This is a genomic window from Clostridium sp. chh4-2 (assembly GCF_002899675.1).
In the GTDB taxonomy this organism is placed as follows: Bacteria; Bacillota; Clostridia; order Lachnospirales; family Lachnospiraceae; genus CHH4-2.
In genome coordinates this window covers 1-57671 of record NZ_PKUU01000008.1, presented here as the reverse complement: position 1 = coordinate 57671, position 57671 = coordinate 1, and the positions used below count along the sequence as shown (strand labels likewise).

At 45.8% G+C, this 57671-nt stretch carries 44 protein-coding genes, 1 pseudogene and 2 riboswitches (1 of these 47 running past the window's edge); of the genes and pseudogenes, 11 read left to right on the top strand and 34 right to left on the bottom strand.

Annotated elements, in window-relative coordinates; all coding sequences use genetic code 11:
- The 3 genes from kdpB to C0033_RS10220 form a co-directional block, all read right to left on the bottom strand.
- A protein-coding gene (gene kdpB, locus C0033_RS10230; RefSeq protein WP_103227771.1) for a potassium-transporting ATPase subunit KdpB crosses the window boundary here: on the bottom strand, nucleotides 1–632 show its 5' portion. Its footprint begins 1438 nt before the window's first position; the window shows 632 of its 2070 coding nt (coding positions 1–632); the start codon lies at nucleotides 630–632; its stop codon lies beyond the left edge, outside the window.
- A gap of 62 nt (nucleotides 633–694) precedes the next feature.
- Nucleotides 695–2443, bottom strand: a complete 1749-nt coding sequence (gene kdpA / locus C0033_RS10225; protein WP_103227770.1) for a potassium-transporting ATPase subunit KdpA — start codon at nucleotides 2441–2443, stop codon at nucleotides 695–697.
- A 146-nt stretch (nucleotides 2444–2589) separates the two neighbouring features.
- Nucleotides 2590–3444, bottom strand: coding sequence for a Cof-type HAD-IIB family hydrolase (locus tag C0033_RS10220; protein WP_103227769.1), 855 nt, complete (start codon nucleotides 3442–3444; stop codon nucleotides 2590–2592).
- Nucleotides 3445–3680: 236 nt separating this feature from the next.
- Between C0033_RS10220 and C0033_RS10215 the strand changes: the two genes are divergently transcribed.
- Nucleotides 3681–5033, top strand: a complete 1353-nt coding sequence (locus tag C0033_RS10215) for an MATE family efflux transporter (RefSeq protein ID WP_103227768.1) — start codon at nucleotides 3681–3683, stop codon at nucleotides 5031–5033.
- A gap of 7 nt (nucleotides 5034–5040) precedes the next feature.
- Here C0033_RS10215 and C0033_RS10210 read toward each other — a convergent pair whose 3' ends face one another.
- Entirely contained in the window at nucleotides 5041–6159 is a 1119-nt protein-coding gene (locus C0033_RS10210) for an amidohydrolase/deacetylase family metallohydrolase (RefSeq protein ID WP_103227767.1), read from the bottom strand.
- A 27-nt stretch (nucleotides 6160–6186) separates the two neighbouring features.
- A complete protein-coding gene (locus C0033_RS10205) occupies nucleotides 6187–7446 on the bottom strand; it encodes an SLC13 family permease (protein WP_180994670.1) in 1260 nt (419 codons plus the stop codon).
- A gap of 219 nt (nucleotides 7447–7665) precedes the next feature.
- Here C0033_RS10205 and C0033_RS10200 point away from each other — a divergent pair, with 219 nt between their 5' ends.
- Entirely contained in the window at nucleotides 7666–8601 is a 936-nt protein-coding gene (locus C0033_RS10200; protein WP_103227765.1) for a LysR family transcriptional regulator, read from the top strand.
- A 32-nt stretch (nucleotides 8602–8633) separates the two neighbouring features.
- On the opposite strand, the gene C0033_RS10195 is transcribed toward C0033_RS10200, so the two are convergent.
- From C0033_RS10195 to C0033_RS10175, 5 genes are read right to left on the bottom strand one after another with little or no spacing between them, the layout of a single operon-like run.
- Entirely contained in the window at nucleotides 8634–9320 is a 687-nt protein-coding gene (locus tag C0033_RS10195; RefSeq protein ID WP_103227764.1) for a response regulator transcription factor, read from the bottom strand.
- Nucleotides 9313–10794, bottom strand: coding sequence for an ATP-binding protein (locus C0033_RS10190; RefSeq protein WP_103227763.1), 1482 nt, complete (start codon nucleotides 10792–10794; stop codon nucleotides 9313–9315). The genes C0033_RS10195 and C0033_RS10190 overlap by 8 nt, the downstream gene beginning before the upstream one ends.
- A 7-nt stretch (nucleotides 10795–10801) precedes the next feature.
- Entirely contained in the window at nucleotides 10802–12313 is a 1512-nt protein-coding gene (locus C0033_RS10185; RefSeq protein ID WP_103227762.1) for a TrkH family potassium uptake protein, read from the bottom strand.
- Nucleotides 12310–12975, bottom strand: a complete 666-nt coding sequence (locus C0033_RS10180) for an NAD-binding protein (protein ID WP_103227761.1) — start codon at nucleotides 12973–12975, stop codon at nucleotides 12310–12312. Before C0033_RS10180 ends, C0033_RS10185 begins: the two co-directional genes overlap by 4 nt.
- Nucleotides 12972–13412 (bottom strand): TrkA family potassium uptake protein, encoded by a 441-nt coding sequence (locus tag C0033_RS10175; protein ID WP_103227760.1) that lies wholly within the window; start codon nucleotides 13410–13412, stop codon nucleotides 12972–12974. The genes C0033_RS10180 and C0033_RS10175 overlap by 4 nt, the downstream gene beginning before the upstream one ends.
- A 237-nt stretch (nucleotides 13413–13649) precedes the next feature.
- A riboswitch (cyclic di-GMP riboswitch) is annotated at nucleotides 13650–13740 on the top strand.
- Between the two features lie 115 nt (nucleotides 13741–13855).
- Between C0033_RS10175 and C0033_RS10170 the strand changes: the two genes are divergently transcribed.
- Together C0033_RS10170 and C0033_RS10165 are read left to right on the top strand one after the other, a co-directional pair.
- Nucleotides 13856–16588, top strand: coding sequence for an Ig-like domain-containing protein (locus C0033_RS10170; protein WP_103227759.1), 2733 nt, complete (start codon nucleotides 13856–13858; stop codon nucleotides 16586–16588).
- Nucleotides 16589–16709: 121 nt separating this feature from the next.
- On the top strand, nucleotides 16710–17513 hold the full coding sequence (locus C0033_RS10165) for an alpha/beta hydrolase (protein WP_103227758.1): 804 nt from the start codon (nucleotides 16710–16712) through the stop codon (nucleotides 17511–17513).
- Between the two features lie 576 nt (nucleotides 17514–18089).
- Here C0033_RS10165 and C0033_RS10160 read toward each other — a convergent pair.
- The 5 genes and pseudogenes from C0033_RS10160 to C0033_RS10145 all read right to left on the bottom strand — a co-directional run bounded on the left by C0033_RS10160 (nucleotide 18090) and on the right by C0033_RS10145 (nucleotide 22593).
- Complete coding sequence (locus C0033_RS10160; protein WP_103227757.1) at nucleotides 18090–19082, bottom strand: hypothetical protein; 993 nt, start codon at nucleotides 19080–19082, stop codon at nucleotides 18090–18092.
- Between the two features lie 62 nt (nucleotides 19083–19144).
- Nucleotides 19145–19477, bottom strand: a complete 333-nt coding sequence (locus C0033_RS27440) for a DUF2809 domain-containing protein (protein ID WP_242984475.1) — start codon at nucleotides 19475–19477, stop codon at nucleotides 19145–19147.
- Between the two features lie 63 nt (nucleotides 19478–19540).
- Nucleotides 19541–19999 (bottom strand): annotated as a pseudogene (locus tag C0033_RS27435) (VanZ family protein); the annotation flags it as partial.
- Nucleotides 20000–20221: 222 nt separating this feature from the next.
- Entirely contained in the window at nucleotides 20222–21343 is a 1122-nt protein-coding gene (locus C0033_RS10150) for a 2-hydroxyacyl-CoA dehydratase family protein (protein WP_103227755.1), read from the bottom strand.
- Between the two features lie 2 nt (nucleotides 21344–21345).
- Nucleotides 21346–22593: a 2-hydroxyacyl-CoA dehydratase gene (locus C0033_RS10145; protein WP_103227754.1), complete on the bottom strand. Its 1248-nt coding sequence runs from the start codon at nucleotides 22591–22593 to the stop codon at nucleotides 21346–21348.
- 417 nt (nucleotides 22594–23010) lie between these two features.
- Here C0033_RS10145 and C0033_RS10140 point away from each other — a divergent pair, with 417 nt between their 5' ends.
- Nucleotides 23011–23697 (top strand): GntR family transcriptional regulator, encoded by a 687-nt coding sequence (locus C0033_RS10140; RefSeq protein WP_180994669.1) that lies wholly within the window; start codon nucleotides 23011–23013, stop codon nucleotides 23695–23697.
- A 91-nt stretch (nucleotides 23698–23788) separates the two neighbouring features.
- Here C0033_RS10140 and C0033_RS10135 read toward each other — a convergent pair whose 3' ends face one another.
- The 15 genes from C0033_RS10135 to C0033_RS10065 all read right to left on the bottom strand — a co-directional run bounded on the left by C0033_RS10135 (nucleotide 23789) and on the right by C0033_RS10065 (nucleotide 45628).
- Entirely contained in the window at nucleotides 23789–25252 is a 1464-nt protein-coding gene (locus C0033_RS10135) for a sulfatase-like hydrolase/transferase (RefSeq protein ID WP_103227752.1), read from the bottom strand.
- 4 nt (nucleotides 25253–25256) lie between these two features.
- Complete coding sequence (locus tag C0033_RS10130; RefSeq protein WP_103227751.1) at nucleotides 25257–26144, bottom strand: carbohydrate ABC transporter permease; 888 nt, start codon at nucleotides 26142–26144, stop codon at nucleotides 25257–25259.
- A gap of 12 nt (nucleotides 26145–26156) precedes the next feature.
- Nucleotides 26157–27080 (bottom strand): ABC transporter permease subunit, encoded by a 924-nt coding sequence (locus tag C0033_RS10125; RefSeq protein ID WP_207656869.1) that lies wholly within the window; start codon nucleotides 27078–27080, stop codon nucleotides 26157–26159.
- A gap of 112 nt (nucleotides 27081–27192) precedes the next feature.
- On the bottom strand, nucleotides 27193–28806 hold the full coding sequence (locus tag C0033_RS10120) for an extracellular solute-binding protein (RefSeq protein WP_103227749.1): 1614 nt from the start codon (nucleotides 28804–28806) through the stop codon (nucleotides 27193–27195).
- A gap of 265 nt (nucleotides 28807–29071) precedes the next feature.
- Entirely contained in the window at nucleotides 29072–30796 is a 1725-nt protein-coding gene (locus C0033_RS10115) for a proline--tRNA ligase (RefSeq protein ID WP_103227748.1), read from the bottom strand.
- A 25-nt stretch (nucleotides 30797–30821) separates the two neighbouring features.
- Nucleotides 30822–33041 carry an AraC family transcriptional regulator gene (locus tag C0033_RS10110; RefSeq protein ID WP_180994668.1) on the bottom strand — a complete coding sequence of 740 codons (2220 nt, stop codon included), beginning with the start codon at nucleotides 33039–33041 and terminating at the stop codon, nucleotides 30822–30824.
- Between the two features lie 63 nt (nucleotides 33042–33104).
- The gene (locus C0033_RS10105) at nucleotides 33105–33698 is read right to left on the bottom strand and encodes an N-acetylmuramoyl-L-alanine amidase (protein ID WP_103227746.1); all 594 of its coding nucleotides are present in this window, start codon (nucleotides 33696–33698) and stop codon (nucleotides 33105–33107) included.
- A 187-nt stretch (nucleotides 33699–33885) separates the two neighbouring features.
- Complete coding sequence (locus tag C0033_RS10100; RefSeq protein ID WP_103227745.1) at nucleotides 33886–35775, bottom strand: DUF2264 domain-containing protein; 1890 nt, start codon at nucleotides 35773–35775, stop codon at nucleotides 33886–33888.
- 21 nt (nucleotides 35776–35796) lie between these two features.
- The gene (locus C0033_RS10095) at nucleotides 35797–37563 is read right to left on the bottom strand and encodes a hypothetical protein (protein ID WP_103227744.1); all 1767 of its coding nucleotides are present in this window, start codon (nucleotides 37561–37563) and stop codon (nucleotides 35797–35799) included.
- The gene (locus C0033_RS10090) at nucleotides 37557–38669 is read right to left on the bottom strand and encodes a glycoside hydrolase family 88 protein (protein WP_103227743.1); all 1113 of its coding nucleotides are present in this window, start codon (nucleotides 38667–38669) and stop codon (nucleotides 37557–37559) included. The genes C0033_RS10095 and C0033_RS10090 overlap by 7 nt, the downstream gene beginning before the upstream one ends.
- A gap of 18 nt (nucleotides 38670–38687) precedes the next feature.
- Nucleotides 38688–39569 carry a carbohydrate ABC transporter permease gene (locus C0033_RS10085; RefSeq protein ID WP_103227742.1) on the bottom strand — a complete coding sequence of 294 codons (882 nt, stop codon included), beginning with the start codon at nucleotides 39567–39569 and terminating at the stop codon, nucleotides 38688–38690.
- An 11-nt stretch (nucleotides 39570–39580) separates the two neighbouring features.
- Nucleotides 39581–40504: an ABC transporter permease subunit gene (locus C0033_RS10080; protein WP_103227741.1), complete on the bottom strand. Its 924-nt coding sequence runs from the start codon at nucleotides 40502–40504 to the stop codon at nucleotides 39581–39583.
- 108 nt (nucleotides 40505–40612) lie between these two features.
- Complete coding sequence (locus C0033_RS10075) at nucleotides 40613–42280, bottom strand: extracellular solute-binding protein (RefSeq protein WP_103227740.1); 1668 nt, start codon at nucleotides 42278–42280, stop codon at nucleotides 40613–40615.
- A gap of 147 nt (nucleotides 42281–42427) precedes the next feature.
- The gene (locus C0033_RS10070; RefSeq protein ID WP_180994667.1) at nucleotides 42428–44692 is read right to left on the bottom strand and encodes a helix-turn-helix domain-containing protein; all 2265 of its coding nucleotides are present in this window, start codon (nucleotides 44690–44692) and stop codon (nucleotides 42428–42430) included.
- A gap of 129 nt (nucleotides 44693–44821) precedes the next feature.
- Nucleotides 44822–45628, bottom strand: coding sequence for an alpha/beta hydrolase (locus C0033_RS10065; RefSeq protein WP_103227738.1), 807 nt, complete (start codon nucleotides 45626–45628; stop codon nucleotides 44822–44824).
- 117 nt (nucleotides 45629–45745) lie between these two features.
- Here C0033_RS10065 and sfsA point away from each other — a divergent pair, with 117 nt between their 5' ends.
- Nucleotides 45746–46453, top strand: coding sequence for a DNA/RNA nuclease SfsA (gene sfsA / locus C0033_RS10060; protein ID WP_103227737.1), 708 nt, complete (start codon nucleotides 45746–45748; stop codon nucleotides 46451–46453).
- On the opposite strand, the gene C0033_RS10055 is transcribed toward sfsA, so the two are convergent.
- Both C0033_RS10055 and C0033_RS10050 read right to left on the bottom strand, forming a co-directional pair.
- Nucleotides 46428–48254 carry a diguanylate cyclase gene (locus tag C0033_RS10055; protein WP_103227736.1) on the bottom strand — a complete coding sequence of 609 codons (1827 nt, stop codon included), beginning with the start codon at nucleotides 48252–48254 and terminating at the stop codon, nucleotides 46428–46430. The two genes, sfsA and C0033_RS10055, sit on opposite strands and share 26 nt — an antisense overlap.
- A gap of 106 nt (nucleotides 48255–48360) precedes the next feature.
- Nucleotides 48361–49068, bottom strand: coding sequence for a phosphatase (locus C0033_RS10050; RefSeq protein WP_103227735.1), 708 nt, complete (start codon nucleotides 49066–49068; stop codon nucleotides 48361–48363).
- Between the two features lie 277 nt (nucleotides 49069–49345).
- Nucleotides 49346–49442: riboswitch (TPP riboswitch) on the top strand.
- A 57-nt stretch (nucleotides 49443–49499) separates the two neighbouring features.
- Here C0033_RS10050 and C0033_RS10045 point away from each other — a divergent pair.
- The 4 genes from C0033_RS10045 to C0033_RS10030 are packed head-to-tail and all read left to right on the top strand — an operon-like array spanning nucleotide 49500 to nucleotide 52918.
- The gene (locus tag C0033_RS10045) at nucleotides 49500–50126 is read left to right on the top strand and encodes a YkoF family thiamine/hydroxymethylpyrimidine-binding protein (protein WP_103227734.1); all 627 of its coding nucleotides are present in this window, start codon (nucleotides 49500–49502) and stop codon (nucleotides 50124–50126) included.
- Between the two features lie 17 nt (nucleotides 50127–50143).
- Nucleotides 50144–50746, top strand: coding sequence for an ECF transporter S component (locus C0033_RS10040; RefSeq protein WP_103227733.1), 603 nt, complete (start codon nucleotides 50144–50146; stop codon nucleotides 50744–50746).
- On the top strand, nucleotides 50736–52208 hold the full coding sequence (locus C0033_RS10035; RefSeq protein ID WP_180994666.1) for an ABC transporter ATP-binding protein: 1473 nt from the start codon (nucleotides 50736–50738) through the stop codon (nucleotides 52206–52208). Before C0033_RS10040 ends, C0033_RS10035 begins: the two co-directional genes overlap by 11 nt.
- Nucleotides 52202–52918, top strand: coding sequence for an energy-coupling factor transporter transmembrane component T (locus tag C0033_RS10030; RefSeq protein ID WP_103227731.1), 717 nt, complete (start codon nucleotides 52202–52204; stop codon nucleotides 52916–52918). Before C0033_RS10035 ends, C0033_RS10030 begins: the two co-directional genes overlap by 7 nt.
- A 47-nt stretch (nucleotides 52919–52965) precedes the next feature.
- On the opposite strand, the gene C0033_RS10025 is transcribed toward C0033_RS10030, so the two are convergent.
- Complete coding sequence (locus C0033_RS10025) at nucleotides 52966–55311, bottom strand: substrate-binding domain-containing protein (RefSeq protein ID WP_103227730.1); 2346 nt, start codon at nucleotides 55309–55311, stop codon at nucleotides 52966–52968.
- Nucleotides 55312–55794: 483 nt separating this feature from the next.
- Here C0033_RS10025 and C0033_RS10020 point away from each other — a divergent pair, with 483 nt between their 5' ends.
- The gene (locus tag C0033_RS10020) at nucleotides 55795–56121 is read left to right on the top strand and encodes a cupin domain-containing protein (protein WP_103227729.1); all 327 of its coding nucleotides are present in this window, start codon (nucleotides 55795–55797) and stop codon (nucleotides 56119–56121) included.
- Nucleotides 56122–56186: 65 nt separating this feature from the next.
- Here the strand turns inward: C0033_RS10020 and C0033_RS10015 are convergent, their stop codons facing one another.
- A complete protein-coding gene (locus C0033_RS10015) occupies nucleotides 56187–57320 on the bottom strand; it encodes a glycosyl hydrolase family 18 protein (protein WP_103227728.1) in 1134 nt (377 codons plus the stop codon).
- Nucleotides 57321–57671: the final 351 nt, after the last annotated feature.

Below are 57671 nucleotides of genomic sequence, written 5' to 3'. Positions count from 1 at the left end.
GCTCCTTCTACCATGGCGATCATCTGATCCATGAAGCTTTCGCCCGGATTGCTGGTTACCTTTATGACCAGCCAGTCCGAGATCACCGTAGTTCCCCCTGTCACTGCACTCCTGTCGCCACCGCTTTCCCGGATAACCGGCGCTGATTCACCTGTGATGGCGCTTTCATCTACGGAAGCAGCTCCATCCACCACGTCGCCGTCCGCCGGAATCTGTTCTCCTGCGGTTACCAGCACCAAATCGCCTTTTCTCAAGCTAGCGGACGGCACTTTCTGAATCTCATTTTTAAACTCTTTTGCTGGGATTTTAGACGCCATCACATCTTTTCTGGAAGCTCTGAGGGCATCCGCCTGAGCCTTTCCCCTGCCTTCCGCAATCGCCTCGGCGAAGTTTCCGAACAGATCGGTAAACCAAAGGATTGCTGCAACTCCAAATATGAAACCCGATCCGGTATCCTTCACACTGGCCAATGAAAGTATAAATAATACGGTAGTCAAAATCGCGGATACATAAACCAGAAACATGACAGGATTTTGAATCTGCACCTTAGGATTCAGTTTTGTCACCGAATCTCTCAGGGCCCTGCCCAATATCTGCCTATCCATAAATATGTTATTTTTCGTTTTATTCATAGCATATTTCCTCCTATGGCTTTTATAATGTCATTTCGTAAATGCGCAGACCTGCTGAACAGTTACGTCATTTCTAAAAATTCTGCAATCGGCCCCAATGCCAGCGCAGGGAAAAAGCTGAGCGCCCCTACTAACAGAACAATAACAATCAGCAGAAAGATAAACATGGCATTATGGGTTGGCAGCGTGCCTTCGCTGGCAGCCACTTTCTTTTTGGCCGCCATGCTGCCCGCAATGGCCAAAGTTGCAAACATTGGCAGAAAGCGCACAAACAGCATAACAAGGCCGATGCTGACGTTAAAAAATGGAGTGTTCGCATTAAATCCTGCAAATGCGGAACCGTTGTTTCCGCCTGCCGATGAATAAGCATAAAGTACTTCTGAAAGCCCATGGGCTCCGTAATTGTTTAAGCTGTCCACGGTTTCCGGGAAAACCGCTGCGATACCGCTGCCCACCAGAATGGCAGCCGGGGTGGCGATACAGACGAGAACCGCCATTTTCATCTCATACGGCTCTATCTTTTTGCCCAGATATTCCGGCGTACGCCCCACCATCAGCCCCGCTATAAAAACGGTCATAATGGCAAATCCCAGCATTCCATAGAGCCCGCAGCCCACTCCTCCGAATACGACTTCGCCAAGCTGCATCAAAAGCATGGTAACCAGACCGCCGATGGGCGTATAGCTGTCGTGCATGGAATTTACAGATCCATTGGAAGCTGCGGTTGTAAATGCAGCCCAGGTGCTTGAAGCCGCGATCCCAAACCGGGTCTCTTTTCCTTCCATGTTGCCTCCCGCCTGGCCGTCGGTCCCCATATAAACGGCTCCATTCTGGGCCAGCTGCGGCGTACCGTTCTGTTCATTAAAACCGATAATGGCCAGGGCCGCCGCCAGCAATATAAACATGGCAAGGAAGATTGCCCTTCCCTGGCGCTTATCTTTAATATTCCTTCCAAATGTAAAGCACAGGGCCGCAGGAATCAACAGTATTGAAATCATCTCAAACACATTGCTCAGCGGGTTGGGGTTTTCAAATGGATGTGCGGAATTGACGCCATAGAAACCTCCTCCGTTTGTCCCCAGCTGCTTGATCGCGATCTGGCTTCCTGCCGGGCCTAACGGGATCACCTGTTTTGTAACGGTTACCGTGGTTCCGTCTTCCTGCTCCACTTCCATCGGTTCCAAAAGAGCCACCTCATCATATTGTTTAAAGCTCTGCGGCACTCCCTGTGAGATGATAACCACAGAAACAATCAGGGAAAGAGGAATCAGCACATAGAGGATCACCCGGGTCACATCCGTATAAAAATTTCCCAGCCCCTTTTGTTTTACCCGGACAAATCCGCGGATCAATGCGAACAGCACTGCGATTCCCACCGCTGCGGACACGAAGTTCTGCACATTCAGCCCGACCATCTGGGAAAAATAGCTGAGCGCCGATTCTCCTGAATATGCCTGCCAGTTTGTATTAGTCACAAAGCTGGCCGCCGTATTAAAACCCAGATGCCAGGACGTGCCGCCGATTCTTTCCGGGTTCAGAGGAAGGTATCCCTGAATCATCAGGATCAGCCACAGCGCAGCCAGGCTGATAACGCTGAATGCACCTGCGCAGACCGCATATTTTTTCCAGTTCATTTCCTCATCACGGTCTATTTTCAACATTTTATAGATTCCGTTTTCTACCGGGAGCAATACCTTTGACAGGATTATCCTCTCCCCATTCATCACTTTTCCTATGTAACTGCCCAAAGGAACTGCAAGCAGTACCAATATCAGACAGTAAATCACCATTTGAATGATCACGTTCATGATTATTACCTCCTTTTTTGATATCCGTATGTTACCATGGGGTACTATAAAGATTCTATAAGGCAGTTTCCGTTTGGTATAAAGAGAGTGTTAATAAAGTATCCGTATACAAAAAAATACCGTAAAATGGCTTTTCTCCATTTACGGTATTAACAGGCGCATGCCTCTTCTGATAAAATTAACGTTTCTATTGCATATGCCACTCCGTCCTCTACGTTGGACCGTGTCTGGCACTTGGCAATCTTTTTAATGCTCTCCATCGCATTTCCCATCGCTACGGTATAGGCCAGCTGCAGCGAAAGCATGGAATAATCATTTTCACTGTCTCCGATCGCCATCATCTCCCGGTATCCGATTCCTCTTTCTAAGGCGTATTCAGTGAGCGCAATCCCTTTTTGTGCCGTCCGGCTGGTAATCTCTATATTCGTGTGATAAGAAGATGCCGCTGCCAGCCCGTGACACCCCTTCAGCGCCCCTCTGATCTTTTCCAAAATAAACGGATTGCCATGGATCACCGATACTTTGTAAAATTCCAGCCCCATGGATAACAGGTCTTCTCTTGTGGTAAGATGAAATCTGGACCTGATCTGTTCATATTCATGTTTTACGCTGGCCGGAAGTAATATATCGGATTCAAAACACATTTTAAACTCTTCTTCGGTGGCTATGGTATAGCTTCCCTGATTTGTCATAAAATCAAAGATAACCTTATCGTCTTTACAGCAGCTCAGAATCTCTTCCATCTGGCTGTAGGTCAAAGGGCTTTTTTGTATCTGCCTGCCATCCTTATTAAATACAGCCGATCCATTCATGCAGATGATATCACATCTCAATCCCTGTTCTCTGACCGGCGCAGCCGCATCTTCATAACTTCTTCCCGTACACACCACCACTTCTATTCCCCGTTCCTGCAGCTGCCGGATGGCGTCTGCATTCCTGTCGGAAATCCTGCCCTGTGTATTAAGCAGGGTTCCGTCCATATCTACTGCTACTAATCTAATCATTCTCTCATCCTTTCCTTTTGCTGATACAGTTCCGATTGTATCGTGGTTCTGTAAAGCTTTCCTGCATTTCCGGGTAAAATTCAGGTTAATGACGTTTTCTTTACCCCCAAAATGGGAAAATAACCGGTTCCGGATAAATTTAGGATTGAAGTAACCTCCGTACTATGGTAATATTTCATCATGTCATTATTTACACATTAGAAGCACCTGATTATATAGGTGAAACGGAGGTTTTTATGGGACATTTTGAAAATGATCTGTCAAAGGGGAATGTGGTCCGCCAGTTGATTCTGTTCGCATTTCCATTTCTTGTATCCAGTATTATACAGTCTCTTTATAACGTAGCGGATATGCTGATCGTGGGCAATTTCAGCGGAACCGCCAGCATGTCCGGCGTCAATATCGGCGGACAGGTAACCTTTATTCTGACCAATGTTGTGGTTGGACTTTGTTCAGGAGGCACCGTTTTGGTCGCCCAGTATCTTGGAGCCAAAAAGCCAAAAGATATGGAGGATACCATCGCGACGCTCATGAGCACTCTGCTGGCTGCCGGAGTTATCATCACAATTGTGATGCTGGTTCTTAAAAATCAGGTTTTGATTCTCATCAAAACGCCTGCGGAATCCTTTGACGAGGCCAGCCGCTACCTGACCGTAACGGTTATCGGCATTATCTTTATCTTCGGCTACAATGTGCTCAGCGCCGTCATGAGGGGTATGGGGGACAGCAAACGTCCGTTTTACTTCGTGCTCATCGCCTGCGTTACCAATATCATCCTGGATCTTCTGCTCGTTGCGGGTCTTAAAATGGGCGCATTGGGCGCTGCTGTGGCCACTGTATTTTCCCAGGCGCTCAGCATGGTTTTATGTATCGGATACATGGTGAAAAATAATTTTATTTTTGACTTTAAACCGTCTTCCTTTAAATTCCATAAGGAAAAGATGGAGCTGATCATAAAAATCGGCCTTCCGGCCGCAGTACAGAACGGTGTCACAAGTTTTTCTTTCCTGATCATAACCGCCTTAGTCAATACCATCGGAGGAGTCAACGCTTCCGCAGCCGTAGGCGTTGTCAGCAAATTCAACGGATTTGCCATCATGCCGGCAGTTGCCATGGGCAGCTCCATCGCTACCATGTGCGCCCAGAATATCGGAGCGGGCGAATGGGGCCGCGCCATCAAGACCTGCCGCGTGGGTACACTGATCGCGGTAGTATGCAGCTACGTGATCTTTGTTCTCGTACAGCTCTATCCCCAGCAAATCCTGGAGCTATTTGATGACAATCCGGATATGATCCGCAGCGGAGTGGAGTATTTCCGCACATTCAGCTTTGATTACTTATTCGTGCCACTCTGCTTTTCCATTAACGGGCTGTACATCGCTTCCGGCCATACCACATTTTCATTGATTAACTCGGTTCTTTCCGCTTTGGCACTCCGTGTTCCTGCCTGTATCCTGCTTGGGTCCGTGATGGGCTTATGGCTGCGGGGCATCGGTTTGGGCGCGCCTATCGCCTCTATGGGCAGTCTGATCTTAATTATATGGTTCTATTTCTCGGGGAAATGGAAAGATAATGTGGTGAAACAGTGATAGGAGTTTACAGAAGCATATCTCCTAATACAGTAAAACGGTTAACAAACCGCTGCTTTGCAGTTCTCATTTCTCCGTCGCTGTCCGTTAGATCAAACGTTCCGTTTTCTATATAGAAACCGGTTAAATCAGCCTTTCGGCCTGGAATAATCTCCAGGCCTTTTTCTTTTAACCCTAATATTTTAGCCGGAAACAGGGTTACTCTTTGCAGAATATTCGTTAAATCAAGGCCCAAACACATCATTTTGGACATTGTGGAGGCCAAATCAACCACATTGCTCCGGCTGTTTACATGAAGATCCGTAGAAATCATGTCCACTGCAAATCCCTGCTCCAATGCTTTCTCCGCCACTTCAAATGAAAAATTACCGTTTCCGTGGGACAGATCAAAGATCACTCCACGTTTTCTGGCATCTATGGCAGATTGCTTTATACAGCCCTCCCGGTCAAGAATTCCTGGCGTTTTATCCGCATAACTATGGGCATAAATATCTCCCTTTTTTAAATAAGAAAGAACATCGTCCAATGAAAGGCTGCTTCTGCTGGCATGTACTACCACCGGCAGACCGGTTTTATCTCCCAGCTCTCTTAAAATCTTCATGGCTCTTTCCTCATTGGAGCATACCCGTGGGTCAATTCTGACTTTTAAGCCGATGATATCTTCTTTGTATTTCAGACAGGTATCCACACACGCCTCTTTGTCAATGTTTTCAAAATCCCGCAGTTCACCGCATTCCTTGGAAATTCCCCATTTTGAAATATGCAGATATGCCTTTACATTGATCCGGCTGCTGCGGATGACACGTTCCTTCATATCTTTAAAATTGCAAGCCCCGGATGTACCTGCATCGGCCACCCAGGTCACGCCTGAAGAAGCCATGGAATCTGCACAAACTCCGATGGTGCTGCCGCTTTCGTAAACATGGGCGTGGGCATCCACCCAGCCCGGCGTTATGTACATTCCAGAAGCGTCAATAATCTTCCCGGAATCTTTGATCTCCAATTTATTTTCAACTGCTGATACCGTTCCATGTTCAATGAGAATATCTTTTTGTTCTGCTCTTCCTGTTGCCAAAGATATCACAGAGCCACCTTTAATCAGCAATGCTCTCTCTATTTCTGCCATCTGTTCCGTCTCCCGTTCTATATCCTTTTACAGCCAAACCAAAGGTATTACAATAAGGCCAACGATAAAATACACCAGCTGCATTAAAAGCCCGGCCTTTGCAAAATCCCGGTACCGGTATCCCCCAGGCTCCATCACATATGCGAGAGCAGGAGTTGCCATCGGCGTACAAAAACAGGATAAGCATCCTACAAATGTAGCCATAACAAATGCATATGGCTCAATTCCAAGACTGTTTGCCAACGCTATCCCAATCGGAGCCATAATCAAGATACTCGCATTATTTGACAGAAACTGAGTCAAAAGCGCAGTTACCAGCAGCAAAACAGCAATTATAAAAACCGGATTCTGATTATTTCCACATAATTTCAAAATAGAATCCGCGATTACCTGGCCTAACCCGCTGTTTGATACCGCATTGGCAACGGTGGTCATTCCTGCAATCAAAAATACTGAACTCCATGAAATACTGTCAAACATCTGTTTCTGGCTGATTGTACGCGTAAGAAGAAGCACAACTACTCCGGTGGAAGAAATCATATACAGAGGCAGACCCTTAGGAGATATAATCATCATTACAAAAATTGCGATCATTACAATACCTGAAATCCACATTTTAGCAGATGTATGGCTTTTCCTGTCTTCTTCATCCGTCTTGCTCATCTCAGGCTCCATATGGGTATCAGGCAGAACCTTACCGCCAATTATCATTAATACAATGATTCCCACAACAGCCAGAGGCGCACCCACATAAGCCGGTTCCAGGAATCCCCAAGCTCTGAATCCGGCGTCTTCCAGCAAACCTGAGGAAGCCGTTCCCATGCCGGATGCCGCCACTGTCAGCATACTTCCAAAGCAGATACCATACGACAGCGGAAGATAAGTTTTCGATACGGAAACTCTCGCAGTCACACATAAACTGGTTATGATAGGAAATAAGGTTACCAGTGTAGCGGTACCGCTGCATACGGAAGAAAGAAGCGTTCCTGAAAGAACCGAAATCAGAATCAGGCTTCTTTCGCTGCCTCCGGTCATTTTATAGAGCACATTTCCTATCTTTTGTGCCAGACCTGTATGAAATAGAGAAGAGCCGACAATCATCATACTTATCATCAGCACCATAGAAGTGGACGCAAAAGAAGTAAATACCGCCTTGTGTTCCACCAGACCAAACAAACCCACAATTACCGCTCCGGCTAAAGATGTAACCGCCAACGGTATTTTTTCGCTTAAAAATAACGCAATTATCACAACTAAAATAATTCCAGCAATTAATGTCTGTGACATGTGAACCCCTCCAATACATTTTCTTTTTCTAAACATCTGCGGCCATCAGAAGCTTATCCTTATCATATACCGGAACTATCTAAAACGTCAAAGACATATATTTCAAAAAATCATAACTAGAAGTTATATTAAAATTGTAACTGCAAAAAATTTGTGGTATTCTAATAAGATAAAACAGATTCTCTAAAGGTTTTGATTAAAAAAGGAGGTTCTTTACTGATGAATGTAAAAGACTTTGAATATCTGGTATCTATAGGAAGATGTGGAAGTATCTCTAAGGCCGCTCAGGAACTGTATATCTCACAGCCGGCATTAAGTAAATTTCTGCAGCGCATTGAAGCGGAAGCCGGTACCAAATTATTTCAGCATGTAGGAAAATCTTTGGTCCCAACCTTTGCCGGAGAATACTGCATCGAAAAAGCATCAGAAATCATATATTTAAACGACCAGATTAACAACCGTTTGAATGATGTGGCCAAACTCCAATGCGGGCGCATTAAAATCGGTCTGCCTATGAGCCGGACAAACTTTTTCATTTCCCACATTCTTCCCGCTTTTTACGAACAGTATCCGGGAATCCATGTTGTAATTGTCGAAGAAGCTGCCTCTGTTTTACTGCAAAAAATCAGAACCGGAGAATTGAACCTGATTTTTATCAATTATACAGAAGAATTACCCTATCTTGTCTATGAAAAAGTATCGGAGGAAGAGATGGTTCTGGCTGCACCGGACAATATGGGGCTGAACGCCTATTCCACTCATCAGGATGGGTATGCCTATCCTTGCTTAAAGCCCGAAAACTGGTATAAACTGCCTTTTATCATGTTAAGCCGGGATCAGGCCACACGCAGCTTTACCATGCAGTATTTTTCTCTGCATAAGATCACACCAAATACAGTTTTGCAGATCCGCAATCTGGGACAGGCTCTGAATGCCGTCCGCCGCGGTCTGGGCGTAACCATAACTCCTGCCATTCCCTGTACCAATGACTCAGAAAAATACAGTATCTCATATTTTTCCCTCCCTTCCCAAGAGGGCCCGTTTACCAGAAAAACAGCCCTCGTCTACCGTGAAGATACCTATCTTTCACAAGCAGAAGAAGGGCTGATTCGTATTATTAAAAATGTAGTGAATGTCTCCGGACAGCAAGCGTGAAAGAATGCCTAAAAGCAGTCCAAGGCATACCATCACTCATCCACAAACCGGTATCCAACTCCGACTTCCGTTAGAATATATCTTGGCTTCGTCGTGTCATCCTCAATTTTACGCCTGATATTGGCCATAAACACGCGGAGAGACTGGTAATCATCCGTGGTGCCGTAGCCCCAAACTTCCTGCTGGATGTATTTATGGGTCAGCACTTTTCCCCTGTTGTTCACCATCAAAACCACCATCTTGTATTCCAATGGGGTCAGATGGATCTCTTCTCCCCTTTTATACACTTTTCTCCGTTCAAAATCGATCTTAATCCCGTCCAGTTCAAATTCCGTCATTGGCTTTACCGCCGTTCCCTTGTGCCTCAGGGCGACGCGGATGCGGGCCAGCATCTCTCCAGCATTAAATGGCTTTACGATATAGTCGTCCGCCCCCTCGTCCAAAGCTCCAACTTTTTCCTTTTCCTGCCCTCTGGCGGAAACGATGATTACGGGAGTCTCGGATTCCTGGCGGATCTGTCTTAAAACCTCCATTCCATCCATATCCGGCAGGCCAAGGTCTAAAAGCACCATATCCGGATTATTGGCATAAAACAAGGAGATACCGGTCAGGCCGTCCTCCGCCAGAACATACCGGTATCCTTTTGTCTTCAGCGATATTTTTATAAAATTCTGAATGGTCTGGTCATCTTCAATCACTAAAATATTGGGCTCATTCATGATCTTTATCCTCCATTGGCAGTTCTATCTGGAAGGTTGCCCCTCCTTTTTCATTGTTATATGCCGCAATCTTGCCGTGATGGGCTTCCACTATGGCTTTGCAGATGGTAAGGCCCAGGCCCACGCCTCTCTGCCTGTCGCCGTTTTGGTAGGCGGTAGTAAAGAAATTGTCGAATATCTGCTCCAGCTTGCCTTCCGGAATTCCTTTTCCATTATCGGAAACCCGGAACACCATATTATTTCTCTGGGCAAAAGCTGAAATCACCACCGTCGTGCCGTCGCCGGAATGGCGGAACGCATTGTCTAAAAGATTGACCAGCACCTGTATGAACAGGCGGGCATCCACGGGAAACAGAAGAATCTCTTCCGGGGTTTCCGTCTTTAACGTGTGATTGCCGATCCGCTTGGATACCAGAGTAACGGCGGAAGAGATGATATCGTCCACCACCTCATTTTTCTTATTGATATCCAGACGTCCTTCCTGGATTCTGGTCATATTAAGCAGATTCTCCACCATGGTATTCAGCCATTCCGCATCCGTACAGATATCCTTCAGCATGATTTCCGACGTGGTCTGGTCCAATTCCTTCAGATTATCCAAAAGGAAGTTGGCGCTTCCTGCAATCCCTGTCAGAGGCGTCCTGAGATCGTGGGAAATACTTCTTAAAAGCGTGCTTTTTAGCCTCTCCCGCTCGACCTGAATCCTGCCCTCTTCTTTTTCTCTCCCCAGTCTCTCCCGTTCCAACACAAGGGTAATCTGAGAGATTACAGTTTTAATATAGATCTCTTCATCCTCCTGAAGCCCCTCGTCCGCACAGTCAAATATTATGACTCCATACGTTTTATTGCTGTTCTGGATCGGCAGATAGAGATTTTTGTCCTGTGTAAACTGAATCTCTCCATGGCCGCATGGCATGGCATGGAGATAGCACCATTCCGCAATGCTGTCATCAAATTCATCCTTTTCATTTTCCCGTAAAAGCACGTCCACGTTGCGTCCGGTCAGATTGCTGAGGCTTTCCCGGCTGTACCGTTCAATCGCCCCGTAACCGGTCAGATTTAAAAATCCGCTTCCGATGTCATTGATTTTTAAAGTGATCTCCGTCTTCTTGTTGGCAATCCGCATCTGTTTTTGCAGCTTAACCGTCAGTGTGGACACAATTCCGGCCACAATGATGAAGATAATAAATGATACAATATAATTTGGATCATCCACCGCAAATGTAAATTTCGGCGAGGTGAACAAAAAGTTAAATGTAAATACAAAAACAACGGCTGAGCCAATCCCCCAGGCCATACTGCTGGTTTCCACAATGCTGATCAGGACTCCTACCATATAGATCAGCAGCAGGTTTTCCACACGGATGGACATCCGCTCCAAAACAATGGCCAGCATCGTTGAAAGAACCCATACAATTGAAACTTTCAGCACTTTTTTAACCAGCTCGATTTCCTTTTCAAAACTATAGATCATGCGCAGCCTACCTCCTGATATTCTTTCTGTGTTCCGCTGCCGCCCCTTTTCCATCGGAAATAATTCTGGCCGCTCCGATTAACACGGCAAACACTTCCAGACGCCCTAAAAACATCCCCGCAGCCGCAGTCCAATGAATCACCGGATTGGCGTCATACGCAGTAATTCCCACGGATAAACCAACCGTGCTGAGAGCCGAAGAAAACTCAAACATGGAATCCTGTATGGAATAGCCAAATAAACAGAAAATAAATGTCCCTGTCAGAAACAAGATTAAATAAACGCAGATAAACGTATGGATCTGCTCCTTTTCCCTGGAACTGACCGCCTCTTCCTTCCCGTATCTTTTAATCGTCTCGGTAAACACCATCCGGTTGGGGCAGATATCCCTGATAATCTTCCATTTGATCTCTTTTAATATCACATAGACCCGGTACGCCTTTAACCCGCCGGCCGTGGAGCCTGTGCTTCCGCCCACCAGCATCAGCACGATCATAATCATCATAAGAGGCGACCCCCATGTCTGAAATGTTTCCACCGTTTGAAATCCTGTGGTGGTAAGCGCTGATACAGCCTGGAAAACAGCCGCTCTCATCCCTGTTGATACCTCATTATACATTTCCTGCATCAAAAGTACAAGCAGCAGAGGTGAAAAAAAGGCCAGAAGAAACAGCGTAATTCTGGTCTCGCAATGAGATAAAACAGCCTTTATTTTCCCCCTTAAAAGAAGCAGATGAACCAGAAAATTCGTTCCTCCCAACAGCATCAGAACAATGGTTATCATCTCAATAGCCGCACTGTTATAATATCCGATACTCTCCGGCCTTGTGGAAAATCCTCCTGTAGAAAGCGCCGCTATGGAATGGTTGACCGCATCAAACGGGCTCATCCCGAATATCACATATAACGCAGTTCCTGCCAGTATATACCCGCTGTAAATGCCGATAATCAATCTGGCCGATTCTAAAAGATTGGGCAAAAGGCGGTCGGAATGGCCTTCCGCATTGTACAGGCGCATTCCATAGATATCCGACAATACCGACGTCATCACCAGCACCAGTCCCACTCCTCCAAAGAACAACAGCACCGTCCGGTGGATTAAAAAGATATGAGGCGCCGACGCCGTATCCACCACGCTGAGCCCTGTGGTGCTCAAACCGCTGGTGGTCTCAAATACAGCCTGAGTAAATGTATATTTTCCTGTCAGCACAAACGGTATGGCAGTCACACAGATTGCGATCATCCATGTGGCGGTAACCACGATCATCTCCTGGTTTCTCTCCAGATTTCCCAGCTTCTTACCTCTCAAAACCAGGCTTACCAGATAGCCCGCCAGAATGGAAATCACTCCGGGAACGATAAAATAACCCGCCTGATTCATTTCCTGAGGATAAAATGCCAATGTAATCAGGGGCAGAAGGGTAATCACTCCCGCCATAATCATAACAATCCCCAAATACCCTGCAATCAGAGTGTATCCGGAGACTGTCACTGTTTCTTTTATTCCAGTTTTATTCATATTCTGCTTCCTATAATCAATTTTACCACATTTTCCTGATTTTCCGGTGTGGCCAATACAAGCAGACGGTCACCAGCCATAATTTTCGTCTGGCCGTTTGGCACCACCACCTGCTCTCCCCTGATAATGCAGCTGATAATCACATGATGGGGAAAATCGATTTCCATAATCTTTTTATCCACAACAGGATAAGAAGAATCCACCTTTATCTCATTCATCAGAACTTTTTGCGTGTTTAAAGGCAGCACATTCACAATATTTTCCACCATGGACGCCTGCTCAATAAAGTGAGCCAGCATATAGGTGGCGCTGATCACCCGGTCCACCCCCAACGTTTCAAACAGCTCCACATTTTTAGGGTTATTGACCGTACAGACAGTTTTTTTCACCGCAAACAGCCGTTTCGCCATCTGGCATATGGCCAGATTATCCGCATCTTTCTCTCCCAGCGCAATCATCACGTCACAATTCTTAATTCCCGCGTCCTGCAGTATATATTCCTTACATGGATCGCCTAAAATAACCGGAATATCATGGACGGACGACAGGTGTTCGCAGTAACTCCTGTCCTCATTAATGACGATCAGCTTATGCTTTCCGGACAACATCATTCCTATAAGGAAATCGGCTTCATTGCGGCCTCCTGCAATAACGATTTTCATAGGCTGCTGACCTCCCTGTATTCCTCATTGGACAATCTGGAAAATTCATTGACCGACAGCACAAACGGGCAGATCGGTTTGATATTGAAACCGTGTATCAATTTCTCTTTATTCTTATCATTTAAACGGGAATAGACATTGGGAACATGAAAAATCCTGCTGGCAATCTGAGCGATCAACAGGTTTGTATTATCGTCATCCGTAGCCGCAATTACCATGGATGCTTCCTCGATTCCGGCCTGTTTTAATATATCAACATCCGTCCCGTCGCCGATGATCTCGTAACCGGAAAAATCATCCGGAAGCTTTCTGAACGCATCCTCATTTATATCGATTACAACCACTCTGGAACCCTTTTGTGACAACATTCCGGCAAGTCCTGAACCAAACCGGCTGGAACCAACAATGATAAAGGTCTTCGTCTTTTTAAATAACATAAAAGCACCTCCATTTTCCATTCATTTTTACACTTTAATTGTACATGGAAACCGCATTAAGATGATAGAAAGAAAATGAATCCTGGTATAAAGATTGTATAAAGATTTTTATAATGATCTTTATGACGATTTTATCCGGATATCTTATACGGCTCTTGCTATTTATTTCCTGTGATGTATAATTATATTATCGTATATTTACGTCAGTAGAACGGATTGACTGCTGTATATTTACAAACGAATATTTAGCAAACCTGCCGAAAGGCAGCGACGCAAAGCTAGAGGGGCTTCATCATATAATACTATGAAAAGCCAGCCAGTTGCGATTACAGCTCAGTCAGATATTGACTGGGTTTTAGCAGGCTGGAGCAAGGTCTGCTTTTTTATTTCCGCTGAGACTGGCGCCCGGCTTTTGCAGAATTTTAGAAGGAGAGGGGAAGCGAATGAACAAATTGTGGAAGCAAAAGGCTGCTGTTGGATTGGCCGCATGTCTCATTTTCAGCAGCATACCGGTATGGCCCGGTAACGGAACTTGGGGCAAAGGAAAAAGCGGCTGGGGAATCACCGCTTATGCCAGCAGTTCAAATGCAGAAAGATTGGACGATGAAGACACGGAAAATGAGACGGATGCGGCGGATGAAACCTATCCAACCGCCAGCAGTTCCGACGGGGAAGAACTGATTAACGATACCAATGACGTAATGCTCATGAGCCTCAACAGGGACGGCTCCGGCACCACCGCAGTTGTGGGATCGCAGGACGAAGGGGCTTATTCCTCCATTGCCGATGTATTAGACGACTTGGGAAGCGATACGGGAATTCTGACAATCGAATTGCAGGGTGACACAAGTGACACGGATACAATTGTATTTCCCAGGGATAAAGGGATTGAAAAAATCATTATCGGCGGGGATGATAACTATCAGATCGGCGAGACCACCCCTGTTTCCGTAGTTGCTAACGGCATACCCATGGTTTTTCAGGCAGGATGGGTGGATCGATTAGTAGGCGGAGGGCTTAACGAAGGAGTTCCATCCACGGATCTGACTATAACAGGCGGTGATTTTCGCAATTGCTGCGGCGGAAATCTGGTGACGGAATCCGGAATCGATGCCAGGATTTCAGGGATCTCAAAACTGACCATTGACGGAGCGGATTTGACTGACGGTCATTACAATCAGATCTATTGCGGCTCAAATGTTAATTTTTATGCAGATTATGACGGCCCCAATATATCCATTAAGGAAACCCGCCTGACAATTAAAGACTCAACTATTGATGTGGACATGATCAGCGGCGGAAGCTATTCCAAAGGGAAAGGGACAAATGCAGCGCTTGGACGGTCAAACGTAGTGGTCGAAGGGAGCCATCTTATTCTGGGAGACGGGTTGTGCGGAAGCCATATATTTGATGGCAACCGGGAAATTCACCCCATATTAACATGTGGTTCCGTTAATATGGAGATTTCTGACAGTATCGTGGAAGGAGATATCCTAGGCGCCTGCAACGGCACTTACGAAGGTAATGTGGATACCGGAACCATCCGCATATATGGGAAAAACAGCAATATTGCCAGTATCCAGGCAGGCGGCATTTATGAGGGTGTTTATGATATCCATATAAATAATATCGATGTAACACTCGATTCCTGTACTGTTAACGGCACCCACTGGTTTACGGAAGAATTTTCTTTGATTGGTGCCGGATGCTACGTCGGCGAAGAATGTGATGACCCTGATGATGATCTCCATGTTAATATAGGCAGCATTCAATACACATTTCTGAATTCTGTATATGATGAAACAGAGGATGAAGGAATGGAAGGCTTACTTTTTCTGCCGGAAGGATATATTGACTGCGGAGCTTCCGGCTCGATTGATAAGATAAGCCTGGTTATAAGTTCTGAAACTGAATTTACAATAGACAGCGGAATTATAAACCAACTCTCTCTCGTTCCTCCAAAAGGATACCGTTTCTCCTCTGCCTCTATAGACGGAACCGAAATCGAACGTGATGATATGGACACGGCTACAATAAATGACTTAGAAGGCGGTGCAGAAATTATAACCTCTTTGGAAGAGGTGGAGCTGAAAGACCAGTCTCCGTTAATCATGGAAGCCATAACCGGCGGCAGGATTAAAAAAACTATCGGAGAACCTGCTTTTGTAATAGATGTAACCGGAGGAGAGGACTCTCTCAAACTTCACTATTCCAGCAGCAACCCATCGGTTGCAGAAATTGATGAGAACGGCAAAGTCACAATGAAAAAGCCGGGAAAAACAACGCTTACCGCCTACAAACAATCCGTAGAATACAATCTGGTTTCAGTGGAAGCGGAACTAACAGTTGCAGAACCCGCCGCTTCCCTGATTCCGGAAAAAGTGCCTGAGGAATCCGGCTATGTACTAGTTGCCAAAAAAGTAACTCCCGATATTCAGGAAACAATTGATAAACAAATCATGATCCACCCTGAATTTGACGAAGATACCATCATTCTTCCGATGGAAATTCAATTGATCAACGTGATTACAGGCGATGAAATTCAGGATAAAGGCGCTACCTTCATAATCGCCTATCCTGATGAAAATATGCAGAAGAATCCTCATAACTACGATATTTCCATACTCCATATTCCTTCGTCAGGCAATCCTTATTTCGTTCCGTTTGAACTGACCGAACAGGGAATCCGGGTTACAGTGGATAATTTCAGCCCCTTTATCATGGGATATAAATACGTAGAGCCGGATGTTGAGGACCCAAACCACAATGATGGCGGGAACACTGGAAATGGTCAAAGTGAAGAAAATGGCTCTTTCGGCAGTGAATTAAACGGACGTTGGATTCAGGATCAGACAGGCTGGTGGTATCGTTATGACAACGGAACTTATCCGTCCTCACAATGGGCCTATCTCCCATACGGAAATTCTTACGACTGGTATTACTTTAACAGCTCCGGCTATATGGCCGACGGCTGGCTGACTTGGAACAACAACCAGTATTTTCTCCACGACCAGTCTGACGGACACCGCGGTTCCATGTATACCGGCTGGCATCAGATTCTTGGAAAATGGTATTATTTCAGAAATGAAACCGGAAAAATGAGAGGTGCACTGTTAATTAACGGCAAGACGCCGGATGATTACCGGGTGGATGAACACGGAGTATGGATTCCGTAAAACATCAGGAACTCAACCCGATAATATAGTATCCGCTATACAAACAACTTCCTGGCATCTTCCTCCATCTTATGTTAAAATAAACGTAACGGGGTACAAAAAATAAAAGGGGGTTTTTCACATGGGAGAAATGATATCTTCTTACGACAACACAAAACTGTATCTAAACAAGGAAGTCCCTGATTCATGCAAAGCCGTAGCAGTCATTGTCCACGGACTCTGCGAACACCAGGGGCGTTACGACTACTTCGCCGATCTGTTCCACAAAGCCGGAATCGGAACTTACCGCTTCGATCACCGCGGCCACGGACGTTCAGAGGGCGAACGCACCTATTATGAAGACTTCAATGAGCTGCTTGACGATACCAATGTGATTGTCGACATGGCAATCCAGGAAAATCCTGATGTTCCGGTATTTTTAATCGGACACAGCATGGGCGGTTTTACGGTAGCCCTCTACGGCGCCAAGTACACGGACAAAAAGCTGAGAGGCATCATCAGCAGCGGCGCTCTTGTAAAAGACAACGGCGGACTGATCACAGGCGTTCCAAAAGACCTGGACCCCCATACCCAGCTTCCCAACGAATTAGGCGCAGGAGTTTGCTCCGTTGCCGAAGTGGTGGATTGGTATGGAAAAGATCCTTATAATACAAAGACATTTACAACCGGACTTTGTTATGCCCTCTGTGGCGGCCTCGATTGGTTTGCATCCAATGTTCAAAATTTCCGTTATCCGGTTCTCATGCTCCACGGTGAAAAAGACGGACTGGTCAATGTTCAGGATACCTACGATTTCTTCTCATCCGTTTCATCCACGGATAAACAGATGAAGATCTACGGCGGGCTCTTTCACGAAATATTTAATGAATACTGCCGCGATGAAGTAATTCAGGATGCAATTCATTGGCTGGAAAATAGAATTTAACCTAAAAAATTGGGGTACGTGAATTATCCTTTCATGTATTTGTAAAAGATACGCACAGAATGGGGAGGCGGAACCGAAAGACGAAGGGACCGCCTCCCCATTCCATGCTGTTTTTCCCTGCCCGTTTTAAAAACAATGCTATTGTATAGGTACCTATGTTGACCCAAATTTACATAGACCCTCAAGGCATTTTCGAAAAAGCCTTCACCCTTTACATAAATTTTTTTCCTCAGCTAGCCAAGCAACAGCCGGAAAGAAGGGGAAACCTGGGCGGGCGGCGGAAAATGGAAACAGATAGGGGATCGTGTGCAGACCCTTAGTGATACTTGGTCGGCAAGAGCGGAAAAAGGCAGACAAATACTGAATTCCGAATCAGTATTTGAGGCGCCACTGAACGATGAAGTCATAAAGAGTTCATCGTGAATGGCGCCGCGCTGCCTTTTTCCGCTCTTGCCGGCCTAGTATCTCTTAGGGTCGTAACCCGAATCCCCTATCTGTTTCCATTTTCCGCCGCCCGCCCAGGTTTCCCTTTCTTTCCGGCGTCTCTTAGCCGTCTAAACAAAGATGTAAAACACTTTAGTCATTTCTTGCTCCGTCAGATCCAACTGTATGTCCGTCAGGCGTTGTCTTTCCGGCCCACATGGCTCCGCTTTCCAGATCGCAGTAATACCATTTATCGTTCCAGCACACCCATCCGGTCTGCATGTATCCTTGTTCGTCAAAGGAATACCATTCGCCGTTGATCTTCTGCCAGCAGCTGTATGGATAGCTTTGATCTGAATTCTGGAACCACCAGCCCTTTTCATCCTGAACCCATTTTCCGGTTCCGGGGCCTGCTCCCGGATTCTGTTTTATTGCGCTGCTGTTGGCTTTGATTTCAGGTATGTCCTCTTTCTTGATGTAAAGGCTGGGAGATTCGATCCAGTCGCCTGAGTTATTACCGCCGTCAACCGCCTGAACTTTAAAATAATAAACACCTTCCCGGTCAATCAGTCCGGATAAATCATAGCTGGTCTCTGTTGTCGTATAAATTGATCCAAGGCTTGTGTTTCCACGCACCAGCCTGACGCGGTATTTCTTCGCTCCATCTGACGGGTCCCAGCTGGCATGGCCGATTGTGGCATCCCAAACCAGATTGCTGACAAAGATATCTCCCGCTTCCAGCTCATCCAATTTGACGGTTAAAACCAATGTTTCTTTATCATTCTTCGTATGGGCGCTCACATATTTCGCATTTTCACCGATCAGTCCAAACATACTCTTCCCGGTTTTTGCAAAATAGTATCCGTCTTCCGCACTCAGATAAACTTTGATCTTTGGCTCGTCCCCGCCGGACCACACAGTTTTTTCACCGACAATTTCCACACGGTCCACTTCACACGCCCCGGCTTCCACGTTCACATCCACACTGCCGCCGCTTTCACCTGCCTCAATGCTGGAATCAAAGGAGAGAAAGACCTCTCCTACCGGAGTCCTCTCTTCCTTTTCAGCCCACCCCGGCATTGCTGCGGACAACGTCAATGCCACAGCCAAAATTGCTGATAAACCGTACTTTCTTCCTCTATTCATCCCATTGCCTCCTTCTCCGTCTGTTACTAATTATTGTAATGATTTTCCAGGAAAATAGCAACCTAAAAAAACTTCCTGTCCCTGCTTTTCTCCCAGATCCAAAGGATAATACAGCCGGCTCCATAACATCCAATATCTTTCCAGTCAAAGGTGGAACCCAGTATGATCCTAGCAAGCCGGTTTCCACCAAGCCCCAGCATGGCGGCCAGATTAAAATACTGTCCCACCTCTACGGCCGTTGAAAACAGAAAGAGATAGAGCGGAAGGCGTTTGATTCCATTCGGCACAATTATTCTGATAAAACAGTACAGAACGATCACAACCAGTACATCTCCTATATAGGGGCGTATAAACTGATCGTGGACATTGACCGCAATGTACGTCTCCACAGCCATCAGAATCAAAAAACTGATCAAATAATTCAGGCGGGCAGATGCAAATCTGATTAAAATCAGGCACAATGCAATTCCCGCCAAAACACCGGCGCTATCCAGCAAAACATCCGACATCTGACAGCTTCTCCCCGGCACGAAATATTGGTGGAACTCGTCGCTGGCGGCATAGCAGGTTCCGATCATCCAGACAGCCAGCGCCCGGTGTTTTCCAATCCAGCTCCATTTAAAATAAGCCGCCCATTCAGTAACCGTAAAAAACAGCAGCACACCCAGCAGCGCATATTCCGATGCATGAGCAGACTTTCTCACCGCAAAATCAATCTGTTCCACATAATTGCTTTGGAGATCCGGGCTCCATCGGTTAAAATCCGGATTGATTATTTTTGCCACTATTTTTCCGGTTTCGTGGCTCATCTGAGTCGATTCATCGGCCGGTTTTGCCGAAAATGAAAAGATTATCAACATCCACCCAACGGTTGCTAGTAGGAGGAAGATTCTTTTCAGCGTTTTTTTATTTTCCATCTTTTAAGTTCTCCCGTTCTATGCGGTATTGTTATGTCTTTCCTCATTATATCATGATTTCCCTAATGGGTGAAAATTTTCACTATTTTACAAAAAAATCCGGTCAGCGGCAGCCTTTATCTGTTGTGGAGTGCCTCGGAGAGCTTTTCTATGCCATAGGAGTATTTTTCTATAACAAAAAATGCGGCACCGCAAAATGCAGTACCGCAAAAATAATTACAATTACATCATCATTTCTTTCCAGCTTTCAATGATCGTTGCCGCCTGTTCATAATGAACCATCTGTCTGTCGACTTCAACCGAAATCATGGAAATTCCCTGTTCCTCACATAACTTTTTGATAAATACATAGTCAAACTCTTCCGGATCACAGAATTTTGTCATGATCATCAGAAGTCCTGACGCATGGTGTTCTTTTACCAGGTCGACCACATAGTCCACATGGTTCTTATGCCGGTTATATAACAGAGAGCAGTGATCCATCTCAGAGAATTTGTTAACGAGGCCGTCTAACGCAGTTTCCGCCGGTTTAACGTCAGTTCTGTACTGTCTGGATTCATGAAGCACATCGTCAGCCACAATCTTCATATTATTATCATCCAAGATCTTTAAAAGTGCAGGACTGTCGGCCAGAATTCCGGATGTGACGATCCTGATCTTATGGGAAGTATCCTCAGGTTCTGCTTTCAGCACTTCATTTAATTCACGCACTAATTCAGTATGTTCCTCTTTCAGCATAAAATAAGCGCTTTTAAATACGTCATTCCGTTCCTGTGCACTCATGCTGCGAGTCTCTGCCAATTCTGCAAATTCTCTCATCACCGCATTGTGCTCGTTATAAATCTCATTGGATTTTGCCAGTTCTTCATCAGAAAATGCCAGTCCCGATGCATTTTCCAAATCTGCAATCACTCTCTGGTATCCTGCCTTTGTAAATCTCTTTCCGGCCTCAATCTTGCGGTTTTGCGGATAGTTCATCTGAATAAACGGAATGGACGGAACCGCCACTTTCCAGTTCTGTCCGATGCTTCTTAATGAATCGCAAAGATGAGGAATTACGATGGCACAGGCCCCTTCATACTCTCCTGTAATTCCAAGTTCCAGCACAGACTGCAGAATGCTGCAGATAAATGCCGGGAAATAGCGTTTTGCTTCTTTCAGCTGAATATCAGCTCCCCAGGTTCCCATCGGCACCATCCCCATGGAATGAATGATTTCATCCGGCGTATATCCTGGAACGCAGAGAACGATCTTCTTTCCCTGTTCTTTATATTTCTCCATCTGTTTTTTCGGAGAAACGGCAATTTCATGAAAACGTGAGAATAACTCCTTTCTATCTGCCATCGCTATCTGCCCTCCTCTTTCCTGCTCTTGTTCTCATCCATCAATTCCTGAAGTCCCTGAACTCTTGTTATATACTGGGCTTCTGAGAAATTACGCGGGTCTGCCTGATCTCCGTCAAATGCCACTACCGGAATGCCGCAGAGCTCGCCCACCTGGCGGGTCATCTCGTAGTTGCTGCCGCTCCATGCCTTGCAGGAACGGTTTGTATGTACCAGCAAGCCGTCTGTATGGGTTCTCTTACAAAGATCCGCACGAAGGTCTCTGGAGTGTTCCAGACATACTCCGTTAGGCGTTGTACAGTAAGCTTTAATCAATCCGTCAAAATCATCATAGATAAATGCAAATGCAGGGGCATAAATGGTGGAAACCATATTGATTCCCCTCTCTCTCAGCGCGGAAGACGTGGCTCTCAGATATGGCCAGCAGGCGATGCCTTCAAACATAATTCTATATTTTTCTTCCACACGGTATGTACTCTTTCCTTCTTCAATATTCTTCTTATATTCAGAAATCAGAAGTTCAAATGCCTCATAAGCTTCCTTCTTTCCTCTCGCAACGGTTGCAACCGCCATATGGTTCATCAGATCGAATCCGTTAAATGGAGACGGCTGATGTTCTGCACAGTAGCAGGCCTCCAACCATGCCTGACTAGAACGTTTACTGTTGTACATGGCTTCTTTGAATTTTTCATCATCCCATTTCTTACCAAGGAATTCTTCCAGTTCTGAGATCAGATCCCACCACTGTCCTTTTACATAATCCATCGTTGCTTCCGACACTTCATAGTCCTGATTATAAGGAATATCCAGGAAAAACAGCGGAATATTGCATTCCCTTGCAAGATTCTCATACCATTTAAACATGCAGTCGCAGATGTTGTTGCAGCAGAGAACATAGTCCGGCATAGGCATCTCTTCTTCCGGAGCCGACTTCTCTTTCAGATATCCGAAATTGATTCTGGCATATGCGCAGAGGTCATTGGAATAGCCCTGTCCTTCCGCACTGCTGCACAGCCTTTCTCCGCCGCCTTTTGCACCGATTACCGCCCCGTGATTCTCCGGATAGCAGACATAAAGGCCTAAAGTTTCGATAATTTCTACCGGAAAGTTGCTGGCGCACCAACCGATCTTCTCTCCTCTTTCTTTTGCATCCCATACATCCTGTTTTTGTTTTGCCACGATCTGATTCAGCTTATATTTGGCTGAATTGGGGTCGATCGGACGGCGTGGTTTTTTGACTTCCTCTCCCATGAAATGTTCCTCCTGATCTTGTTTACTTGTCGACAAGTTTTATACCTATAGAATACCATATTGTTAATTTTTTTTCAACATTGGGATTAAGAATCCGGAAGCTTTTCTTCTATATTTTTTCTATAATTTTTTATATGGTGAAGTTTCTTTGTATGGCTTTCCGGTAAAATATATTGTATACTTTTATGTATATATTTACTTGCTCTTTTGTGCATTTAATATTTAACTGTAACTGTTCAGAGAACGGGAATATTGATATAAAAATCAGTGTCAAGCTTGCTTGTAAGAGGATTTTTATATCAATATTCACATCGGAGGAACCTTCCAGCTTTTGTATGGCCGCAGGCCATGCAAGAAGATGCCCCCTCTGAATAGTTACATTCAACTTGGGAAACGAGGTAATAATTGATGGAATACATGCCAAAGGAAGGTCCGCCTATACCTGTTGAAGAAATATTTCAAAATATAAAATACAGAATCCTGAATCTGGATTTAAAACCGGGGCAGAAAATCAGCGAACACCTGCTCTGTTCCGAATATTCCTGTACCCGTTCCACCATACGGGCCGTCATCAGCCGTTTGGTCCAACTGAATCTGGCCGCCGTTTACCCACAGAGGGGAACTTTTGTCAGCTATTTGGATACGGATTATATCGGGGATCTGATGCTTCTTAGAACCTGCGTGGAAAAAGAGGCAATATTCGGTCTGTTTGAATATCTGGATAAAAAGGCGCTGGCACAGGTCATCAAACAGATGGAAGCTAATATGGTGAAGCAGAGAACTTTTATCGGTTACGATAAATATGAATCTGATTTTTCCTGCCTGGATGATGAATTTCATGATCTGATTTTGAAAGGGCTGAGAAAACAGACCATCCTGAAGGTGATCGAAGAGCCTATGCTTCAGGTAAAACGATGGAAGAATTTTGAGATTCCCTTTGCTCATAAGATGCCGTCACTTGTCCAGCAGCATCAGGAAATTCTGGATGCAATCGGACAGCATGACCTGCTGGGGGCTCAGAAAGCGCTTACGGTTCATTTGGAGCGGGTGCTGGATATGAGTTTTATGGCGAAGGAGACTTATCCGCAGTATTTTTTGCGGTGAAAGAAGACTTTTCAAAGATTAAAAAACAAGGTTAATTAAAAACTGGCACTAAAAAGGGAACGGAGCAATATCCCGTTCCCCTTTCTGTTATCTATCTCTTAAACCCGCGGTTATAATTATCCCTGAATTCCTTCAAACAAATCTCCAGAATCTCAATCTGATCCCCGGTCTTAACCATATGTTCTTTCAAAAGCCCCAGCAGCTCTTCCGTAATCTGATCATACCCTTCATCAAACGCCAGATTCACCTTTTCCTGCCTGTCCTCTTTCACATGATACAGCTCTAAGAACGTCTCATCCTTAAATAAATCCACAATCAGCTTATATCCATCCTTCACCACGCATCTCTGAAAATTCGATCTGGCTCCGTTTCCGTCGAACTGGATATAGGCTTCCTGTCTTGGAAGCTTAGTTTCTCTTCCCTCGATCAGCGGCAGAAGCGACTGCCCGTCCACCTCATGAGCCGGTTTCAGATTCAGGTATTCACAGAGGGTTGGAAATACATCGATTCCGCTTACCAGCTCATCGAATACCTTCCGGCTGGCCTTAAATCCCTTAGGGAATTTTATGTATAAAGGCGTTTTCGCCGATTCCTCATACATGCACATCTTCTGGAACAGCTTGTGGGAACCCAGCATTTCTCCATGATCCGAAGTGAAAATTATGATCGAATCATCGTAGATTCCCTGACTCTTCAGTTCATCCTGAATCTTCCCCACGCAGTCGTCCAAAAGGCTTACCAGCCCCATATAAACCTTCCAAGGCTGTTCCCATTCTTCTCTGCTGTATCTGCTGCCCACCACTCCGGTCAGATTATACATCTGAAGCGGAGACTGCCTGCTGTACCATTCCCCCACATTCTCAGGAAGGTTCACCTCTTCAAATCTGGAATACCATGGCTGAGGGATATCAAAAGGCGGATGGGGCGCCAGATACATCATGTTCAGAAGCAATGGCTTTTCCCGATTCCTGTTTTTTAACGCCTTTAAGCCCTGTTCCGTATAATAACCGTCATAGAAATTCTCATATCCGTCCTCATAACAGCCCGTTTCAGGCGTGGAATAGCTGACGGCTCTTGTAAATTTCCCCTCCGTCATCTCCGGAACCAGAGTACGGAAGTTTGGCCCGCCGGGCTTTCTCTTTCCTTCCGTTTTCAGATGGTTGAAATAGATGTCGTCCGTGGCCGCAAAATACGTCTTGCTGTCTTCCCGGTCTTCCAGCTTTGTGCCCTCTGTATAGAGATGCTGTTTCCCCGAATGAATGCTGTCCCAGTCCTCTTCCATCATCGTATACAGATTGCTGATCCCTTCCTTAACCGAACCGTATCCACGGTCCACCTCCGCCCATGGATTGATCAGGCTTCCATTGTGGTTCGGGTAGGTGCCTGTAAAAAATGCTCCCCTTGCCGGCACGCAGAGCGGACACGCGCAATAACAATTGGTAAACTCAACTCCCTCATCCGCCAGCTTCCTGATATTGGGCGTAATTCCCATTTCCATCACATCGTATCTCAGCTGGTCCGCCATAATAATCACTACATTTGGTTTCTTCTCCATTTTCCTATCCTTTCACTGCGCCTAACATAACTCCCTTTGTAAAATATTTCTGTACAAAGGGGTAAACGCATAAAATCGGCACGGTAGCCACTACAATTGTAGCATACTTTATGCTCTCACCGATAGCCTGAATATCGCCGCCCGTGCCTCCGCCTGACATCATGCTCTCCGTAGAATTGGCAATTAAAATCTCCCGTAAAATAATCTGCAGCGGGTAAAGGCTTCTGGTCCTGATAAACAGCATCGCGTCAAACCAGGCGTTCCAGTGGCTCACCCCGTACATCAGAACCATTACCGCAAGAATTGCCTTTGACAGAGGCAAAATAATCCTGAACAGAATGACGATATCATTGGCCCCGTCGATCCTGGCCGACTCCTCCAAACTGTCCGGTATGGATTCAAAATTGCTCTTCATAATGATCAGATTATAGGTGGAGATCAGCCCTGGCAGAATCAGCGCCCACACATTATTTCCCAACCCCAGCGTATCATTTACAAATAAATATCTGGGTATCATACCACCGCTGAAATACATTGTGAATACGGAAAACAACACAAATACCTTGCTCAGCGGAAATCTTTTTCTGGTCAGCACAAAGGCCGAAACCGCCGTAGTCAGCACATTTAAAAAGGTCCCGACCACAACCACAAACAATGTCACCATATAGCCGGATAAAATGTTCGGATTTTTCAGTACCGCTTTATAGGCAGCCAGATTAAAGCCCAGCGGCTTTACCAAAAGTCCGGTGTAGGCCAGCAGCTGATTGGAATCACTGAAGGAGGCCAGCACCACGTAGATAACCGGATACAGAGTGACAACCATTAAAAGTGTGAGCCCTGCCACATTTAACACATCAAAAACGCGTTCTCCTAAAGAACTTTTATATCTCATGCTCCCACTCCTTTACCAAAGACTTGTTTCCGTGATTTTCCTGCTGATTTTATTGGCGGATATCACCAAAATAAAATTGATCACAGAAGAAAACAAACCGATTGCCGTCGTATATCCATAATCAAAGCTGCCGCCCAAACCGTATCGGTAGATGTAACTGGACAAAACGTCAGCCACTTCATAAGTCTGGGGATTATATAATAAGATGATCTTTTCAAATCCAACGCTCATCACCTTCCCCACCTGCAATATCAAAAGCATGATAATCGTAGGCGCGATGGACGGCAAGGTGATATTGACCAGACAGCGGAAACGGTTGGCCCCGTCGATTTTGGCCGCTTCGTAAAGCTGTTCATCCACCCCGGTTAACGCCGCCAGATAGATGATGGTTCCCCATCCGATCTCCTGCCAGATGCCGCTGGTAATGTAAATGGTTCTGAAATATTCCTTCATTCCCAGCAGGTTGGTAGGGCTTATCAGGCCGATCTTCACCAGCATGTTGGTGATAAACCCGTCTCTCGCTAAAAACTGGGTCAGCATACCGCATACAACCACCAATGAGATGAAATGCGGCAGATAAGTTACGGTCTGCACCGTCCGTTTAAATTTTTCATTGCGGATTTCATTTAACAGCAGCGCTAAGATAAGCGGAGCCGGAAATCCCCATGCGATATTCTGGATGCTTAAAAAAAGCGTATTTCTCAGCAGCCGCCAAAAATACTGGCTCTGGAAGAAACGGACGAAATTCTCCAGTCCGATAAACGGGCTGTGCCAAATTCCATCCACAATGCTGTAATCCTGAAATGCCATCAAAAGGCCGCTCATCGGGCCATAATGGAAGATCAGGTAATATAATAAAAAGGGCACTGAAAGAAAATAGAGGTATTTGTTTCTGTTCCATTCCCTCTGTATCTTTATCTTGATTTTTTTACCCATAACGTTCCTCATTTCTGTGGGGCAGACTGTCCGCCGCATGGCAGAATATCATATGGCAGACTTCCCCGATTTTCGTTACAGGCAGGTTGAAATCTCCAACCTGCCTGCCGGTTTAACGTGCCTGATAGCGTTCCAGACTCGCTGTTTTTATCTCAATCGCTCTTTCGATTCCAAGATTTTTGATCTCTGCCACGAAATCGTCGAAATGATCCAATGAATCCGCTCCGGTGATAAATGCCACCACTTTTTCATCCCTGTAAGTTGAAATCTGAGACATGATATTGCCCAGCTCCTTGCTTTCGTCTGCTGTAGCGGTTACAGGCGGCATGGAGTATTTAGCCGATGCCTCGGAAAACTTGTTAAAGGTAACATTGGCCTCTTTCTGGGATTCTTCCGCATAATACTGGTCGATGTACTCAGGAAGATTGGCCTGTCCTGCGCCCGGATAGTTGGGCTGGATGTATTTTGCCATGGCGTCTGAGATAGCCAGGCCGTCCGGGTTATGTGTGATCAAATCGCTGTATACCGGTTTTCCGTCCACCATATTATAGGTCATGCCCTCGATGCCGAAGTTTTTAAGAAGTCTTCCTTCCTCCGTATACAGATAATCAAATGTTTTAATAATGCTTTCAATGTCTTTTGCATTGGTTGTGATAGCCGCTGTAATCAGCACTTTGCCCTTATATTCCGGTGAAAACATCCCCTCATCCCCTTTGTGAAGAACAGGGTTTGGACATCCCACAAGAGCGTAATTTTCCTGGGTTGCCGCGTTAAGCCATGTGCCCATGCCGCTTCCCACGAAGCCGAATGCAACGCCCGACTTGTCGTTGAGCATGTTGGAGCTGATGATTTTCTTATCGATGGATGCGAAATCAGGATCGATCAGACCTTCCTGATACCAGCGGTTCATCGTAGTAAGGTATTCTTTATATTCCGGCTGAATCGGACCATACTGCACCTGTCCGCTTTCATCCAGATAAAATTCATTGGTTATGCCATATGCGGCATTGAACAGATTATATTTAAAGAAGTCTTTCAACTGAACGGTAAACGGCGCCGTCGCTCCTTTTTCTTCCTTAAACAGTCTCAGGGCATTTTCCCATTCATCGATGGTCTCAGGCACTTCCAGCCCCAAATCGTCCAGCCAGTCCTGCCTTGCAATCAGTCCGCAGGCGCAGGTTCTCACCTTTTCCATATTGATGCCGTGGAAACCGTAGAGCGTCCCCTCATCTGTGATGGACTGCTTCTTGATCTCAGGATCAGATTCCAAAAATGCCTTATAATTAGGCATCAGATCCAGGTAATCGTTCAAATCAATGATCACTCCGTCTTTTACAGCCTTTTCAGGCCCTCCCGGATATTCAGTCAGCCAGTTGATCGATACCACGTCCGGAAGATCCTTTCTGGACGCGATCAACAGCTTAAACTGCTCCGTCGTCTGCCCTGCCGGCGGATGCATGAATTCAATCTGGGTTCCTGTGATTTCCTGAAGCTTCTTAAAGTATTCGATATCCCCGTAATTCTGAACAACCGTTGCCGCACTGGGGTTCATTTCCACCCAATACGTAAACTTGCCCCCCGTTTTATCCCCGCTTTTTTGAGTCTCCTCTTTCTGAACATCCCCCGATGCAGACGGCGACGGACTCTCCGCCTTCTTTCCACATCCTGCCGTACTGAGCGCCATCATGGCTCCCAAACACAAACATGCCAGTCTTTTTCTTCTCACGAATCAATACCTCCCGTTCTCATTATTTTAATTCTTCATTGCTGCTGCACCCTGAATATATCATTACAGAAAGATTTTACCAGAATCACTATTCTATTTTGTTGCCGGATTTTTACTTTTTCCTCTTTCAATTTTTTACTTTCTTCTCATTTTTTTACTTTTATTCCCCCATGAATGCATAAGAAACCGTGGTTTAAGTAAAAAAATGCAGCCAGCCAGGAATGGATAAACAATGCATCCTCCTAAGCTGACTGCTGCCATTTTACTAAATATCACTCTGCTTTTTTAAATCAGAAACCACCTGCTGCACCCGCTCGGCTGCTGATTCCATTGGTACATTTAAAGAAATGCTCTTATCTCTTGACACGATTTCCACCTGCCCCTGCTTCATATTTCTCGGGCTGACCACAGCTCTTACGGGAACGCCTAACAAATCGGCATCAGAGAACATAACGCCTGCGCTTACAGAACGGTCGTCGTAGATGACTTCCAATCCCCTACTCTGCAGCTCTTCGTACAGTTTATCCGCATATGATCTGATATCCGGGTTGTCTGTGCGCACCGCGCAGAGATGAACCTGCCATGGAGCGATCGACATCGGCCATATGGGGCCGAAATCATCGTGATGCGTCTCGCATACGGCTGCCGCCAGACGTCCCACGCCAATTCCGTAACATCCCATAATCGGATTCTGCACGCTTCCGTCTTTGTCCGTATAAGTCATATCCATGGATTTTGTATACTTTGTCCCCAACTGGAAGATATTTCCCACTTCAATTCCCCGTGAAATACTAATGGCCGGCTTGCCGCAGTGGGGGCAGATTCCGCCCTCCTGAATCTTGGCAAAGTCGTGATATTCCGCTTCCGCCAGATCGCGCTCCATATCCAGGCCCGTATAATGGTATTCCGGAATATTTGCGCCGCAGGAAAGATTATTAGTTCCCTCAAGCGAACGGTCATAGAGCACAATAAAATCTCCATCTAAATGGTAAGGTCCGATATATCCTGCATTCAGGCCGCATTCCTCCGTGATAACCGCCGGATAAATTTCGCATCCCAGATAATTTGTCAGTTTTGTCTCATTAACTTCCAGATCCCCCCGGATGAATAAAACGATATATTTGTCATCCGAATTTCTTTGATAAACAACGGCTTTGCAGGACGTTTTTTCATCGGTCCCCAGAAATCTGCAGACATCTTCAATCGTATGGATGTCAGGCGTATGAACAAGGGTCAGTTCCTGAGACACCTCATCCTTCTGATTCCGAACCACCGATTCCGCCGCTTCCATGTTGGCCCGGTAGCCGCATTCACCGCATATGGCGATGGAATCCTCTCCGATTGGGGTCAGGAGCATGAATTCATGGGAAATATTACCGCCCATCATGCCGGAATCGGAGGCTACGGAGATCACCTCCGGCAGTCCCGCCCTCTTATAAATCCTCTCATATGCTTTAAAACACCGTGCATAGTATTCTTCCAAATCCTCCTGGCTTGTGTGGAACGAATACGCATCCTTCATCGTGAATTCACGGACGCGGATCAGTCCGGCCCGCGGGCGGGCTTCGTCGCGGAATTTCGTCTGAATCTGATAAATCATAAACGGATATTTCATGTAACTTTGTCCATATTCCCGCACAAGCTGAACCGCTGCTTCCTCATGGGTCATGCCCAGCACAAGCGGGCTGTCGTTTCTGTCCGAAAAACGCACCAGTTCCCGCCCGATACTCTCATATCTTCCCGATTCCTGCCATAAAGCTGCCGGCATCACCACCGGAAACTGAACCTCCTGCCCGTCGATCGCGTCCATTTCCTCCCTGATAATCTGTTCAATTTTCCGTGTAATCCTCTTTAACGGCATATAGGAGGAGAAAATACCGTTTGCCACATACTTCATATAGCCGCCGCGGATCATAATCGCATGGCTGTCCACCACACAGTCTCCGGGACGTTCCCTAAAACGGTCGCCTACAAGTTTACTCAGTTTCATAATAATACCTCCATATCAATTGTAATTATTTATTGTCTTTCGATTGATGAATCGCTTTATATTGGCCTGGAGTGATACCCTCAAACTTTTTAAAAGTTCTGGACAGCGCAGCCGCATTTAAAAATCCGGTTTCAGAAGAGATAAAAGCTATGGTATCATCCGTAGACGTCAAAAGCTCCTTCACCCGCTCCACCCGGTAATGATTAATATAATTTAGAAGGTTTTCCCCAGTTTCCTCTTTGAAAAAACGGGAAAGGTAGGAAGGATTCAAATGAAATGCTTCGGCTATCATGGCTACATTCAGATTTACATCTTTATAATGATCCGCTACATACTGTCGGATCTGATTTTTGCGGTTTTCTGTGGTATCCACGATTTCCTGGCTTTGGGAACACAGATAATCTACCATGTTTAGAATCTCGTCCTTCATGGTATGGGCGGTATATACTTTTTTGAGCACCGCTTTGGAATCAACCTGCCTCGGATCATTACGCTCCTTGGCGATTTCATTGACAGTTTTTATCAGGTTCAGCAAAAGCAGCTTCCCGGCCTCAGGAGATATCGGGTTCTGGTGGAAGGCTTCGTCATAGATGGCTTCGATCTCTGACTTTGACTTATTGTAATCGCCTAAACGGATGTAATTTTTTAGCCGTTTTTCCATTTCAATGCTGTATTCAAAATGGTGGCCGCCATTTTTTACGGTTTCATAGCAGATCACCTGATTTTCGCCTAATACCTGCTTTTCTTCGATGGCCTCCATGGCCTCTTTATATCCCCGGGAGAATTCTCCTATTCCGCATACGGGTTCGGAAACACCTACCGTATAGGGAAGTTCCAGACGTTCTTCCAGGAACTTGCGGGCATATTTCAGGCCGTTCAGCAGGTATTCTTCCTCTACAGGGCCCTCTTTGCACCAGTTAAGAGCTACGATTTCCCAGTCATAGACAGCCAGCACCCAGCATTCCACATCCTGTTCAAATACGTCGCGGAGCACATTGCCGATGATGAACAGATCCAGTTTCACTTCCTTGGCTTCCCGCTCTTTTGGCGTGCAGTTTTCGAATACGGCAATTACGCTCTGGCCGCGGCATAAGTTTTCCTGATGTTTAAATAAATGCTCATAATTGCTGTCTTCGTCGTCAATCAGACCATAGATGGCTTTTCTGATACAGTTGTCGAGCACTGCCCTCTCCTGCCCATGCATCTTTTCCTCCAACGCATTCAGGGCATTGTTGATGTAATCGAATTCAGAGTAATCGGATTCACATTCTTTGTCATTATTTTTCATCAGGCGTTCGATGATGGACTGTATGTGTCTGTAGTTTACAGCCACTCCGTACAGACCTATAAACAGCAAAAGGGCGATCAGAATGCCGCCTCCGGTGTACACAATTCTTATATAGCGGATCTGTGTATTTAAAGTCTCCGTATTGGTCAAAAGAAGATAGTTCAGACCATTTTTATCGCTGGAAGCGCTGTAGACATGATAGGATATTCCGCCGATCTTTGCAGCTTGTCCGTCTTTGGCGCCCTGCACTGCCGTATCTATGCTTTCTTTGGTCCAGGGAATTTCTTTGCCGATTTCATTGGATGCGATCAGGGTCATATCGCTGTCAAAAAGACAGACTGCATTTGCATTGACCAGATTATAATCATTCATCAGCTCATCGAATCCGTTGGTATCTATCTTCACGATCACATTGCAGTTCTCGGTCTGCTCGTTAAATGGGATCGTGACGATGTAAAAGATGGAACTGCCGGCAGTTACCAGCCGTCCCTGAGGAAAGATCCGGGTCAAGGAGCCCTTCCATTCCTCATATTCGACGGTCTGGTTGCTGTTGTAATCATGATAAATCCCCGGTTCATCCCTGATGCTTATGGTATTTAAAAAGAAACCGCCCTTTCGGTAATACAGCAAAATATCTTCGATCAGATGGTTATATTTCTTAATGTTTTTAAGTCTCATTAACGCCATTGCGATGGAATAGTTCTCTGAACCGCTCCGCTTTCCTTCTGAGATGGTCAGCGGCTTTAGCAGCTGGTTATCAAGCTCCACTTCCACCACCAGATTTTCAATATCCCTCACCAGATAATCAACTTCCCGGTTCAGCTTTCCGAGAACCGATTCATTTTCATTATCATAGCTCTGCTTTAACTCTTTTATAGAAGTATTATATTTATATCCCAGAAATGCAGTGACAAAAATTCCTGCAAGAAGATATGGAACCAACAGTGAATATAACATTTTCTTTTTAACAAATATGTGCTTCATTCCCCCGATTTTATCCTTTCCCCAAAAACCCCTTCTCTAAAACAACACCTGCGGCAGCCCCAGATAATTTAGCAGCCCCACATAGATACCATAGGCAAACTGGTACTGGTCATCCCTCAGTTTCATTGCGTCTTCATAGTTGGTGATATAGGCCAGCTCCACCAGTACGGACGGCATATTCGTATTGCGCAGAACATACAGGGATGGATTGGCTCTCACTCCATTATACATAGTTCCCACCCGTCTGACAATTTCCGCCAGTATATCCTGCCCCAGATAATAAGACTGGGAGCCTATTTCATACACGTAAACCTCCGAACCGTTGATGGCCGGGTTCTCATTGGCATTCACATGAATGCTGATAAAATAATCAGCCGGCCAGCTGTTAGCCGCCGTCACCCTGGTATTTAAGCTGGAGATATTGTCATATCCCAGAATCTGTTCCGGATAAGTTCTGGATGTCCTCACCTGGAAACGCCCGTCTGCCATCAGGATGTTGGCCAGGTAGTACCCTACCATATAAGTAATGTCCTGTTCCCTCAGTCCATTGCCCTCTGCTCCTGCGTTCACCCGTTCCGGGTTGTGCCCCTGATCGATAAAGATTCGAATCAAATTATCACACCATTCCATAGATTCTCTTTTTAGTATATGGCGGACATTCCCGGTTTTGTGCCTGTTTTTCTGCTTATAATGCAGTTTCCTATTCTTCCATAGTAACGATTCAAAAAAAGGCAGAAACCCTGCATCGGTATCTGCCTTTTTCAAAAACACGGTATTATTCTATTATAACTTTTTTTCATGCCCATTGCGAGAGCATTTACATCTTTTTCTGATTCTCAATAGAAAAACTTGTTTTAACCGTTTTTCCGCCCCATGTTACGAGGATCTGTCCGCCGTCTGCCGTCACTTCCGGTATCTTTTCCGCCTTTTCTGCCGCATTACCGGACCGGTCACCGAATACACCGGTAATAATGATGTGTTCGCCCGGTTCCAGGCGCTGCCTGATCACAGGCAGGATCGTCAGGTTGTAGAACAGATTGGTATTAGGCGCGCAGTCGATCATTTCCCCCCGGCCTCCGCTTAAACCCACAACGCCGCTGATTCCCCATGGAAGAACTGCAAAGATTCCATGTTCCGTCTGGTGAATCTGATCCTGGGTGTATTTTCCCGATTCCTTTCCCTGTACCACCTGGAAATTTCGATCCGCTTCGATGGAAAATCCTCCGTCCATGATGTCGATCTCATGAGACGTCTGAATTTTGTGGACTCTGACATGCCAGGGCCCGCACGGAATGATTACGCTCACTGCTTTAACGCCCTTCATCAGGCTGTATTCCGCCTTCACCGCTTCCTCATTCACTTCAAATGCGTCCACGCCGTATCTCATACGGTAATAATCATCATCTGCCAAAGCAGCAGCTAAGGTACAGTCAAAAGCGCCTTCCTTTACCCCCGGTTCTCTCGCCACGCTGAACCCAAACTGGTTGGAATAAACGAATTTCTCATATTTTTCAGGACAATGGCCGTGATTTCTGCTGTGCTGCCCCGCAGTATAGGAAAGCACGTGCTCATTGTCTTCATGGCAGACCAGCATATGCGGATGGGAAAGGAGTTTCTGAGGTTCAAACTCATACTCCTTCTCTTTCGAAGTCCAAAACGGATGAGAATCCGGAAGAGCCAGCATGATAAATACCTTAAATCCCCAGTAAGGCGATCCCGGGCCGTTGTACCGTTCGCTCATAAAGAGGTTGGGGTAACCGTAGCCGATGGTTAAAACTCCTGAATTATCGAAGATGGGCCTCTTCAGCCATGTTTCCAGATTTTTTAATACCAGACGCTTCATCACTCCATAGTCGATTCCTTCAGCCTGGGCATACGCCAATGCGCCAAAGAATGCGGAATGTGCAAACCGGTAAGTCAGGCTGCGGCCATAAGGTATCTCGTTGCCGTCATTGGAAAACCAGTAAACAAAATCCTTTGAGAATTCCTCCGACCTTTTTTTCAGCACACTGCAGTACTCAGGCTCCGTTTTCTCCATCATTTTAGCATAGATCAGCCCGTAATAATGCATTGCAAACGGGATATAATAATCCACCTGCCCCGCATTGCCGTCGTAATACCACCCGTCTCCGGTATAGCAGTTTTCAATCACTTCCCGGTCTTTTTTCATGCATTCCTCAGACCATGGAAGCCCCAGCAGACGGAACATCATGTTCACCAAAATCCTGAAATATCTCCAGTTATTCGGGTGCACTTCCTTTTTATTGATCTGATCCAGGAATTGATAGAGGTTTTCTTTCTGGTCTTCTGTCAATGGCTCCCACAATTTATCGGGGGACAGGCAGACTGCTGTGACTAATGCGGCCATTTCCACCATCTTCTGATCGTAATCCTTAACTTCCCCCCAGTATTCCTCATTCTGAGGATCGGTTCCGTGAATGATTCCTTCCAGATACCAGACCCGCCATTCCTCGGCTTCCTTCTGTAAGTCCTGATCCAAGCCTTCCATTCCGGCCCACAGCGGCCCCAGTCCCCATAAGATTCTTGCAAACCCTTCCATTCTCGAAGACTTTTCCCCGTAATGGACTCCGGTATTTCCGACATGCAGCCATGCGTGGCCCGGACTGTAGAACGGTTTCAGCGGACGTATCATCTCAAGCAAAGCCGCCGCCACATCATTTCTGTTATCAAATGTCTGCTGTTTCATGCCAATTACCTCTCCTTCTGCCTATTCTGCCTTTATCACAACCCGGAAAAATCCCTGTTCATCCGGAATCACATTCAGCTTCCACGCCTCAAATCCTCCGGCCAAGAAAAATACCGGTTCCGGCTTTCCGGTTTCGTTCTCCGTCTGAACCGTCACAGTACAGCCCTCTTTTTTAAAGCCTATCCTATTTCCATCCATCTCATATCCGTCTTTATGACGCCCGATTACAGGAATAATCAGACGGGCTTTTCTGCCCTCATCCCCTTCGGTCCGCCCTTCCACCGAAAAGCCGCCCTCATTCCATCTATAGATGAGACGGCAGTACACCGGATGACGGGCTGATCTATGGTCAATATCCACCAGCTCAGCCTTCACATCCGCGCAGATTTCCTCTTCTTTCTGTTCCACCTGAATCTGTGACCGGAAATCAAAGAATTGGGAATACACCGTTTCATCCTCTTCCATCTCCACCCGCATGGTAAGAGGCTGGTGCTCCGCCTTTTTCAGGCTCAGCTGCATATTGTGAACTTCTTTCAAACTGTAAGAGGTCATGGAAGAGGCTAAAATAGGCCCCGCTTTTTTATGCCATAACAGGGTGACGCATCCGCCGGAAGCGTGGCCGCCCTTCATATATTCAAAGTCATATCCTGTTAACGTGGACAAAAATCCCCCGAACGACAGTTTATAGGTATCCACAGTAGGATAATATTTCACCGGTTCTGCATGTTCCGACGGCAGTTCCACCCGTTCTGTTTCAAAAATCTGGCTGTCCAATACAGCAGCCAGCGCTTTTGCATGGCAAAACGTATGGTGGATGCACGGTTCTTCCCCATGCGTCAGATAATCCGGCCCTCCATATAAGAGGCCGTCATGTGTACAGGACCGGTACAATTCCAGATTCCGGTAGGCCGCTTCTGCAAAGACCGGCTCTTCCTTTCCCCAGGTTCCATAGGCCAGCTGGCTTCCGTCGGAAGTCCTGCTGCCCCAATACGTCCATTTGAAATTTCTGCTGCCGAAACTGTTGTCCCATGCCCCGTCCGGCATCATGAAATCCAGCTGGCTCATCAACAGCTTTTTAACCCGGTCAAGCACCTCGTTGTCATTCAACTCTCTCGCATAGGTCAGCAGTGCGGGCGCAGACTCTTCCACATTATATCCGATGTCCACCGGGCGGCAGCCCCTCGGGGTTTTCTCTTCCCTTGGCAGGCCTTCCCCGTATAAAAATCCGTCCTCTGTAATATGATCCACACAGGAGCGGGCCAGTTCCCTCGCCCGGTTCAAATACTCAGGAATATTAAAATAATTTCCGGCCAAAGCCATGGCCGCCGACGCCGTCGCATGATAGTTGATATTGGTCACATAATCCGGCGTTAAAACACGGTAAATCCACTCCGCTCCGCGGCGCATTCTCTCCTCAAACCTGATCTTCGTCCCGTCGTCCAGCAGATGACCGTGTTTGTTCAGGGAATCGTAAATGCTGATTACACCGAATACGGTGATGCCGTTCCATTCGCTTTGGGCGTCATTGTAAAAGCTGCCGTCGTCGCAGACCATATTCTCTCCCCAGTCAAACAGCCGGAGAGCCGCTTCTTTATACTTGTCTTCGCCGGTAACGTCCGCCATATATAATAACGGATAGACGGCATCGTGGCATCTGCCGTGAATCACCGTGCAGGCCGGGCATAAAAGCGCTCCGTCAAACCGCTTCTGTCCCGGCAGATGGAGCTGGTATTTTAAAAGGCCGTCGCACCAGTTTTTTAACAGCTCATAATAAGACTCTTCTACCATATCATAAACCCTTTATCCGCCAGACGCAAGATTCCCTCCACAAAGAAATAATCTCCGTAGATCAGGGAAACATGGGTATCTTCCAGCTTTCCGTATGTGCCCGTTCCGTTTAACAGAATTCCGTCATTTTCCGGGTTCCAGTCACAGTGTTTTTCTTCCAGGGCGGCAAGCATTTTCACCGCGCTTTCATAATAAAGAGGTTTTTCCAGTTCAGGCACCAGTTCTGCGATCTGAAGCAGTCCGCAGGCCGCGCAGGCTGTGGCCGAAGTATCCCAGTAAACAGGCTCTTTCGGGGCTCTGAAGTCGACTAAAGACACATAATCCGTAAGCGCAATATTGGAGATAAAGTAATGAGCCGCCCTCTTCGCGCCGTCTAAATATTCCGGCTTTTTCGTGTGCAAATAAGCCAGCGCAAAGCCGTAGATTGCCCAGGACTGGCCTCTTGACCAGGAAGATCCTTCTCCATACCCCTGTCCGCCGGGACGTTCCACGATTTCGCCGGTAGACGGGTCAAACACCAGAATATGATTGCAGGAACCGTCTCCCCTCTGCATATATTCCAGCGCCGTATGGGCATGCTGGTCGGCGATGTAGGAATATCTCGGGTCCTGTTCCTCTTCTGCCGCCCAATATAACAGCGGAATGTTCATGAGGCAGTCGACGATCATCCATCCCGGAAGTCCCCGGTTCCACGCCCGGATGTAATTTCCGATCGGGTTAAAACGTCCCGCCAGAAGGTTTGCCGCATGAAGTCCTCTCACCTTTGATTCTTCATTTCCGGTCAGCCGGTAATCCGCAACCGCGGTATGTAAAAACTGAAATCCCACGTCGTGATGAAGCCCCACATAGAGGCGCAGCGCCTCATCCAGCTCCTGTTCCGTCTTTCTGGCGGTCTCCATGTACAGCGGATTTCCCGTACAATGATACATCTGCCAGTTCATTCCTGCAAAAAATCCGTTGGTCCACCAGGAGAGCTTCTCCTTCCTCATGTCCTCCAGATACTTTCCTTCTTTTGCCATATAGGGAATCTGATCCCCCAGCCTGATACATTCCGCCTGAAGCTTTTTATCTATTTTTTCAATAATTTCCTGAATTTTAAGATCCATATCCCAATCTCCTGTCTGTTATTCTTTCACTGCTCCAACCATAGTTCCCTGGGTAAAATGTTTCTGTAAAAATGGATAAACACATAAAATCGGTACGGTAGCAACCATAATGGTAGCATATTTAATTGACATACCCACAGACTCCGAATCGATCATTCCCACTCCGGTAGTCATGGAAGAAACGTCGTTCTGCATCAGAATTTCCCTCAAAATAACCTGAAGAGGATACATCTCTCTGGTACGGATGGTAGCTGACGCCCAGAACCACGCATTCCAGATTCCAACTCCGTAATAGAGAACCATAACCGCAAGCATGGCCTTGGATAACGGAACCACAATGCTGGCTAAGATTTTCAGATGCCCCGCCCCGTCGATCTTGGCCGCTTCGATCAGACTTTCAGGAATGCTCTCAAATGACGTCCTCAAAATAACCAGGTTATACGTATTTACAAGGAACGGAATAATCAGTCCCCACAGGCTGTTTGTCAGATGAAGGTCTTTCATATTCAGATAAAACGGGATCATACCGCCGGAAAAGAACATGGTGAAAATAATCAGCAGCATGATTGCCTTTTTAAACATCACGTTCTTTCTGGAAAGGAAATAAGCTCCTAACGAAGTCATAATCAGATCCAGCGTAACACCGATGATTAAAATAAACATTGTGTTCCCATAACCGCGGAGAATCATAGGATTCTTAAAAACCTTTTTATATGCTTCCACGCTCACTCCCAAAGGCTTTATCAAAAGCCCCGTATGCTGGGTCAGCAAATTGCTGTTGCTTAATGAGGCCATGGCCACATACCAGACCGGATAGAAGCATACGATGATAACGATGGTAAGAAAAATGTAATTGAATACGGAAAATACCCGTTCTCCTCTTGATCTCTTTACTTTCATTCCGGTTCCTCCTACCAAAGACTTGTTTCACTGTAGCGCTTGGATATCTTATTGGCAAATATCAGCAGCGCAAAGTTAATTACCGAGTTAAAAAGACCGATTGCAGTAGAATAGCTCCAGTCCTGTTCCAAAAGACCGATTCTGTAAATATAGGATGAGATGATATCCGCCGTTTCATAGGTAGACGCATTGTATAACAGGATTGTCTTCTCATATCCCATATTCATCAGAGAACCGATTTTTAAGATGAGCATGATGATAATGGTGGGGGTGATGGCCGGAAGCGTTACATTGATCATCTGTTTCCATTTACCCGCGCCGTCGATCTGAGCCGCTTCATAAAGCTGGCTGTCCACCCCTGCCAGTGCCGACAGATAGATGATGGAGCCCCAGCCCACTTCCTGCCAGATACTCGATGCCACATAGATGGTTCTGTAGAGTTTAGGGTCCTGTAACAGAGGGCTTCTTTCGCCTCCCAGCAAAACGATAATATCATTGAATAATCCGCTGGTCATACAGAAGTTTGTCAGCATACCGGTAACCACGATCATGGAAATGAAGTGAGGCAGATAGGTAACCGTCTGAGTGAGACTTTTGAACTTTTTATTTCTCACCTCATTTAATAAAAGCGCCAGGATAATAGGAGCCGGGAATCCAAAGAGCAGGTTATATAAGCTCAGTAACACCGTATTTCTTATGAGCCGGACAAAATAAACGCTGTTAAAGAAACGGATAAAGTTATCAAAACCTACCCACGGGCTTTTTGCCACGCCGAGAGCCGGTGTATAATCCTTAAATGCGATAATCGCTCCATACATGGGTTTGTAATGGAACAAGATATAAAATAAAAGCACGGGTATAACGATGGCGTACAGAGCGCGGTTCCTCTGCCAGTCCTTTTTCACCCGGCTTGCAAAATCCTTTTTCTGATTCATACTTACCTCCAAATGGTTATACTTTCCTACGGGCTGAAAAATGCCGGTTTCCACATTATCTGTGTTTCACCATCAGATAGGTTTTTATGAGGAAACCGGCAGTCTTATCTAACGGGCATTGTAGCGTTCTAATGCTGCATTCTGGATTTCCAGAGCACGGCTCAATCCCATATTTTCAATATTCTTTACATACTCATCAAATTTGTCCAGGCTTTCTGTTCCAAAGATAAATTTCAGAGCCATTTCATCACGATAAGTATTGATCTCGTTCATAATTGTAGAGTATTCTTTACTTTCTTCAGAAGTTGGCGTAATCGGAGGAACTTTATGCTTTCTGGCATTGGTTGCGCCCCATACATTTGGAGTTTCTTTCTGGGCGTCGATAGTATAGTACTGTGTCAGGTAACGAAGATCCTGAACAAACGGTCCATTGTAGTTGCCGCGGATGTAAGCGCTCATCGCCTGTGATACTGGCCATCCGTCAGGGTTCTTTAAGATCCAGTCTGTGTAGATCGGGTTGCCGTCAACCATGGTGTAGGATTCGCCTTCCACGCCGAAGTTGAACAGGATGTGTCCTTCTTCACCGTAAGCGTAGTCAAGAAGTCTTGCAGCGCGCTCTACGTCTTTGCAGGAAGTTGTGATCGCAACGCTTGCAGGGCCTGTGTACTGATTATCGATCTGTCCGAACTCAGGCTGCGCACCTTTTTCCAGGGTAGGATATGGAGCAGCTACCAGCATGTAATCCGGTTCGGAAGTAATGCCTGCATTGATCCATGCGCCCATACGGCTTCCGGCAAAACCTAAAGATGCTCCGGCTGTTCCGTTTGACATCTTGGCATTTACCTGGTCAAACTGGAGAGTTGCCAGATCAGGGTCAATCAGCCCTTCGGAGTACCACTGTGCCATGGTCTTCAGATATTCTTTGTAGTTTTCTTCCACTGCACCGAAATAGATCTTGTTGTCATCGCCTACATAAAAGCTTCTGCAGGTGTTGTATGCATATGCAAAAGGATCGTTGTCCTTAAAGTCATTTCTTGTGTACTCAGGACACCATGGAGCTGTTGAACCTTTTTTCTCTTTAAATGCGGTTAAAACATCGTGCCACTCATCAATTGTGGTAGGAACTTCCAGATTCAGTTCATCCAGCCAGTCCTTTCTCAGCATTGGTCCGATGGTGTTGCACAGTTTTGAATCGCCGCGGATAAATGGGAATACATAGTAGTGTCCATCATCCGTCTTTATCATCTTATCAATATCAGGGTTCTCAGCCAGGTATTTGGTGATGTTCGGGCAGTACTGCTCAAATACATCATTTAATGGGATGATAATTCCATCTTTAATTGCCTTTTCCGGGCCGCCCGGATAATCGTTGATCCAGTTATATTCCATCATATCAGGAAGGTTTCCGTCAGCCAGAATCAAGCTGAACTGTTCTTTCTGCTGTCCTGCCGGCGGATGCATGAATTCAATCTCCACTCCGGTTGCTCCGGTCCAGGCTTTTGCAAACGGTGTCTCTCCAAGGTTTGAATAGTTTGGACTTACAGTTCCCTGAAGTTCTGCCCAGTATGACAGTTTATCCCCCGCTGCCATAGGATAGGAAAACTCCGCTGCCGCAGCTGTTTCTCCTGACGCTCCTGTTGTCGTTTCTTTTGATGCCTCCTGTGAAGCCGCTGCCGATGTTGCCGCAGGCTCCTGTTTTGCACCTCCGCCGCAGCCGGTAACTGTTGTCATAACAGTTGCTGCCGCTACGAATAATGATAACCATCTTTTCTTCATTATCACTTACTCCTCCTTTATCATTTTGTTTTGCTTCACACTTCAAGAATACCTTCTGTCTCTCTAAAAAGATATAGAAAAAATGCAAACTGCATGGGCAAAAACTCAACCTGCAATTTGCATTTTCTAAAATCAATAGGCAAAAATTTAAAAATTGGTGATTTGTTTCTTTAATTGGCCCGGAGTAATCCCTTTTTTCTTCTTAAATACGCGGATAAATGTTCCGCTGTCCCCAAAACCGGTCATCTGTCCGGCCTCAATCACGGTATAGCCTTCCATCAGCAGTTTTTCCGCATGATCGATTCTGACGGAATTAATGTAATCCAAAAGGCTCTTTCCGGTCTGTTTTTTATAAATAGAAGATAAATAAGCTGGCGTCATCTTAAACTGCTGCCCGGTTATGGAGATATTCAAATCCGGATTTTTATAATTTTCCTGGATATACGCCTCCACCTTTTGACTGAAGAAATTGTCCCCGTCCGTCTTCTTCTTCTCTTCCGCGATCTTTTCACAGATCAGGTCCACCGATTCATAGAACCGGTTCTTTAATTCAGGAATCGGCTGTTTTACATTAAAGCCCTGGTTAAAATCCAGGTCCCTCACCGCATTCAGATAGCCGCCTGCATTGGCTCCTTTTAACAGAGTTCCTATCATATCGAAGATCAGGCACCTGCAGACGCTGGTGGATACCTTTCCGCTAAAATTCTCCTGAAATACAAGATCCATATTCTTCTTAGCCGATTCCGCATCCCCTGCCTTAATGGCATTGATAATCCTCTGCTCCGCTTCCACGGAATACCGGTACTGGGGCTGTATATCCTTCACCTCATCAAAGCTGACCAAATCAGTGTCCAAAAGGTTGATATAGCTTTCCAGTTCCAGCGCCTGCTGCCAGGAAGTGTGCACTCCGCCAAGTCCATGGCAGACCGGACCGATCAGGGCGCAGAAGGAAAATCCGAACTGATCCTGGGTGATCTGCTGGACGTTCTCAATATTTTCCCGCAGAACGGTATGGTTTTCATCATATTCCGGCCGGTTGACGATGGCCGCCACATTTTCTCCCATCTCCACCAGCTCCACCTGGTAATAATTAAGCAGCGTCTCCTCCAATATATTTTGTAAAATGAATTTACGGAGGGCATTTTCCTGGGCGCTCGCTTCATAGCTTTTTTCCACGGCTTCGCTTCCGTCTTTAAACTTCAGCAAAATCACCTGATTGTAAGCTCCGGCCAGATGAATCCCATATTGGGTCAGATCCTTTAAGTTCCCGTCATATTCATAATGCAGAAGCTGGGACAGGTAATATTCCTTCAGGTTCTTCTGGTTGAGCCGCAAAAGCCGCTTGGCGTCCACCTGGTCCTTAAAGAACCGGTTGGCCTGCTCGTTCAGCCACTGGTATTCATTCTCTCCCTCTTTCATCTCATCATTGCTGTACCGCTTGAAGACTTCCATTATAGACTGAATCGGATTGTAGTTTTTCCTGGTCAGATAATGGGAAATGAAAAATCCCACAATCAGACAGACAAATACCCCCAGCATTGCGATCTGTTTTACATGCTGAATGTCCTTTTCCAGAACAGAAACAGGGACCAGCGTAACGTACTTCCACCCTGTCATTTCCGACTGGCGCACGGACAGAATCTGTTCATTGTCAATCACCTGTTTTCCCATCCCGGATATTACGGGAAGATTCTCATATCGAAACGTATCCCCCCGTTCTGCCGCCACGGTTCCGATGATTTCATCCTTATCATTGATCATAAAGATATCCATCTGGTCATTCCATTCCATAGAGCCCAGTATTTTCTCAATCTCGGAGAATTTCACGGCTATACAGACAGTGGCCGAAGCGTCCCTGATATCTATCCCCAAATCACTCATGGTAAACAAAAGGAGCTTTTCGCCGTTTTTCTTCTGTATCACAAGGCTGTCCGAATAATGGGGCTGTCCCATATAAGCTTCAAAATCCTCCAGCGGATATTCCCCATTCTCATAATACAGGCGGTAATAGAGCTCTGCCGACATATTTCCGCCGATGCTGGATATTACCTTCGTATTTTTAAAATAGATAAAAACGTCGCTGATAAAGTTCTCAGAGACGCTTAAATTGCTCAAATTTTTAAAAATATCATACAGCATGATCTGGTCCGAAGTTTCGAATTTTCCCTTTACCCTGGACGCCTTCTGCACTTTTGTGTCCATGGCAAGGCGGCTGGAAATCTTGCTGATCTCCTCGATTTTCTGGTCGATCTCCCTTTGAACCATCTCCAGCATATTATCATTCATCCTGGCCGACTGGCCTTTTATCACATCCAATGTGACTATGTAAATTAAAAATCCCAACAGCATGGGAATCAGTAAAATCACCAAATAGGATAAAAGCATCCGGACATATACTTTTGATTTTTTCATCATACCCAACCTCCCCATACGATTTATGATTCTAATAGGAAAACACCGCTGGGAACAACTGGCATCAGTTGTTTCCAGCGGCGTTTTCTACTGTTTAATCATATGATAAATGGAATCCCCTTGTCAACCCTATAACGAATTCAAAAAAATCTGATTAAACCGTTCCAGCTCATCATACATGATTCCATGCCCCGAATTTTCCAGCTGATACATTTTGGAATTCCTGATATAGCGGTGCTGGATCATGGCAAGCTCATTGGAAACGACCTGGTCTTTTTCCCCATGTATGATCACAGTCGGCACTTTCACACAATTTAAATCCGCCCTTCCGTCCTCATCCCTCAGAGCATATGCGCTTTTTACGGTTCCGATTCCCGAAGCCGACAGCGCGATATCCTCAAACCAGTTTTTAACCGCCTCGCTGTGGGGGCTGGCAAACAGCTGTTTATGGCTGAAATCATAGGCCAATTGAGGGCGGTCCGTGGACGCCTGGCAGATCAGCTGATTTACATAATCCACCGACAATCCGTACGGGAACCCCTGGCGCTGGGTCCAGCTGGGCGCGGCCGCAGATAAGAGAATCAGTTTTCTCACCCCATGGCCGCAGTGGCGCCTCATATAGCGCAAAACGACGGCTCCGCCCATGGAAAATCCAACCAGCGTAAAGCAGGATAATTTCATGCAGGTGACCACTTTATAGATATCATCCGCCATTTGGTCAAATCCGTATCCGCAGGCCGGCGCATCCGACTGCCCAAATCCCCTTAAATCGATGGCTACCACCCGATAGCCGCACTCCACCATGGGCCCGATCTGATATTCGTAAATCTTATGGGATAAAGGCCATCCGTGCACCAAAAATACGGTTTTATTACCGCATGGGTTGTAATCGTAAACTGCTATCTTCACTCCGTCTGCTGAATCAATATAGAACATAAATACCTGCTTTGAATTTTTCATTATATTATTATATGAAATATCTGATATACTGATAATGATTAAAACAAAATTTATTAAATACAGGATGTCTGAAAAGGCAGAATTGAGGTATCTATGAAATACGAACATATTGTACAAGGCCATTTTTTAGAAAGGCCAAACCGTTTTATCGCCCGCGTCCTGACAGATGGTAAAGAAGTCACCTGTCATGTTAAAAATACCGGCCGCTGCCGGGAGCTTCTCATACCCGGAGTACAGGTTTTCCTGGAATACCATCCCGACGCCGCCGCACTTGGAAGGAAAACGGAATATTCTCTGATCGGAGTAAAAAAAGAGACCCAAAACGGGCCGGTTCTAATCAATATGGATTCCCAGGCTCCCAACCAGGCGGCTTTCGAGTGGCTGGCAGGAAAATCCGGTGTGTCTGATCTGCGCCGGGAAGTGACCTTTGGCAATTCCCGGTTTGACCTGGCGTTTAAAAAGGCGGGCATTCCCTCTTTTATGGAAGTAAAAGGGGTTACCCTGGAGGATAACGGCATCGCCAGGTTCCCGGACGCCCCCACTGAGAGGGGAATCAAACATCTTCTGGAATTAAAACATGCCGCACAAGAAGGCTATGCGGCATCTGTTTTATTCGTTATTCAGATGAAAGGAATCCGTAGCTTTGAACCCAACATGGCCACCCATCCCGCTTTTGGCGAGGCGCTGAACGACGTATCCCGTTCAGGGGTAAAGGTGATGGCCTATGACTGCATCATCACAGCCGATTCCATCGCTTTAGACCAACCGGTAAAAGTCAGTCTTCCTGATCCCGGCAAGTAAAGGCATAACCGTGTTTTCCGGCTTTTTTCGCCCGGTACATGGCCTGGTCAGCCTTCTCATACAGTTCCCGGAAGCTGCTGCCGTCCGACGGGCATGTTGCAATACCGATGCTGACGGTTATCTCATACTCATTGCCTTTGCTGATCTCCTCTAATTTACTGAAGAACATATTCACTTTCAGCATGGCGATATCAGGATTCCGGGTATCGGACATATAGGCGATGAATTCATCTCCTCCCACCCGGGCCACAGGATCATGCTCGCGGAAAATATTGCGGAGCACTTCCGCAACCTGAATTAACAGGGAATCCCCGACTCCATGCCCGTATGTGTCATTTACAAGCTTGAAATTGTCGATATCGATCATGAATAAAAATCCTTCGCCCTGCTTTTTAATCATGTCATCCACAGCGATCTCTATCGCCTTTTTATTGAGAATTCCTGTCATAGGATCGCTGTTAGTCTTCTTTAAAAGATCCAGCTCCTTTTCCTTACGGTCGCTGATGTCGATGATGGTGCCGATCAGGCATCTGCCGTCGTCGACAGCCTGGCACCTGCACTCTCCCCAGAAATACAGATCTTCTCTGTTTCTGAAACGCATCTCCCATTTCTGAGGCATCCTGGTCTTTTGTGCCCGTTCAAAATACCGGAACAACAGTTTTATATCGTCAGGATGGAGAACCTCAAACTCATGTTTGCTGAGCCCTTCCACACAATTATCACTGATTGGGAAAAAATCGAAGACATTAGAAGAAAATTCCATATAATCTTCTTTAACCCTGTATTCAAATATAATAATATCGAAAAAGCTTGCCAACGTCTGATATCTGGCCCGTTCCATCAACACCCGCTTTTTATGGGAATAAATCAGTCCGAACACCACCGCACAGGCGATTACTATTAAACCGATCACCATTATGGTGATGTATACCGTGTATTTCATCATCTTTCTGGATGTAACATTCACTTTATCCGTATACGCAAATTTCACGATATTCCACGACTTATATCCGATGGCAGTCGTGGTAATATAAAAAATCTTATGTCCCGGAATAGATATCTTGACCGATAAATCACCATCTTGCCCGAGCGCCGTATAAATCTGATTCAGAACGTCCCCTGAAAGCCCGTCAGCTTTCAGATCGGTGAGCAGGTTTTTCCCAATCGCCTCCTCTTCCACGTCGCTGTACAGCACCGTTCCATCTCCTGAAACAATATATTGTTTGTAAGTCTCATGCATCACATGATCCGCGTTATCGTCGGTCAGAGCATCCGCCCTCATCACACACCGCAGCGCCCCGATGGTTTTTCCATCTTTGATTACCGGTTCCGCCACGGCAAAGTAATAACCCTGTAGCCGGTTGGAATACCGCAGATCCGACAGAACCGATTCACCTTTCTCCAGCTTTTCCAGGATCTCAAATTCCCTCGATTCTATTCCAGGAAGATTCATCTGCTCTCTCAGGCTGTCCATGGACACATAAGTTACCTGATAATCTGCCAGCTCGCTGACGTCTTTTAGATATGCGGCAAACCACTCTCCTTCCGGATTCAGGCCGGAAGAGACCAGAAGCCTTCCGGTTGCCTTCATACGCCCTAATAATTCTGAAATTTTCGATTCAACCTGCTGGCTTTGGGTAACAGCATATGCAGTCAGATTCTCCTCTTCCAAATGCTGAAATTCCCGGTCGATCCGTTTGCCATACTGGATAAAAACTAAATCCACAATTACGCTGAGGATAATAAGGCAAAGTATAGATACTGCAAATGGATTTTTTGCATATCTGTACTTTTTCAGCATAGAATTCACCTCTTGTCTTATACTTCTATCTTATCTCTGATATATTACATGTTATATCCGATGATTTTGTAACTAAAGTATAATATAAAGACAGATGAATTACAACTCAATTCAATACGTATTTTAAGCCTTCCAACTTGTAATTCAGAATCAGATGCTCCGGATAATCCAGGTCTTCCAGCAATTTTCTGCTGAACTCCAGATTTCCCACATCATACCAGATATGGGCGTCGCTGCCCATGATAACCCGGACCTCCAGCTTTCTGGCATATTCGAGCATGATTTTCAGATTATGATCCGCATTCTGCCGGGAAGCATTGGGACGCAGAGAGGAATTATTGACCTCCAAAGCGATCTCCTGCTCCTTGGCCGCCGCTACAAGGCGCTCATATTCAAGAGGATAACGGTCATCGTCCGGATGTCCGATGATCTTGACATAAGGATTCTTCATAGCTCCGATCAGCGCATCCGTGTTCTCCTTTGGCGTGCCCGGCTTAATACAGGGAATGTGCAGGCTGGCGATCACATAATCCATCTTTTTAAGCGTTCCGTCGCTCATATCTATGCGGCCGTCATATCCTATAATATTGGCTTCCATTCCCGTATAAATGCGCACTCCGAATATCTCATCCCTGACCACTTTATAATTGCCAAAATATATGGGATCACAAGTTCCCGGCATATTCTTGCTGTGATCCGAAGTTCCCATCGCCGCAAGCCCTTTTTTGGCGGCTTCTTCAATATTCTCCTTCAGCGTTCCAAACGCATGGCCGCTGGCTGTCGTGTGCGTATGCAGATCAAATAATGGTTTCATCTTTTTCTCTCCTGTCACGCCGGCAGGATTAATTTCACCTGTTCTCCCGGCTCATATTCATTATGGCTGTCCGAATAAACAGTCAAAATGGAATCCCGTATTTCCATCTTCCTTTAGTATAAACTGTTCCGGACAAACTTGGAAGCCCCCTTCTTTCTTAAATATCATGGAAACAGACGGAGCCCGCTCAGGTAGCGGAAGGCTGAACTGTTACATATCACGCGATCTCTTATATTAAGAGTCTTGCTATCTTCCCCATTGTCTGCTATTATATTACTTGAGATTCCTGGGGTGCCGTACGGCTGAGAAAGTTTTTACTTACCCATTACCTGATCTGGATAATGCCAGCGTAGGGAGTGAACAAATACTTTTCCATAGATAATACCTTCAGGTCTCTTTGTATATTTATATTACGAAGGAGGTCTTTTTTTATGTCTGAAATTCAAAATCACGTTAGTTACGGTTCCTGCTGCGCCGGCACCTGCGGTGCATCCAAGGACATCACCGGATGCCGTTTTACTCTGGCGCCTATGAGCGACCGCTACATCGACATCATCCTGGGAGCAATTCAAAAAGTGGATACTTCTAAAGTATGGGCCAACACGGAGAAGCATTCCACCCTGTACCGCGGCAAACGCATTCACGTTCTGGACGCGGTAAAAGCATGTTTTGTGCACGCCTATGATCCGGATGTGCATATGACCATGGAAACCACATTTTCCAAAGGCTGTCCCGGCGACACGGATGCAGAATCCTATCTGGCCGAAGATGATATCCTGATCAATGCTCCGTCCACCAAAGACATTCACTTTCCTGTGCTCTGCAAGATATCCCTTTATCCAATGGGCGTTTCCAATTATATGGAACACATTGCCCACATTGTAAACTACGCCATCGATCAAGGCATTTACGCAGGCTCCACCCACTACGTTACCGTTCTGGAATGTGATGTCCAGGATCTGTTTGCGTATTTTGATTATGTCAATACCTATTGTGCGGAAAATCTCAGCCATTATGTATTTGAAGCCACCCTTTCCGTCAACAGCCCTACAAAATAATTACTGGAGATAATACAATGAAAAAAACAAATGCCTGGAAATTAAAAGATATCTTAATGGTTGCCATCACCGCCATGCTTTTTGGCGTTGTCTATCTTGGAACTGTCTACATTGGCTCTTATCTGACCGCCCTTTTAACGCCTGCCGGCCTGGGGATTCTGGGTAATGAACCCGTATTCGGCGTCTGGTTCATGGCCGCCGTATTCACTTCCTATGTAATCCAGAAACCCGGTGTAGGCGTGGTAGCGGAGATGCTGGCCGCCTTATTGGAAGTGCTTATGGGCAACTTCTACGGCCCCATCATCTTCGTAAGCGGATTCATACAGGGCATCGGAGCCGAAATCGGATTCGGAATGTTCGGCTACAAAAAGTTTACATATGCCACCACCACAATCGCGGCCGTAGGCTGTACCGTTCTCAGCTTCTTATGGACCGGACTCCGGTACGCCTACTGGACCTTAGATCCTAAACTGGTGATTTCAATTTTCGTAATACGCTTAATCAGTTCCGTCTTATTCTGCGGAATCGGCTGCAAATTGTTAGGCGACGCGCTGACCAAAGCCGGAGTTTTAAAAGGATATGCGTTGGGACAAAAATCATTGGATCTGGATGAAGAATAGAGGAAAAACAGTGGAATTTTTATCGGCTGAACATGTAACATTTCGCTATTTCGAATTAGCAAAACACAATATCCTGGAGGATGCCTCTCTTGTGATCCATCCCGGAACCATTACTGTCATCATCGGAAGCAGCGGCTGTGGAAAAAGTACCATGGCCGCTGTTTGCGCCGGGCTCTACCCGGAAAATGCAGGAGAACTTTTAAGCGGAACCGTCCGCCTGTGCGGCCAGGATGCCGCTTTGCTTTCCCCTGCCCAAAGAAGCCGCTTTCTGACCCTGATGTTTCAGAACCCGGATCTCCAGTTCTGTATGGACACCCTAAGAAAAGAACTGCGCTTCTGTCTGGAAAATATCTCATTTCTCGCAGAACAGATGGATTCCCGCATAGAATCCTTTGCTAAAGACCTATCCATCGGGCCGCTTTTAGACCGCCGTTTCGCGTCTCTGTCCGGCGGCGAAAAGCAAAAAGCCGCTCTCTGCTGCCTTCTGGCCCTGGACTCTCAGGGAATTCTGCTGGACGAACCCTTCGCCAACATCGATCCCGATTCCTCCTCTGAGATCGTCAGGATGCTAAAAGCTCAAAATGCCGCCCATAACACCACAATCATCGCCATCGACCATCAGTTAGACCACTGGCTCGAAGCCGCCGATGAATTTATTCTGGTTGGAAAAGGCGGGCAGATCCTAAAACGAGGAATTACCCCGGATACACTGGCACAATATGAAGACCTTTTTCTTTCCCAAGGAGTCTTCTTCCCGGGCCGCCAATATCCGTCAGCGGAAAAAACTCCGCCCAAGGGCACTGCCGTCGTGTTGAACCGGGTCTCCATCCGTTCGGAAAAGAAGGGTCCTGCCCTTCTTACCAACTGCTCTCTCAGCTTTGAATACGGTCAGATAACCGCCTTAACCGGCTCCTCCGGTGCCGGAAAGACCACTCTTTTTCACACGCTTTTAAAACAGCGCCCTTATGATGGAACGATTCTCATAAATGGGAAAGACCTGCGGAAAATAAGAGAAAAAGATTTGTTTCAAATGATTGGAATTGTATTTCAAAATCCATCCCAGCAGTTTACAACAACCAATGTTCTGGATGAGGTCATGGAAAACCTGACTATCTGGTGTCCCGGCCTGAACGCAGACCAAAAACAGATGCGGGCCAAGGAGCTTCTTTCCCAATACGGCCTGTGGGAATACCGCAGATACTCCCCATACATGCTGAGCCAGGGCCAGCAGCGGCGTTTAGCCGTGCTGTCGGTGCTCTGCGGAGAGCAGAAAATCCTGCTTTTAGACGAACCCACCTATGGCCAGGACGACCGCTCCACCCGTACGATCATGGAACAGCTGCGGCAGAAAGCCAGGGATCAGGGGCTTTGCATCATTTTCTCCACCCATGATTTAAACCTGGCCGCAGCCTGCGCCGACGTCACTTATACCATACAGGAAAAGGAGCTGAAACCATGTTAAAGATCAATCCTTCCATAAAGGCGGCCACCGTGCTGATCGGCGCTCTTTTGATCTCCTTCAGCTATTCGGCCCTTTTAAACAGCATCATAATCGGCGTGTGCCTAATGCTTTTGCTGGTTTCAAAGGCGCGCATTACTTCCATATTAAAAATCCTGATTCCGGCCACCCTGGCCGCCGCCAGCCTTTTTTTCGCCGCCCTCATGCACACCAATGGAAGTATGGCAGAACACGCTTCCGGTTCCCTGAACTTCGGAGTGATGTCCTATTCCATCTCTTCCTTTTATAATGCAGTCCAGCTGGCCCTGCGCATCTATGCCTATGCATTTTTAGGCATGCTGTTTGCCCTGACTACGGACGCGGAGGAATTCATCTATAGCCTGATGCAGCAATGCCGCCTTTCCCCCAAGTTCGCATATGGGGTTCTGGCCGCCTACCACCTGCTGCCCACCATCCAAAGGGAATATGCGTCCATCCGCATGGCCTATAAGGTAAAGGGCTGCCGCATATCGCCGCTGTCCTTCAAGCCCATCTTTTCCATGCTGGTGAACACAATGCACTGGTCGGAACATGTAGCCATGGCCATGGAATCCAAAGGATTTGACGGCAGCACAAACCGCACCTATTCCATTCAAATGTCGGTTCGCTGGTATGATCTGTGCTTCTTTATCCTGTTCACAGCCATGATTGTAATCTTATTTTTGTTTTTATAAGAGCCGCTGCCTTTATGCAGCGGTCTTTTCTTATCCCTGCTCCGGCTTTAATCATCCTCCATGTTACTATACAGGAATTTGAGCACACATTCTCCTCTCGCATCCAGAATACAGAGATAATTTCCTCTGGTGACCACTACCACACTTGGGGTTGCCAGGTGAATGGTTTCATTTTCAGAAGAAACGTACAGGATCTCCCCTTCGTCGTTAAAAGCGATTTTATCATGCCGATAACCATCCGTTACCACAGGCACCGCCGATATACGATAAGAAAGAGAATCCTGTTCCATCAATTTCCGTTCTCCATTGTACAGATAACATCTGTTATCGTTTTCCGTCTCTGTCTTATACATTTGAGGATGTGATTGGGCTAAAAACACATGATTCGTCACCACATCCACCGTACTGTCCTCATAAAACCGGCCTTTTAATGTATATTTTTCTCCACTGCTTTCCTTCTCCATAATAATCTGTCCGTCGTCCAAATATCCAAAATACCCGTCTCCTGCCTGTATGGAGTACTCGATTCCATCAGAATTTTTCATCACCTCTCCATTTGTATCATAAATGCGGGTTTTTCCATCTGATTTAACAGTGAAGGACAATGTAGATCTGTCACATGTTACTTCCTCATTCTCTCCGAATATCACCTGCTTTTTCTCCCTGTCATAGATAAAGCAAGACCAATTCTGATTAAAGGCAGCCCATTTATTTCCCAATGCACACGGTTTTCCCAAATCGGTATTCATACTGCGGCAGTCAAAAAAGTCGTTTCCATCTTCACTCCACATCACAAACCCACCCTCATTTAACTGCATAATCCCTGTTTTTTCGCAATTGGAATAATATTGAGGTGTTCCATACGGTGTGAAATCGATTGTATTTAGAAGCGTTAGGTGCTTATCATATATCTTCAGAACTGTATTGTTGTGATTGAAATGCCATATATAATCATCTGTATACTCCAACCTCCCCTGTTGGATCTCAAATACCATTTCGCCGTCTTTACTAAAAATCCGTTCAGTCAAATCCCCGTTCGATCCCCACAACACCGTTCCATAATAATCGTTCCACTCTTCCACAGTATGATATTCGGGTGAAATGATCCACTCATCCACGCCAAATTTTATTACCCCTACCATATTACTTTCATTATCCGCGGCAATAACAGGCTGGTTCACTTCTTTTAAGTCGATATATTGATCAGCATACGTGTAACTCTTTTTCTCATTTACATAATTTAAATCTTTATCAATAATAAGGTTTCCTGTTTCGTTTCCTATTACATCTGCCTGAACAACCAGTTTTTGATTTTCTCCGATGTCAAGCGTTTTCGTCTGCCCGTCATTGTCTTCGGCAAAAAGCGTTACTGTCTCTTTCACTTCTTTTGACGCAACGTACCCCATGCTTTCCACAAAAGTCTGTCCATCATCGCTGGTCATCCACTGAAACAGGCGGTAAGCATTGGAATCCTTGGGTTCATCCTTTCTGACCGCCACATAAAATTCATTCACATAAGGGTAGGTCCCATTCCTTATAGAATCGTTATCCGGCATGACCTGATCCACTTCCATCAGGTGAAGCCCCGGCAGATTATACATATTATGAACATAATAATAGACGGAATATCCAAGGGCATTCTCTTCATTATTATACCGCGCAAGCTCTTCAATCAGTTCCCCCATCTCGGTGGCAAACATTTCAACAGGGGCTTCTGCCATCCCCACCTCTTTCATAACCAGATTTTTCATCAAAGTCTGGCTTCCTGAACCGGAAGGGCGCTGGAAAGCCATAATCCCCTTCTTCGCGCCTCCCACCTCAGACCATTTCGTAATCTTTCCGGAATAGATGTCCACCAGCTGCTGCTGGCTTAAAGACTTAACCGGATTTCCTTCATTGCACAAAAACACAAGGGCATCCTTGCCCACCGGACGGATATCCAGTTCCACATTCTGAGTTTTTTCTTCCTCATAAATACTGTCCGCCGGCTCATAAGCGATTACCAAATCACTGTTTCCATAAATCAGATTCTTATAAGCATTGGTGGTTTTGCTGTGCACGATATCGCTTTCCGCCTCCGGTTTGGAAGCGCCGGTAGCCAACCGGTATAGTGCCTGGGACAACGGCAGCGTAGCCGTAGATCCATCTACTTTCGGGTAGTCTTCCCTGCTCATAACCGGTACTCCTAAAATGGGTTCCCGGGCTGCAGGCTGCTCTGTCGTCTCTACCGTCTCAGCGTTTTCACTCTCTTCCTGCGAAAAGGTCTCCTTCGCTTTTTCTGTAGTCTCTGTTGTGGCCATCTGAGATGATTCCGGATTCTTAGACTGGCATGATGTGGTGGTGGCCAGCATGACGGATAGAAGCAGCGGTAATAGTAAACTTTTTTTTCTCATAATTCCCCTCCATTTCCTGATAATTCGGCGGATTCCTATTGATCGCTATACAGGTTTATTGGTTAATTTAATTATACTGGATTTTAGATGATTTGTTGATTACTATTTTATTACTATTGAGTAAGGTTTGGGGAAAGAGAGGACGAAATGCGGGATTGAGGCGACAGAATACCATATTTCAAAGTGAAGGGTGAAGGCATTTTCGAAAATGCCTTCACCCTTGATGTAAATTGTTCAGCTAACAATCACTTTACAGAACAATAAATAATCATGAATTTCGCTGCCCACAGCCACCCTTCACTAATGTTTACAAAGTTTTCCTCCTAAATACTTGTTTCTAACAAAAAAACATGCTATATTGGCACCATTGAACAGTAAAAGTTTCTAATGGCTGAAGCCCGTCAGAAACTCTTTTGTTTTTCACCAGTCAGAATATCTAGCTATTGGCAGTATAACTAAAACATAGAATGTGAGGAATCTCTTATGAAAACAGAAAAGATTGAAAATATGTGCGGCGGCGCCGGCCATGTAATTATCAACCACATCTTAGGCGAAAAAGAACTAAATGGAAAATGCGGACTTTACGCTGAAGTAACAATCGAACCCGGATGCTCCCTTGGATATCATGAACATCATGGAGAAAGCGAAACCTATTACATATTATCCGGCACCGGAGATTACGATGATAACGGTATTGTCCGCCAAGTGCAGGCAGGTGATGTAACCTTCACCCCTTCCGGAAGCGGACACGGCCTGATAAATACAGGAAATACCGATTTGGTTTTTATGGCATTAATTATATTGGATTAAAAGAAATAAAGAAATTTATGAAATGCAGAGCCAAAGAGACTCTGCATTTTTTATACCACCATTTATCAAAGAATCGTAAATGTATCCTCCAGCAAAAGCCAATTAGCCAAAAATAATTGCATAATCTGCCAATATCCCGCACCAGAAAGTCCATACTCTTTTATCAAATCAAATTTTGCCTTCATGCTTCGTACATCTTCAAACCATACCTCGTGTTGAATTCCATACTGCCAATAATAGAAGTACGGGGACATGGCCGTCTCATCAAAATAGATCGTAGCGCCATGGTCAATGGCGATCTGCACTGCTTCCTTGTTACTGATTGTCGTAGCTTTTGTCACTCCCCTGACAAATGGCAGCGGCCAGTCATATCCGTAGTTTGGTATTCCGAGACTGATTTTTTCCTTTGGTATTTTGGTCAGTGCATATTCTACCACACGGCGCACCATGTTGATTGGGGCTACAGCCATGGGAGGGCCGTATGTATACCCCCACTCATAAGTCATTAATAAAACCCTGTTCGCCGCTTCTCCCAAAAGCCGATAATCAATCCCTTCATACAATACCCCTTTTTGATTCTCAGATGTTTTAGGCGCAAGAGCCGCCGACACCTGATATCCAAACATATTCATCACCTGCGTCAACCGCTTAACAAATCCCGCAAACTTTTCCCCATCTTCCGCTAAAACATATTCAAAATCCACATCCACGCCGCCGAATTTCTTCTCAAATACGGTCCGCCCCAGTTCCCATATCAGGCGTTCCTGTACCTCCGGATTCTGTACCAAAATAGAAATCAAATTATTGTTAAATCTCCCATCTTCCCCTAGAGGCGTCAAAGTCAGAATAGGACGGACGCCTGCTTCTCTTGCTCTTTTTACCATCCATTCATCATCAAGCGGCGGCGGAATCAAATTGCCTTCCGTCGTAAAACCATAGGAAAAGATAGAAAGATCTGTAAGAAATGAAAGAGTCGTATCCAATGTATCCGAATTAATAAATGGATAAGCATATCCATTTATATACAGAAATGGTTTCTCTTCTGAATTAGGATTATCAGTAATTAAAATCGCCTGACCAACAGCCAGACGATAAGGATATGCTATTTGATTGTCCATAATCAGAGTTTCCACAGGAATTCCAAAGCCTTCTGCAATGGAATCCACATTATCACCGCGTTTAACTACATATATCTCCATTCCGGCACCTCATGAACCATATTGCTTATATTATATGTTATTCACCTCTTACCGGTTACGATATCTGAAAAAGGGAACCTTTTTACATCAAGGGTGAAGGCATTTTTGAAAAAGCCTTCACCCTTGATGTAAAAAAAGATCCCTGTTCCCAGGAATCTTCATCTCTTCACAACCATATCTAATTAAGAATTAAATATGTACCCTCAAAACCACACACTGAATCATATCTATTGGTATCTCTACCTTCCATCCGTTACGGCTTCTGCCGCTTTCCTCTTTCTTACCTAAACCAACTTGGTTAAGCCCTCGACCGATTAGTAACAGTCAGCTCCACATGTTGCCATGCTTCCA

What these genes read in the sequence shown, in the direction of transcription:
- C0033_RS10220 (WP_103227769.1), bottom strand. Translation starts at nt 3,444, where the DNA reads ATGATTAGATTAGTAGCAGTAGATATGGACGGAACCCTGCTTAATACA.
- C0033_RS10215 (WP_103227768.1), top strand. Translation starts at nt 3,681, where the DNA reads ATGGGACATTTTGAAAATGATCTGTCAAAGGGGAATGTGGTCCGCCAG.
- C0033_RS10210 (WP_103227767.1), bottom strand. Translation starts at nt 6,159, where the DNA reads ATGGCAGAAATAGAGAGAGCATTGCTGATTAAAGGTGGCTCTGTGATA.
- C0033_RS10205 (WP_180994670.1), bottom strand. Translation starts at nt 7,446, where the DNA reads ATGTCACAGACATTAATTGCTGGAATTATTTTAGTTGTGATAATTGCG.
- C0033_RS10200 (WP_103227765.1), top strand. Translation starts at nt 7,666, where the DNA reads ATGAATGTAAAAGACTTTGAATATCTGGTATCTATAGGAAGATGTGGA.
- C0033_RS10195 (WP_103227764.1), bottom strand. Translation starts at nt 9,320, where the DNA reads ATGAATGAGCCCAATATTTTAGTGATTGAAGATGACCAGACCATTCAG.
- C0033_RS10190 (WP_103227763.1), bottom strand. Translation starts at nt 10,794, where the DNA reads ATGATCTATAGTTTTGAAAAGGAAATCGAGCTGGTTAAAAAAGTGCTG.
- C0033_RS10185 (WP_103227762.1), bottom strand. Translation starts at nt 12,313, where the DNA reads ATGAATAAAACTGGAATAAAAGAAACAGTGACAGTCTCCGGATACACT.
- C0033_RS10180 (WP_103227761.1), bottom strand. Translation starts at nt 12,975, where the DNA reads ATGAAAATCGTTATTGCAGGAGGCCGCAATGAAGCCGATTTCCTTATA.
- C0033_RS10175 (WP_103227760.1), bottom strand. Translation starts at nt 13,412, where the DNA reads ATGTTATTTAAAAAGACGAAGACCTTTATCATTGTTGGTTCCAGCCGG.
- C0033_RS10170 (WP_103227759.1), top strand. Translation starts at nt 13,856, where the DNA reads ATGAACAAATTGTGGAAGCAAAAGGCTGCTGTTGGATTGGCCGCATGT.
- C0033_RS10165 (WP_103227758.1), top strand. Translation starts at nt 16,710, where the DNA reads ATGGGAGAAATGATATCTTCTTACGACAACACAAAACTGTATCTAAAC.
- C0033_RS10160 (WP_103227757.1), bottom strand. Translation starts at nt 19,082, where the DNA reads ATGAATAGAGGAAGAAAGTACGGTTTATCAGCAATTTTGGCTGTGGCA.
- C0033_RS27440 (WP_242984475.1), bottom strand. Translation starts at nt 19,477, where the DNA reads ATGGCTGTGGAGACGTACATTGCGGTCAATGTCCACGATCAGTTTATA.
- C0033_RS10150 (WP_103227755.1), bottom strand. Translation starts at nt 21,343, where the DNA reads ATGGCAGATAGAAAGGAGTTATTCTCACGTTTTCATGAAATTGCCGTT.
- C0033_RS10145 (WP_103227754.1), bottom strand. Translation starts at nt 22,593, where the DNA reads ATGGGAGAGGAAGTCAAAAAACCACGCCGTCCGATCGACCCCAATTCA.
- C0033_RS10140 (WP_180994669.1), top strand. Translation starts at nt 23,011, where the DNA reads ATGCCAAAGGAAGGTCCGCCTATACCTGTTGAAGAAATATTTCAAAAT.
- C0033_RS10135 (WP_103227752.1), bottom strand. Translation starts at nt 25,252, where the DNA reads ATGGAGAAGAAACCAAATGTAGTGATTATTATGGCGGACCAGCTGAGA.
- C0033_RS10130 (WP_103227751.1), bottom strand. Translation starts at nt 26,144, where the DNA reads ATGAGATATAAAAGTTCTTTAGGAGAACGCGTTTTTGATGTGTTAAAT.
- C0033_RS10125 (WP_207656869.1), bottom strand. Translation starts at nt 27,080, where the DNA reads ATGGGTAAAAAAATCAAGATAAAGATACAGAGGGAATGGAACAGAAAC.
- C0033_RS10115 (WP_103227748.1), bottom strand. Translation starts at nt 30,796, where the DNA reads ATGAAACTGAGTAAACTTGTAGGCGACCGTTTTAGGGAACGTCCCGGA.
- C0033_RS10110 (WP_180994668.1), bottom strand. Translation starts at nt 33,041, where the DNA reads ATGTTATATTCACTGTTGGTTCCATATCTTCTTGCAGGAATTTTTGTC.
- C0033_RS10105 (WP_103227746.1), bottom strand. Translation starts at nt 33,698, where the DNA reads ATGGAATGGTGTGATAATTTGATTCGAATCTTTATCGATCAGGGGCAC.
- C0033_RS10100 (WP_103227745.1), bottom strand. Translation starts at nt 35,775, where the DNA reads ATGAAACAGCAGACATTTGATAACAGAAATGATGTGGCGGCGGCTTTG.
- C0033_RS10095 (WP_103227744.1), bottom strand. Translation starts at nt 37,563, where the DNA reads ATGGTAGAAGAGTCTTATTATGAGCTGTTAAAAAACTGGTGCGACGGC.
- C0033_RS10090 (WP_103227743.1), bottom strand. Translation starts at nt 38,669, where the DNA reads ATGGATCTTAAAATTCAGGAAATTATTGAAAAAATAGATAAAAAGCTT.
- C0033_RS10085 (WP_103227742.1), bottom strand. Translation starts at nt 39,569, where the DNA reads ATGAAAGTAAAGAGATCAAGAGGAGAACGGGTATTTTCCGTATTCAAT.
- C0033_RS10080 (WP_103227741.1), bottom strand. Translation starts at nt 40,504, where the DNA reads ATGAATCAGAAAAAGGATTTTGCAAGCCGGGTGAAAAAGGACTGGCAG.
- C0033_RS10075 (WP_103227740.1), bottom strand. Translation starts at nt 42,280, where the DNA reads ATGAAGAAAAGATGGTTATCATTATTCGTAGCGGCAGCAACTGTTATG.
- C0033_RS10070 (WP_180994667.1), bottom strand. Translation starts at nt 44,692, where the DNA reads ATGAAAAAATCAAAAGTATATGTCCGGATGCTTTTATCCTATTTGGTG.
- C0033_RS10065 (WP_103227738.1), bottom strand. Translation starts at nt 45,628, where the DNA reads ATGTTCTATATTGATTCAGCAGACGGAGTGAAGATAGCAGTTTACGAT.
- sfsA (WP_103227737.1), top strand. Translation starts at nt 45,746, where the DNA reads ATGAAATACGAACATATTGTACAAGGCCATTTTTTAGAAAGGCCAAAC.
- C0033_RS10055 (WP_103227736.1), bottom strand. Translation starts at nt 48,254, where the DNA reads ATGCTGAAAAAGTACAGATATGCAAAAAATCCATTTGCAGTATCTATA.
- C0033_RS10050 (WP_103227735.1), bottom strand. Translation starts at nt 49,068, where the DNA reads ATGAAACCATTATTTGATCTGCATACGCACACGACAGCCAGCGGCCAT.
- C0033_RS10045 (WP_103227734.1), top strand. Translation starts at nt 49,500, where the DNA reads ATGTCTGAAATTCAAAATCACGTTAGTTACGGTTCCTGCTGCGCCGGC.
- C0033_RS10040 (WP_103227733.1), top strand. Translation starts at nt 50,144, where the DNA reads ATGAAAAAAACAAATGCCTGGAAATTAAAAGATATCTTAATGGTTGCC.
- C0033_RS10035 (WP_180994666.1), top strand. Translation starts at nt 50,736, where the DNA reads ATGAAGAATAGAGGAAAAACAGTGGAATTTTTATCGGCTGAACATGTA.
- C0033_RS10030 (WP_103227731.1), top strand. Translation starts at nt 52,202, where the DNA reads ATGTTAAAGATCAATCCTTCCATAAAGGCGGCCACCGTGCTGATCGGC.
- C0033_RS10025 (WP_103227730.1), bottom strand. Translation starts at nt 55,311, where the DNA reads ATGAGAAAAAAAAGTTTACTATTACCGCTGCTTCTATCCGTCATGCTG.
- C0033_RS10020 (WP_103227729.1), top strand. Translation starts at nt 55,795, where the DNA reads ATGAAAACAGAAAAGATTGAAAATATGTGCGGCGGCGCCGGCCATGTA.
- C0033_RS10015 (WP_103227728.1), bottom strand. Translation starts at nt 57,320, where the DNA reads ATGGAGATATATGTAGTTAAACGCGGTGATAATGTGGATTCCATTGCA.